Source organism: Streptomyces sp. NPDC006335 (assembly GCF_040612795.1).
Lineage (GTDB): Bacteria > Actinomycetota > Actinomycetes > Streptomycetales > Streptomycetaceae > Streptomyces.
Genome location: NZ_JBEXQX010000001.1, coordinates 1,145,868 through 1,202,935, shown reverse-complemented (window position 1 = coordinate 1,202,935; position 57,068 = coordinate 1,145,868). Strand labels below are relative to the sequence as shown.

Here is a 57,068-nt window from a genome sequence, read left to right as displayed (position 1 = left end):
GCTGGCCGAGAGGCACGGCTCCGACTGGCGCGGCTGGCCCTCCGGCCTGCGCGACCCGCGCTCCGCCGAAACAGCCCGCGCCCGCGGTGAGCTGATGGACCGCGTCGACTTCCACTGCCGCCTCGCCTGGCTCACCGAGAGCCAGCTCGGCGCCGCCCAGCGCACCGCGCGGGAGGCCGGGATGCCGCTCGGCGTCGTCCACGACCTCGCGGTGGGCGTGCATCCCGAGGGCGCGGACGCCTGGGCCCAGCAGGCGTACTTCGCGGCCGGGATGTCCGTGGGAGCGCCCCCGGACGCCTTCAACGCCCGCGGCCAGGACTGGGGGCTGCCGCCGTGGCGCCCGGACCGGCTCGCGGAGTCCGGCTACGCGCCGTACCGGCAGCTGCTGCGGGCCCTCTTCCGGTACGCCGGCGCGCTGCGCATCGACCACGTCATGGGCCTGTTCCGGCTGTGGTGGGTCCCGCAGGGGCACCCGCCCACGGAGGGCACCTACGTCCGCTACGACGCGGAGGCGATGCTCGCCGTGCTCGTCCTGGAGGCCTCGCGGGCCGGGGCGGTGGTGATCGGCGAGGACCTCGGCACGGTCGAGCCCGGTGTGCGCGAGGCGCTGCGCGAGCGGGGCGTGCTGGGGACGTCGGTGCTGTGGTTCGAGCGGGACTGGGAGGGCGACGGGCGCCCGCTGCCGCCCGAGCGGTGGCGCGCGGACTGTCTGGCGACCGCGACCACGCACGACCTGCCGCCCACGGCCTCCCGTCTCACCGGGGAGCACGTCGAACTCCGGGACAGCCTCGGCCTGCTGACCCGGCCGCTGGACGAGGAACGCGCGGAGGCCGCGGCCGACACGGGGGAGTGGCTGGAACTGCTGGCCCGGCTCGGACTGCTGCACGGCACGGGGGGCGGCGCCGACCCCTCCACGCAGGAGGCGCAGATCCAGGCCGTCCACCGGTACCTGCTGAACACTCCGGCCCGCATGGTGGGGGTCTGGCTGCCGGACGCGGTGGGCGACCGCCGGCCCCAGAACTTGCCGGGCACGTGGGACCAGTACCCGAACTGGCGGTTGCCGATCGCGGACGGGGAGGGGCGGGCGGTGACGCTGGAGGACCTGGCGGGGTCGGCCCGGCTGCACGCCTTGGTGGACGTGCTGCGGGCGCCGTGACGGGGGGTGTCCGCGCGGCCGGGCGCCTCATACGGCACCCCGGACGCGCGGCCCGAACCGCCGTTGGATACTTTGACTCCGTGGACAAGAAGAACGCCCTGCGCGCCGGCGCCCTGGTGGCCGGTACGACGCTGATGATGCTGCTCATGTCGTCCCCCGCCTCCGCGCTGAACCGCGACGACGGCGACGACCCCGGCACGGGCCTGAGCGTCATCGAGACGCTGGGTCTGTTCGTCGTGGCCCCGCTCGTGCTGTTCGGGGTCATCGCCGGCCTGGTGTTCGTCCTGGACAAGTCCAAGGAAGAGCACCGGGTGACCAGCCGCAACATCAGGACCAAGCCCGCCGAGGCCGAGGCCCGGGCCGGCTCGAAGGCCTGACCCCACCGACTTCCGGGCGCCGAGTGCGCCTTTTCCGGGGCGCCGACCCCGCCGTACGTACGCGCGTCTGCTCCAGCAGCCGTACGTGGGCGAGGCCGGCGCCCCGACGCGTTCTTCCGCAGGCGGGATCAGGGGTTCGGCGCGGTGAGGTACCGCTGCACCGTGGGCGCCAGCCACGCCACGATCTCCTCGCGCGCCAGCGCCACGGTCGGCGGGAGCCGCAGGACGTACCGGGTCAGCGCGAGCCCCAACAGCTGTGTGGCGGCCAGCGCGGCCCGCGCGGGGGCCTGCTCCGGGTCCGGACACACCCGCTGGGCCACCGGCATCACCTGCTCCCTGAAGATGCCCTGCATCCGCTCGGCCCCCGCCTGATTGGTCGCGCCGACCCGCAGCAGCGCGGTGAGCACCTCGTTCTCCTCCCACAGGTCCAGGAAGCGCGACACGAGCGCGCGGCCGACGTCGTGCCGGGGCAGTGAGCCGGGCTCCGGCAGCCTCAGGTCGACGGAGACGGCCGCCGCGAACAGGCCCTCCTTGTTGCCGTAGTAGCGCATCACCATGGACGGATCGATGTGTGCGTCCTTGGCGATGGCGCGGATGGTGGCCCGCTCGTAGCCGTCGGCGGCGAAGCGCTCGCGGGCCGCGGCGAGGATCGCGTCGCGGGTGTCGTCGGAGCGGCGGCGGGGGGTTTCGTTCATGCCGACGATCGTAGGTCAACGTGTGTTGGCCAACAAGTGTTGACGCTGTGGTGGGGTGCCGCTACCTTCGTCAACAGGCGTTGGCAAACAATCGTTGACTTTCGATCGTCGGCAGTAGGAGGCCACCATGAACGGCACCTCGAAGAACGGCACCCCCGTGATCGTCGTCGGTTCCGGCCCCACCGGCCTGCTCCTGGCCGGTGACCTGGCCACCGCCGGCGTCCCCGTCACCGTCGTCGAGCGGCGCCCGCACCGGATCAGCAACCTCTCCCGCGCCTTCGTCCTGCACGCCCGTACCCTCGAACAGCTCGACGCCCGCGGCCTCGCCGACGGACTGGAGGCGGTGGGGCAGCGCCTGGACAAACTGCGCCTGTTCGGCAACCTCACCATCGGCCTGGACGATCTCCCCTCCCGCTTCAACCACCTCCTGGTCCTGCCGCAGTACGAGGTCGAGAAGGCCCTGGAGCGGCGGGCGGTGGAGGCCGGCGTCGACTTCCGGTACGAAACCGCGGTGACGGGCCTGTCCCAGGACGAGAACGGCGTGACGGTGCGGGTCGAGGGACCGGACGAGGGCACGCGGTCCCTGCGCGCCGAGTACGTCGTGGGGGCCGACGGCATGCGCAGCGCCGTACGCGAGGCGATCGGGCTGCCCTTCCCCGGCCACTCGGTGATCCGCTCGGTGGTCCTCGCGGACGTCCGCCTCGCCGAGCAGCCCGAGACCCTGCTCACCGTCAACGCCGTGGGGGACGCCTTCGCCTTCATCGCCCCGTTCGGCGACGGTTACCACCGGGTCATCGCCTGGAACCGCGCCCGTGACGTCCCCGACAGCGAGCCCCTCGACCTCGACGAGATCAAGGAGGTCACCCGTCTCGCCCTGGGCCGTGACTTCGGGATGCACGACGCCCGCTGGATGTCCCGCTTCCACAGTGACGAACGCCAGGCCCCCGCCTACCGGGTGGGCCGGGTCTTCCTGGCCGGCGACGCCGCCCACGTCCACACCCCGGCCGGCGGCCAGGGCATGAACACCGGCCTCCAGGACGCGGCGAACCTGAGCTGGAAGCTGGCCCAGGTGACGGGCGGTCACGCGGGCCCCGAGCTCCTGGACACCTACCAGTCGGAACGCCACCCCGTCGGCAGGGCCGTCCTGCGCAGCAGCGGTGGCATCGTCCGCCTCGCGATGGCCAAGCGGCCCTGGGAACTGGCCCTGCGCACCGCCCTCACCACCGTCCTCGACCATGTCGGCCCGGCCCGCCGCAGGATGGTCGGCCGGCTCACCGGAGTGGGCTACAAGTACGCCGCGCCGCGCTCGGTCCACCCCCTGACCGGCACCCGGGTCCCCGACGTGGCCTTCGCGGACGGCGGCCGCCTCCACGAGTCCCTGCGCGGCGGCAGGTTCGTCCTGATCACCCCCGAGTCCCACGCCGCATCGGCCGCCCACAAGGACCGCCTCGCCGTGGAACGCTGGGCGAGCGGCCGGCGCACGACCGTGCTGGTACGCCCCGACGGGTACGTGGGGTGGGCGGTGGAGGGAGCGACGGCGGAGGACATCGAGGGGGCGCTCGCCACGTACGTCGGGTGAGCGGGTGCCGGTGCGCGGGGCGTGTGACGTGTTCGTCCGTCGCGGCCTCGCGCGGGGCCGGGGTCACTCCGGAGGGTTCTGTGTGCCCTCCAGCAACTTGCGCAACAGGTCGGCCAGTTGGACGGACTCTTCGTCGTCGAGGGCGGACAGGGCCTCCGTCTGGGCGGTCAGGCCCGCTCCGACCGCCTCGTCGATGACGTTCAACCCCTTCTCCGTCAGGGTCACCTGGAGGCCGCGGCGGTCGTGGGGGTCGGGGGAGCGGCGGAGCAGGCCGGCGCGTTCGAGCCGGTCGAGGCGGCCCGTCATGCCACCCGTGGTCAGCATCAGCGTCGAGGAGAGCCGGCGGGGGGAGAGGGTGTACGGCTCCCCGGCGCGGCGGAGTGTGGCGAGGACGTCGAACTCGCCGCGGGAGATGCCGAAGGGGGCGTACACCTTCTCCACGCGGTCGCCCATCGCGCGGGAGAGGCGGTAGACGCGCCCGAAGACCTCCATGGCCCTGGTGTCGAGGTCGGGCCGCACGGCCGCCCACTGCTCGATGATCGCGTCGACGGCGTCCTTGCGCTGTGCACTCATGTGCCGAGTATCCGTGGGCGCCGACTCGGCCGCAAGAAAGTGGCTTGCGGAAAAGTAGCTTAGGAGTAAGCTACTTTCATGCAAGTTAATCGTCAGGGGGAGCCATGAGGAAACCGGGCACCAACCGTTCCGCCACCGTCCTTCTCACCGCCCTCGCCCCCGTCTCCTGGGGCACCACCTACGCCGTCACCACAGAGTTCCTCCCGTCCGACCGGCCCCTGTTCACCGGCATGATGCGAGCCCTGCCCGCCGGGCTCGTGCTGCTCGCCCTCGCGCGGGTGCTGCCGCGCGGTGCCTGGTGGGGGAAGGCGGCGGTGCTCGGGGCCCTGAACATCGGGGCCTTCTTCCCGCTGCTGTTCCTGTCGGCGTACCGGCTGCCGGGCGGGATGGCCGCGGTGGTCGGGTCGGTGGGGCCGCTGATCGTCGTGGGGCTGTCGGCCGGCCTGCTGGGGCAGCGGCCCACCGCCCGGAGCGTGCTCACCGGACTCGTCGCCGCGTTCGGCGTCAGCCTGGTCGTGCTCAAGGCGGCCGGGGCCCTCGACCTCGTCGGGGTGCTGGCGGCACTCGCGGCCACCGCCTCGATGTCCTTCGGCACCGTGCTGACCAAGCGCTGGGGCCGCCCCGACGGCGTCGGCCCGCTCGCGCTCACCGCCTGGCAGCTCACCGCGGGCGGCCTGCTCATCGCACCGCTCGCGTTCCTCGTCGAGGGCGCCCCGCCCGCGCTCGACGGACGGGCGGTCGGCGGCTACCTCTACCTCGCGCTGGCGAACACGGCGGTCGCGTACTGGCTCTGGTTCCGCGGCATCGGCCGCCTCACCGCCACCCAGGTCACCTTCCTCGGCCCGCTGTCCCCGCTGACCGCCGCGGTCGTCGGCTGGGCGGCGCTCGGGCAGACGCTCACACCGGTGCAGCTCGCGGGCATGGCGCTGGCCTTCGGGGCGACGGTGGCGGGACAGCTGGGGGTACGGCCGCCCCGGCGCAGCCACGCCACCACCGTCGGCCGGACGTTCGGTCCTGCTGAAGGGAACCGGGCACCGGAGGCACTGCGGGGCGCGTCGAAGGCGTTGTAACGTCACCCCGTCCCCGCGTTACGAAACCCCCGGAGGCGCACGTGGCCACAGACGTCTGCGCGGTGTGCGGGAACCCGCTCCCCGCGCGAGCCGGGCGCACCGGACGCGGCTCCGTCTACTGCTCCGCCGCCTGCCGGCAGAAGGCCTACCGGGAACGGCACCAGCCCCAGGGGCTCACCGTGCAGGGGCTCATCGACGACATCGGGCGCCAGGCATCGCGGTTGGCGCCGCAGCCCGCGACCGCCCTCTACTCGACCGTCACCGAACTGTCCGAGTCCGTCGCACGGTTGAGGCGGGTGGCCCGCACCGCGCGCGACACCACCCAGGACTCCGAGGCCGTGGCACCCGAGGATTCCGTAACACCCGGCCCCGTAACGCAACGCGCCGAAACCGGCCCCGTCACGCAACTCGACGAAACCGACTTCGCCGCCCTCACCGAGCAGTACCGGCGTGAGATCCAGGTGCACTGCTACCGCATGACGGGGTCGTACGACGAGGCCGAGGACCTGGTGCAGGAGACCTTCCTGCGGGCCTGGCGGGCGCGGGACGGGTTCCAGGGGCGGGCGAGCGCGCGGACCTGGCTGTACCGGATCGCCACCAACACCAGCCTGGACCTGCTGCGGCGGACCGCGCGCCGCCCGCAACGGTACGAACCAGTGCCGGGGATGAACCATGGGGACGGGGAGCCGCCCGCCCGTATCACCTGGCTTCAGCCCTACCCCGACGACGAGACGCCCCTCACCGAGGAGCACGAGCAGCCCGAGTCCGCCGCGGTGTCCCGCGAGACCCTGGAGCTCGTCCTCCTCGCCGCGATCCAGCATCTGCCCCCGCGCCAACGGGCCGCGCTGGTCCTGCGCGACGCCCTCGGACTGACCGCCGCCGAGACCGCCGAGGCCCTGGAGACCAGCGTGGCCTCCGTCAACAGCGCGCTCCAGCGGGCCCGGCCCACCCTGCGCGAACACCTGCCGCGGGATCGCTCGGACTGGCGGGCCACCGTGCCCTCGGAGGACCAACAGGCCGTACTGGACCGGTACATGGCCGCCGTCGGGCGCCTCGACTTCGACGCGATGGCCGCGCTGCTCACCGAGGACGTCACCCTCACCATGCCGCCGAACCCGTTCTGGTTCGTGGGCCGGGACGCGATCATCGACTTCGTGCGGGTCAGCCTCGATCCCGGCTCCCCGATGTTCCTCGGGCACTGGCGCAGCCTGCCCACCCGGGCCAACGGCCAGCTCGCTGCGGCGCACTACGTCCGCAGGCCCGGGACCGGCGTCCACCGCGCCCAGGTCCTGGACGTCCTGCGCTTCGGCGACCGGGGCGACGGCGAGCGCATCGCGGAGATCACCTCCTTCGAGCCGCACCTCTTCCCCGCGTTCGGGCTGCCCCTGCGGCTGTGACGGCCGAAGAGCGATGAGCAGTCGCCCGAGCGATGAGTGTCGGCGGGGCCGTACGTCTGCATGGATGTCACGTACGAACCACTCCCAAGGAGTTCCCCATGCTGCTCACCGACAAGACCGCGATCGTCTACGGCGCCGGCGGCTCCATCGGCGGGGCCGTCGCCCGGGCCTTCGCCGAGCAGGGCGCGAGGGTCCACCTCGTCGGCCGGACCCGTGAGTCCCTGGAGGCGGTGGCAGCCGACATCAAGGGCGCCGAGGTCGCTGTCGTGGACGCGCTGGACGAGGCGGCCGTGGAGGCGCACGCCGAGCGGGTCGGGGACATCGACATCTCCATCAACCTGGTCACGCGCGGCGATGTGCAGGGCGCGCCGCTGACCGACATGGCGGTCGACGACTTCCTGAGGCCGGTCACCGACGGTCTGCGCGCCAACTTCCTCACCGCCCGGGCCGCGGGACGCCGAATGGCCGCACGCGGTTCCGGGGTGATCCTCGCCCTCAACAGCGGTTCCGCGCACGGCAGTCCGATGATGGGCGGCACCGGGCCCGCGGACGGGGCGATCGACACGCTCGTGCGCAACCTGGCGATCGAGCTGGGGCCGCGCGGGGTACGGGCGGTGGGGCTGTGGGTGGCCGGGGTGCCGGAGACGTTCACCGTGGAGAAGCTGTCCGCGGTCAACCCGGCCATCGACGAGAGTGCCGTCCAGGGCATCGTCGACCACCTCGCCGGGATGCGCATGACCCGCCGCAACCCCACCCTGGCCGAGGTCGCCGCCACCGCGGTGTTCCTCGCCTCCGACCACGCGGGCGGCATCACCGGCACCTTCGTCAACGCGACGGGCGGGATGGTGTCCGTCTGAGCCGGCGGCCCCGCCACCAGGGGCGCAGCCACAGGGCGTGCAGCCCGCCGAGCGTGACGACGACGGCGATCCCGTCCAACCGGTCCCGAGCCGACCGCGCGGCGACCGACTTGGTCAGCGCGCGGGCGAGCAGGGTGATGTCCGCGGGCAGGGTGACGGCGGCGAAGAACGCGAGACACAGCGTGGTGCCGAGGACCAGCACCACGCTGTACGCGCGCACGGCCCGCCGTTCGTGCGCGGGCAGCCCGAGGCTCGGGTCCTCGCCGGCCGTACGACCGCCCCGGCGCCGCAGCAGACGCCGGGCCCGGTACCGCGTGTACGCCAGCCCGTCCCCGTACAGGTCGCGGCAGCGGGTGACGTCCTGGAGGACGAAGTACAGGTCCGTGCGCATGAAGACCATGAGCTGGAACGGGAGGGGGAGCAGGGCGAGCAGCGCCACGGCGGCGAGGACGCGCCGGGGTGTGCCGGTCACCGCGCCCGCGGCGAGGGCGGCCAGGGACGCGGCCGTCAGGTTGGTCGCGATGCCGGCCAGGTAGGCGGTCAACCGGTGGCGGCGGGGGGCGAGTTCGATGCCGCTGAGATCGTGATTCGCCCGCTGGACAAGAAAGAGACCACTGGGGACAGTAATTCCCAGGGTGCTTGATCGGATCACCAGCGTTCGGAGGACCGGCGTGCGGACTTCGCTCTATCCGGCAGTCGACGAACTGGAGCGAAGGGCCCGCGCGCTGGTCCGTGCCGCCCCCGGCGTGCTGCGGTTGAGCCAGGTCGGCAGAAGCCGGGCCGGGCGCCCGCTGTGGCTGCTGTCCGCCGGACACGGAGACCGCCACATCGTCGCCGTCGCCGGCGCCCACGCCAACGAACCGGTGGGCGGCGCCTCGGCGTTGCGGCTCGCCGCCCTGTTCGCCCGCCGGCCCCGCCTGCTCGAACTCCTCGGCTGCACCTGGCACTTGTTGCTCTGCCTCGACCCGGACGGGGCACACCTCGCGCACGGCTGGCAGCCGGAGGAGCCGGAGCCCTCGCTGACGGAGTGTCACCGGCACTTCTACCGGCCCGCGTTCGCCCGCCAGCCGGAGTCCCTGCCCGTGCCTCCCGGCACGCCGATGCCCGAGTCGGCCGCGCTCGTCCGGCTCCTCGACGAGCTGCGGCCGGTCGCCCAGTTCACCCTGCACGGCATCGAGTTCGGCGGTGCCTTCGTGATGATGACGCGGGAGGTGCCCGGTGCCGCGGACGCCTTCCGGGACACGGCGGCGCACCTGCGCGTCCCCGTCGACCGGCACCCCGTCGACGGCCCCGACTGGCGGCTCGACCCGCCCGGCGTCCTGGTGCTGCCCGACGGCCACGGCGAGGGCGAGCGCGACCCCAGCGGTTACGTCGCCGAGAGCACCTGGTTCCACCCGCGCCGCCACGGCACCCTGACCACCCTGATCGAGACCCCCGCCTGGGCCGTGCCCGCGGTGAGCGACGCCCGGCCCGTCACCGACCCGGACCGTGCGGCCGCCCGGCTGGGGGAGGTGCTGCTGAGCCGGACAGAGGAACTGGCGGCGGTCCTCGGGACACGGCTCGACGACACGGCCGTACCGGAGGAGCTCGCGCCACTGCGGGACGCCGCGCGGGAACTCCTCGACGTGGCGCCGTCGATCGTGGAGAGCTGGGCCGCGGAGGAACCCGGCGCGTTCCGGGGCTACTTCGCGACCCGGGGGATCTCCGCCCGCCGTATCCCGCTCAGGGTGGCGGCGATGGCGAGCCGTGCCCTGGCCCGCGCCGACCCCCGGGCCACCGAGATCCTCGACGACCTGGTGCGCGAGTGGAGCCAGGAGCTGGAGAAGACGTACCACCTGCGGTGGGTGCCGGTGGCCGCGCAGACCGGGCTGCACGTGCGGACGATGCTGCACACGGCCCGGCTGGTGTGCGGCGGAGGCTGAACATGGCCCGCGATGAACACGGCCCGCGATGAACACGGCCCGCGGTGAATGTGACCCGCGCTGAAGACGGCTCGGCTGGGTGCGCGGCCTGGCTGGGTGCGCGGCTCCCTGAACGCGGCTGGGCTGGTGCGCGGCTGCCGCTGGGCGCCGACCGGCTGGTGTGCTCGGGAGGCGGATGACCGGGGCCACCCGCCTCCCGCGGTCCTACGGGGCCGCCTGCGCGTCGGCCGCCTGGGCGTCCGCCGCCTGGGCCTTCAGCGCGCGCTCCACGCCCGCGCGGGACTCGGAGACGAGCCGGCGCAGGGCCGCGTTCGGCTCGGCCTCGGCCAGCCAGGCGTCCGTCCTGTCCAGGGTCTCCTGGGAGACCTGGAGCGAGGGGTAGAGGCCGACCGCGATCTGCTGGGCGATCTCGTGCGAACGGGACTCCCAGATGTCCTTGACCACCTCGAAGTACTTGTCCGTGTACGGCGCGAGCAGCTCCCGCTGGTCGGTCTGCACGAACCCGCCGATGACGGCCTCCTGTACGGCGTTGGGCAGCTTGTCCGACTCCACGACCTGCGCCCAGGCCTCCGCCTTCGCCTCCTCGGTCGGCCGCGAGGCCCGGGCGGTCGCCGCGTGCCGCTCGCCCGCCGCGGTCTTGTCCCGCTCGTACTCGGTGGCGATCTCCGACTCGTCGTAGCGGCCCACCGAGGCCAGCCGCTGCACGAACGCCCAGCGCAGCTCGGTGTCCACGGCCAGGCCCTCGACGACCTGCGACCCGTCGAGCAGCCCCTCCAGGAGGTCCAGCTGCTCCGGCGTACGGGCCGTCGCCGCGAACGCCCGCGCCCACGCCAGCTGGTGGTCGCTGCCGGCCGCCGCGGACCGCAGATGGGCCAGCGTGGCGTCGGTCCAGCGGGTCAGCAGGGCCTCGCGGGCGGTGGGGGCGGCGTACAGCTCGATCGCCAGCTTCACCTGCCGGTGCAGCGACTGCACGACACCGATGTCGGACTCCTTGCCGATCCCGGAGAGGACCAGCGAGAGGTAGTCGCGGGTCGCGAGTTCGGCGTCCCGCGTCATGTCCCACGCCGACGCCCAGCACAGCGCGCGCGGCAGCGACGACTCGAAGTCGCCCAGGTGCTCGGTCACGAAGGCCAGCGACTGCTCGTCGAGGCGGACCTTGGCGTACGACAGGTCGTCGTCGTTGAGGAGCACGACCGCCGGGCGGCGCTTGCCGACGAGCTGCGGCACGGCCGTCAGCTCGCCGTCGACGTCCAGCTCGATCCGCTCGTCGCGGACCAGCTTGCCGCTGTCGTCGTCGAGTTCGTACAGGCCGACGGCGATGCGGTGCGGGCGCAGGGTCGGCTCGCCCTTCGCGCCGGCGGGGAGCGCCGGGGCCTCCTGGCGGATGGCGAAGGAGGTGATGACACCGTTGCCGTCGGTCTCGATCTCCGGGCGCAGGATGTTGATGCCGGCCGTCTGGAGCCACTTCTGCGACCAGGTGCCGAGGTCACGCCCTGAGGTCTCCTCCAGCGCGCCCAGCAGGTCGGACAGGCGGGTGTTGCCGTACGCGTGGCGCTTGAAGTACGCCTGCACCCCGCCGAAGAACTCGTCCTCGCCCACGTAGGCGACGAGCTGCTTGAGCACGGACGCGCCCTTGGCGTACGTGATGCCGTCGAAGTTGACCAGCACGTCGTCCAGGTCGCGGATCTCGGCCATGATCGGGTGCGTGGACGGCAGCTGGTCCTGGCGGTACGCCCACGTCTTCATGGAGTTGGCGAACGTGGTCCAGGAGTGCGGCCACCGGCTGTCCGGGGCGTACGCCTGGCAGGCGATGGAGGTGTAGGTGGCGAACGACTCGTTCAGCCACAGGTCGTTCCACCACTCCATGGTCACGAGGTCGCCGAACCACATGTGGGCCAGCTCGTGCAGGATGGTCTCGGCGCGCATCTCGTACGCGGCATCGGTCACCTTGGACCGGAAGACGTACTGGTCCCGGATGGTCACCGCGCCGGCGTTCTCCATCGCGCCCGCGTTGAACTCCGGCACGAACAGCTGGTCGTACTTCTTGAACGGGTACGCGTAGTCGAACTTCTCCTGGAACCAGTCGAAGCCCTGCCGGGTCACCTCGAAGATGGCGTCCGAGTCGAGGTGTTCGGCGAGCGAGGGCCGGCAGTAGATGCCCAGCGGGACGGACTGGCCGTCCTTCTCGTACACGCTGTGCACCGAGTGGTACGGGCCGACGATCAGGGCCGTGATGTACGACGAGATCCGCGGGGTCGGCTCGAAGACCCAGACGTCGTCCTTCGGCTCGGGCGTCGGGGAGTTGGAGATGACCGTCCAGCCGGTCGGCGCCTTCACGGTGAACTGGAAGGTGGCCTTCAGGTCGGGCTGCTCGAAGGAGGCGAAGACGCGGCGGGCGTCCGGCACCTCGAACTGCGTGTACAGGTAGGCCTGCTGGTCGACCGGGTCGACGAAGCGGTGCAGGCCCTCACCGGTGTTGGTGTAAGCGGCGTCGGCGACGACCCGCAGGATGTTGCGGCCCTCCAGCAGGCCGGGCAGGGCGATCCGGGAGTCCGCGAAGACCTCCGCCGGGTCGAGCTGGTCCCCGTTCAGCGTGACCTCGTGCACGGTCGGGGCCACCAGGTCGATGAAGGACTCGGCGCCGTTCTCAGCGACATCGAAGCGCACCGTGGTCACGGACCGGTAGGTACCGCCCTCCTGCGCGCCGGAGAGGTCGAGATCGATCTCGTAGGACTCGACACTGAGCAGCTTCGCGCGCTGCTGAGCCTCTTCGCGAGTCAGGTTTGTGCCAGGCACGCGGTCATCTCCTTGTTTCCTCGATATGAGTAGGTTCGGCGGTTCGGTCATCCTTCCACGAAAGGTCTCCGCCGGATCGGGGGATTACCCTGCGGTTCCGGGTATGTGGCGTCCGATTTCCGCCGGTCATCCGCGCTCGGCCGCGCCAGCCTGGTCCCATGACGACCTACCCCGCACGCCCTCTGGCACCTGTGGTTCTCGAGGAACTCCGCGTCCGCGACGACGCCGGCCGGCCCCTGTCCCCCTTCACCGACGAGGAGGGCGGCGCCCCGCTCCGCTGCTGCCTGCGCCGCAGCGAGCCGGGTGAGCGGATCGCCCTCGTCTCCTACGCGCCCCTGCGCCGCTGGGCGGCCGAGACGGGCGCCGAGCCCGGGGCGTACGACGAACAGGGCCCCGTCTTCGTCCACGCCGAGGCGTGCGCGGGGCCGGACGGGCGCGAGGAGTACCCCTTCGCCGACGCGCACCGGACGGTCCGCCGGTACTCCGCCGACGGACACATCCTGGGCGGTGAGCTGGTCGAGAAGCTCGGCGACGACGCCTTCCGGAACGCGTTCGACGACCCGTCCGTGGCACTGGTCCACGTCCGGGCCGTCGAGTACGGCTGCTTCCTCTACGAGGTGCGCCGGCCCCCGGCTTAGCCCTTGAGCTCGACCGCCACCGGCTCCGCGGGCCCGGCGGCTGCCTCTTCGCCGGCGCCCACCGGGCCGTGCGGCGGTACTCCGGCGAGGGGCCCATCCGGGCCGTTCGGCGCGGCTGTTCCGCGACGAGGTACGCCAGCCCCCGGCTTAGCCCTTGAGTTCGGGCGCCACCGGCTCGGCGGGCGCCTCTTCGCCGGCGCCCACCAGGCCGTGCGACGGTACTCCGGCGAGGGGCTCATCCGGGCCGTTCGGTACGGCTGTTCCGTGCCGAGGTGCGCTCGGCGGTCACCGGCGCGGCGGGTGCCCCCGCGTCGGCGTCCACCGGACCGTCGAGTTGCGCTGTTGCCTCTACGAGGGCAGGCCTCCTGAGGGTCAGCCCTTGAGCTCGGCCGCCACCAGCTCCGCGATCTGGACCGCGTTCAGCGCGGCGCCCTTGCGGAGGTTGTCGTTGGAGATGAACAGGGCGAGGCCGTTGTCGACCGTCTCGTCGCGGCGGATGCGGCCGACGAAGGAGGCGTCCTGGCCGGCGGCCTGGAGCGGGGTCGGAATGTCCGAGAGGGTCACACCGGGGGCGCCCGCCAGGAGCTCGGTCGCGCGCTCCGGGGAGATCGGGCGGGCGAAGCGGGCGTTGACCTGGAGGGAGTGGCCGGAGAAGACCGGGACGCGCACACAGGTGCCGGAGACCTTCAGCTCGGGGAGCTCCAGGATCTTGCGGGACTCGTTGCGGAGCTTCTGCTCCTCGTCGGTCTCGTTGAGGCCGTCGTCGACGAGGTTGCCCGCGAAGGGCAGGACGTTGAAGGCGATGGGCCGCTTGTAGACCTGCGGCTCGGGGAAGTCGACCGCCGAGCCGTCGTGGGTGAGCTTGTCCGCCTCGGCGGCGACCTTCTGCACCTGGCCGTGCAGCTCCGCCACGCCCGCGAGGCCCGAGCCGGAGACCGCCTGGTAGGTGGTGGCGATCAGCGTCAGGAGGCCCGCCTCCGTGTCCAGCACCTTCAGGACCGGCATCGCGGCCATCGTGGTGCAGTTCGGGTTGGCGATGATGCCCTTGGGGCGGTCCGCGATGGCGTGCGGGTTCACCTCGGAGACCACGAGGGGGACCTCGGGGTCCTTGCGCCAGGCCGAGGAGTTGTCGATCACGACCGCGCCCTGCGAGGCGACCTTCTCGGCCAGCGCCTTCGAGGTCGCGCCGCCCGCGGAGAACAGCACGATGTCCAGGCCGGTGTAGTCGGCCGTCGCCGCGTCCTCCACCGTCACGCCGTCCAGGACCGAGCCCGCCGAGCGCGCGGAGGCGAACAGGCGCAGCTGTGTGACCGGGAAGTTCCGCTCCTTGAGGATCCCGCGCATGACCGTGCCGACCTGCCCGGTGGCTCCGACGATTCCGACCCTCACGGTGACTCCTTCTGCGTGTCCTGGATGTGTCTGCGGCTTTTCCATCATGCGGCCGACCGGGGTCAGCCTGTCCAATTCTTTGCCCGCCATGCCCGAGGGCTGGGACGCCCCGCCGCGATCAACGGTTGCGGAACTTTGGCCACACCCCTTCTGAGCTGGAGAAAATCGCCCTACGGTCACCTCGTGCCGTAAGCCGTGCGGTGCCGCGCACCGGGTGTGACGTACGCCTCTGAACGTTTCCGCCCCCACCCGCGTCGTAGGAGAAACGCGGCGAGGGGAGGGGTGTCGGTGCTGCGCAGAATCGGCCGCCGGGTCCAGGGGGACGACCCTCTGGACGCGGCGCAGGAACGCCGGGTGCGGGCCGTGCTCGCCCTGGGCGGGGTGCCGCAGGCGGACCTGCCGGACGGGGTGCAGCAGGTCCGCCTGCGGTTGCTGGAGCGGGCGGCGAAGGGGCACGAAGCGCCGCGGGACGTGTCCGCGTGGGCCGCCGTCGTCGCCTCCAACCTCGCCATGGACTGGCACCGGGCCAAGAAGCGCCAGGAGCGGCTGGGGGAGCGGCTGGCCTCGCTCAGGCAGCACGAGCACCCCTCCGGGGAGGACACCAGTGTGCTCTCCCTCGCCGTCGCGCAGGGCCTGGACGAGCTGCCCGACCAGCAGCGCCAGGTCCTCGTGCTGCGGTTCTTCGCCGACCTGCCGGTGCGCTCGATCGCCCAGGAGCTGGGCGTCCCGGAGGGCACGGTCAAAAGCCGCCTGCACACGGCGGTCCGGGCCCTGCGCGCCCGCCTGCACGAGGACGAGGTGGTGTGACGTGAGCGCCGAGAACGAGACGTACGACAGCGACGCGCTCATGGCCGCGATCACCGGCGAGGAGCTGTCCGACGAAGCCCGCGCGGACACCGCCTTCCTGGCCGAGTACCGGGCCGCCGAGGCCGACATCGCGCTGCTGAGGGAGCAGCTCGGGATCCTCGGCGAGACCCTCGCCGCGGCGCCGGCCTCCCCGAAACCCGTTCCCGCGCGACTGCGGCCGCCCTCCCCGGCCCGCCGCCGCGCCCGCACTCTCGTCTTCGGCACCCTCGCCGTGGCGGCCGCCGCGAGTGTCGTCACCGGGCTCGGCTGGCTCCTCGGGCACAGCGGCGAGCTCAACTCGGACGCGGGCGCCAGCGCCGACTCGGCCTCGAAGGCGGAGACGGGGGTCCGCTTCGGCGGCCCGGCCTACCTGTCCTGCGCCACCACGGTCGCCGAGGGCGAGGTCACCGCCGTCAAGGAGCTGCCCGCCACGGGACAGGTCCAGGTCACCGTGCGGGTGAGCCGCTACTACACGCCGACGCACGGCGCGAAGGACCTCACCTACGTGGTCGACGCGTACGACCTGCCCGAACCCCTCACCCGGGGCACCCCGGTGCTGTTCGGCGTCAGCCAGGGCTCCCCGGTCCCCGACCACTGGGTCGTCGGCACCGGGGCGATCGCCCGGGAGCGGGCCTGGATCACCGCCTCACTGCCCGAGTCGCGCACACTGCCCTGCTGAACCAGGGCACGCGAAAGGGCGGGCGCCCTCACGGACGCCCGCCCCTTCGATCGCCGTACGGAGAAGTGTTACGGCGTGACCTTCTCGATCTTCACGTTGCCGACGCCCGCGACCGTGCCGCGCGCGTTGACGAGGCTGACCTGGCCGAAGAACTCACGGCCCTCCGGGGCGGCCGCCAGGGCGGTGACGCTGCCGGAGACGGTCGTCGAGGCGCCCGTGGCGAGCTTCACCGGGGCGTCGGAGACGGTGACGGTGCCCAGGGCGCTGGAGAAGAACACGTCCTGGTAGTCGTACGCCGTGGAACCGGCCGGAACCGAGTAGCCGGCGACCTCGATGGTGTAGGTACCGGCGGCGGGCGAGGCGACCGAGACGGCCTCCTCCGAGTCGCCGTCGGCGGACGAGCCGACCACGGTGCCCGCCGCGTCGTAGACCGTCAGGTCCAGGTCGGCGGAGACGTCGGAGACGTTGCCGATGGCGACGTCCAGCGACTTGGCGCCCGCGGGCACCTCGACCGTGGTGGTCTGGGTGGCGCCCTCGGCGATGGTCGGGCGGGCCGTCTTGGACGAGCCGAGCGGGCCGCCGGCCAGCTTGCCGTCGATCGCGGCGAGCGTGTTGGTCACCTTCCAGGAGGCGGTGGCCGGGGTGCCGACCTTGGCCTCGGGGACGGTCACGGTCTCCGGGTCGAAGACCGCGCCGTAGACGGCGACGTCCAGCTTGTACGGGTTGTCGAGCAGCGGCGAGGTGCGGCGCGACTCGACCTCGATCTCCCAGACACCGGCCTGCGGGTCGGCGTAGGAACGGGCGTCGGGCTTGCAGCCGTTGCCGTCGAGGTAGTTGTTGTAGCAGTACGGGGTGCCGGTGTTGTCGACCGGGACGCCGTAGGGGTGGATGGCGATGAAGCGGGTCTGGCTCTTGTCCTTGAGCCCGCCGATCGCGACCTCCAGCGACTTGGCGCCCGCGGGCACGGTCACGAAGTACGACTGGGTGCTGTTGCGCTGCACGGTGTTCGACGCGGACCAGGTGTACTTCACCGGCGCCGAGACCACGACCGTGGTCATGACCTGCTGGTCGATGCCCTCGGTCTTCGGGTCGTCGACGACCAGGATCGCGCTCTTGAGACCGGCGGACTTCGGCTGGGCCTGCACCTTGACGGTCACCGGCTGGTTCAGCGGGAGGCTGATGTCGTCCTTGCCGAGGATCCGGAAGGTGTTACCGGCGTTGTTGTGGAAGTGCAGCTCGTGCCGGAGCGCCTTGGCCGAGCCGGACGTACGGGTGATGGTGACGTCGTACGTCTTCTTCTGGCCGGCCTTCAGGCCGCCCTCGCGGTCGTAGAGACCGGTGCCGTAGCCGGGGGTCTTCAGGAGCTGGTCGATCGCGGTGTCGACCGGGGCCTTGACGGTGTAGTCGTGGGCGGTGGCGCCGTCCTTGATGGCGTCCCAGGCGTCCACGATGTCGATGAGGCCCGCGCCCTCCTCGTACGCCTGCACACCCTTGATGTGCTCGGCGGTCGAGGTCAGGGCGGTGCGCAGGGTGGCCGGCGTCAGCGCGATGTGCTTCTGCTTGGCGGCCGAGATGAGCAGCGCGGAGGCGCCCGCGGCCTGCGGGGAGGCCATCGAGGTGCCCTGGAGCATCGAGTAGCCGGCCGGCAGCGTGTAGCCCGACTCGGCGACCGGGGAGCCCGGCAGCCAGGTCTGCGTGGTGTTGATGGCGGCGCCCGGGGCGGACAGGGTCGGCGTGAAGCCGCCGTCCTCACGCGGACCGCGCGAGGAGAACGGCATCATCGCGTACGACTTGGTCACCTGCGAGCCGTAGTTGGCGGCCCAGGTCGCCTTGGAGATGGTCGCGCCGACCGAGATGACCTTGTCGGCCAGGCCAGGGTCGCCGATGGTGTTCGCGCCGGGGCCGGAGTTGCCCGCGGAGATCACCAGCTGGACGCCGTAGGTGTCGATGAGGCGCGTGTAGAGCTCGGCGCGCGCGTTGTTGCCGTCGTTGAGCGCGGGCAGGCCGCCGATCGACATGTTGACGATGTCGACACCGCGGTTGACGACGAGGTCGATCATGCCCTCGGTCAGCGCCACGTTGGTGCAGCCGCCGGTCCAGGTGCAGGCGCGGGAGGAGACGAGCTTGGCGCCCGGGGCCGCGCCGTTCATGCGGCCGCCGAACAGGCCCTTGGCGGCGGTGATGCCGGCGACGTGGGTGCCGTGCTCGGACTCGATGACGCCGATGTTGACGTAGTCGGCCTTGCTGCCCGCGGCGTCGTAGACGACGTCCTTGCGGATCTCGACGACGAACGGCTGACGCTCGGCGACGTCGGTCGCCGGGTTGTCGGTGCCGAAGTACCCGACCTGGTAGCCGTCCTTGTACGGCTTCATGGGGGTGTCGTCGGCGAAGTTCTGGTTGTTGTTCAGGTCGACCCGGACGGTCCCGGCGGCCTTGTCGTACAGCACGCCCCAGGTGTCGGTGGTGTCGCCGTCGCGGTTCGCGTCGCCCTTGGCGTCGCCGCCCGCGGTCGCGGCCTCACGGAACAGGTTGACCTGGTACGACCCGGCGGGCGCCGTCCAGGTGCGGCCGTCGAAGGTGAAGCTCGGGCCGGAGACCGCGGTGGTCATCCGCCGCCAGGTGGCGTCGCCGTCGGAGACCGGGTCGGTCGCCGTCACCCAGTCGACGATCTTCCGCTCACCGGTGGTGGTCTTCTGCAGGGCCGGGTGGCCGAGGTCCACACCCGAGTCCAGGATGCCGATGGTGACCCCGCGGCCGTCCGCCTTCGGGTGGTCCTCGACGAAGTCGACGGCGCCCGTCTCGAAGGAGGGGTTGTACGGGTTCTCGGCGGGGGTCTTCGCGCTCGGCGCCGGGTAGGTCTTCGCGGCCTTGTGCGCGGCGCCCTTGGCGGTGTCGGCGCTCGGCGTCGGGTCGTCCAGCGGGATGTCCTGCTTGACGTCGATGCCGTGCACGGAGGAGAGCTTCGCGGCGGCGGCGATGGCCGAGTCCGCCTTCGCGGTGGGGACGGTGGCCCGGACGTAACCGAGCTTGTCGTAGGTCAGGCCCACCAGGCCGCCCTTGACCGCGTCCAGCTCCTCGGCGACCTGCTCGGTCTTGCCGGGGGCGGTGGCGACCATCAGCGTGATGTTCTTGGCGCCGTCGGCCTTGGCCTCGGCGAGCGCGTCGGCGTCGTCCGAACCGAGCTTCTCGTCCGCGGACTTCAGGCCCGGGTCGGCGGCGGCGGGGGCGTCGTCCGCGGCGGCGGAGAAGGCCAGGGGTATGGGCCCCGCCGCGGAGAGCGCGGCGACCAGGCCGGCGGCCACCGCTATTCGCGCCACACGTCTCGCGCCCGTTATCGGAGCGTGCTGGGGGGTGAGGGTCATCGGCATCCCTTGTAGGTAAAGGAACGAGCGGGCGTGCGACCGGGACCGATCGGTCCTGGCCACGGTGATCCGGAATACGACCCCGGATGAGCGCTCAGCTTTACGCATGGGAAGGATGTTTAGGGAGAGTTGACCGAATCGATATGGGTGTATGGGGAAAACCCGCGATGCCCTTTGGGGACATCGGTGAAGAGGCGTGAGAAAGCGGGTGATTTCCCCCACGAGCCCTTTGGTCGGCCTTTTCAGACGTGACGCGCGCGTTCCGCTTCACCGTGCGGAGACGGGGGAGACCCGTCGGCGCTGCCGCTGCGCTGGTCCGTGCCCGAATACTCACCGGCCGATCCGGTCGCCGCGGGCTAACTTGCCGATATGCGCAAGACCTTGAGGGTGGCGGCCTACGCCATGTGTGTCCGCGACGGACAGATCCTGCTGGCCCGCTGGCTCAACGACGGCCGGCCGGAGTGGACCCTGCCGGGCGGCGGGATGGAACACGGCGAGGACCCCCACGACACCGTCCTGAGGGAGGTGGAGGAGGAGACGGGCTACCGCGTCGAGGTCACCGGACTGCTCGGGGTGCGCTCGGTGCGCTTCCCGACCCGGCACCGCTTCGGCCGCACCGTCGACCGGCACCACGTGGGTCTCCTGTACGAGGCCCGCGTCACCGGAGGCGACCTGCGCTTCGAGGTCGGCGGCTCCACCGACATGGCCGAATGGCACGACCTCGACGCCGTACCGGAGCTGAAACGGGTCCCGCTGGTCGACTTCGGCCTGCGGCTGTGGCGGGAGCGGCCGGCGGCCGGGCGGCCCGGGGGACAGGTGTCGTACCCCGGAAGATGAACACGGCGTGACCGCCCCCGGGCCGTTCGACGAGCGCTCCTGAACGCGCGGGAGGGCCCAAGATCCACGTACGGTGATCGGCGTTGCGCGTTGCCGTCTCGTTCACGCGCAGGTCATTCCCGGTGCCAAGCATCCAGAGCGAGCGGGTTGTTCGCGAACGCGATCACCCGCGACCACTGCCGACGCAGTTCGCACTCGGGGAGATCGCGCCATGTCGCGCACACGCTCTGTCGCCAGCAGCACGCTGGGGGTCCACCGCCGTACCGTCCTCGCCGCCGCGGGCGCGGCCGCCGCCTCCGCGGGCGTCGGCTACGCCCTGCGGCCCACCGACAGCCAGGCCGCGACGACCACCGGTGCCGCCGAGGCACCGGTGGCCCAGACCGTCCACCGGGCCGCCGCCCCGGCCGCGGCCCCCCTCGCCCCGTACACCCGCGGCACCACCGTCGCCTCCGTCGCCGCCCCGCGCACGGGCTCCGGCTACCGGCGCCTCGGCGACGGCCCCGGCTGGAGCCGCAAGGTGCGCTCCGAACTCGCCGCCCCGAAGGCCGGGCGGGCCGGCCGCCGTACCCCGCTGGCCGCGTTCGTGCAGCTCACCGACCTGCACCTGATGGACACCCAGCACCCGCTGCGCCTGGAGTACCTGCGCTCGACCGACGTGCACGCCTGGCGGCCCCAGGAGGCGCTGACCGTGCCGGGCGCGATCTCGCTCGTCGAGCGGATCAACGCGCTGCGGGGCGCCCCCGCCACCGGCGCCCCGCTCCAGTTCGCCATGACGACCGGCGACAACACGGACAACAACGCGCACACCGAGCTCGACTGGTTCCTGACCGTCATGAGCGGCGGCAGAATCACCCCCAACTCCGGGGACCCGCGCCACTACGAGGGCGTCCAGAACAGCGGCATCAAGCAGTACTGGCAGCCCGACTCCACCACCCGGGACGCCGACAAGCAGCGCGGCTTCCCGCACCTCCAGGGCTATCTGGCCGCCGCCGTCCGGGAGTTGAACAGCCCCGGCCTCACCATCCCCTGGTACTCCACGGTCGGCAACCACGACAGCCTGCCGCTGGGCTGCTACGGCCACGGCGACTCCTGGCTCGCCGAGCACGCCGTCGGCGGCAAGAAGCTGATGTCGCTGCCCGCGTCCGAGTCGAAGAAGCTCCAGGACATGATCCGCAAGGCCTCCGACCCCCAGGGCCACGCCTTCCGCGACCTGCTCAAGGCGCACGCCCGGAGCATGCGCTCGGTCACCCCCGACGAACGGCGCGCCCCCTACACCCCCCGCGACTACCTCAAGGCCCACCTCGACCCCGCGCACCGCGGCGTCGGCCCGGTCGGGCACGGCTACTCCACCGCCAACCTCGACGCGGGCACCCAGTACTACAGCTTCCGCATCGCCGACGACGTCATCGGCATCAGCCTCGACACCACCGACCCCGGCGGCCACTACCAGGGCTCCATCGGGACCGGCCAACTGCGGTGGCTGGACCGGACCCTGCGGGAGAACAAGGACTCCTTCGCCGTCGTCTTCAGCCACCACACCAGCGACTCGATGACCAACACCCGCCCCGACCCGGCCCACCCGGGGGAGCGCCGGCACAACGGCCAGGAGGTCGTCGCCCTCCTCGCGAAGCACAGCAACGTCCTGGCCTGGGTCAACGGCCACATCCACCGCAATGTGATCACCGCCCACTCCGCCCCCGGCGGCCGCTCCTTCTGGGAGATCTCCACCGCCTCCCACATCGACTTCCCGCACCTGGCCCGGGTCGTCGAGCTGGCCGACAACAAGGACGGCACGATCTCGATCTTCACCACCCTGATCGAGTCCGCGGCCCCCCACCGCACCGACTTCGGCGACCTCTCCCAGACCGGCCTCGCGGCCCTCTACCGCGAACTGGCCTACAACGCCCCGGGGTCGAGCGACAAGCTCGGCGGCGGCCCGGGGGACCGGAACACGGAGCTGGTCCTGAAGAAGGGCTGAAACCGGCTCAACCCCTTGATCCATCTCAACCTTCCCCGTCCGGCGCGAGTCTCTCCCGCCGATCACGCTCGCCGAGCGTGCCGGAGCAGGGGGAAGACATGACCGTACGTACGACTGTGGTGGTGGCGGCGACGGCCGTGGCGCTCACGGCCGGGTTCGCCGCCCCGGCGATGGCGGCCGGTGCCGACACCCACGAGGGCACCCGGCAGGCCGTCCGTGCCGCGGTGAAGGACGGGGTGCCGGGGGTGACGCTCTCCGCGCGGGACGGCCGGAGCACCTGGTCGACGACCGCCGGGGTCGGCAACCTCAGGACGCACGCGCCGCGTTCGGCGGACGACCGCTACCGGGTCGGGAGCATCACCAAGACCTTCGTCGCCACCGTGCTGCTCCAACTGGAGGCGGAGGGACGGCTGTCGCTCGACGACACCGTGGAGAAGTGGCTGCCCGGAGTCGTCCACGGCAACGGCCACGACGGCAGCCGGATCACCCTCCGGCAGCTCCTCAACCACACCAGCGGGATCTTCAACTACACCGCCGACGAGACGTTCGGGCGCACGTACTTCCTCAAGGACGGCTTCTTGCAGCACCGTTACGACACCCAGAGCCCCGAGCAGCTCGTCGCGATCGCCATGGCCCACAAGCCGGACTTCGCGCCCGGCACGGACTGGAACTACTCCAACACCAACTACGTCGTGGCCGGCATGGTGATCCAGAAGGCCGCCGGGCGGTCGTACGGCGAGGAGGTCCGGCACCGGATCATCGAGCCGCTGCACCTGAGGGCCACCTCGGTCCCCGGCACCCGCGTCACCGTCCCGAAGCCCAGCAGCCGGGCCTACTCGAAGCTGGCGCGGACGGCGACGGGACCGACGTACGACGTCACCGAGCTGAACCCCTCCCTCGCCTACTCGTCGGGCGAGATGATCTCCGACTCCGCCGACCTCGGACGCTTCTACTCCGCCCTGCTGAAGGGCAGGCTGCTCCCGCCGAAGCAGCTCAAGGAGATGAAGGACACGGTGGCGGTCGAGGAGATCCCGAACGCCGGGTACGGCCTCGGGCTCATCGACCGAAAGCTCAGCTGCGGGGTGCACGTGTGGGGCCACGACGGCGGCATCCACGGCTCCTCCTCCGTGGCCGTGACCACGGCCGACGGCAGGCACTCCCTCGCCTTCAACTTCAACGGCGACTGGTCGGGGGACACCGACGCGGTGATCGAGGCGGAGTTCTGCGGCGAGTGACGCGCTCCGGTCGCACGTAATGAGGAGGGGCCCCGGCTCCCCAGTGCCGTGGCCCCTCCTCTCCCCTCCTGATCCCGCCCCGGTCCGTCACTACCGGGGCAGCACCACGACATAGGCGGCGGGATCTCGGTCGCCGGAGGCCATGAGGGCCGTACGGACCACCGTCGCCTGCTGTTCCATCGCGTCCCGGAGCTTGCGCGGGGTGATGTGGACGACCGTGATGCCGAGCCGCTCCAGGTGCTCGCGCTTGCGGGCGTACTCCGACCACAAGGCGTCTTCATCCTGGCGGGGGGCGCGGGTGTCCAGCTCCACCGCGACCGCCTGCTCGGGCCAGTACGCGTCCAGGCCGCCCAGGTGCGGTCCGCCCGGGAGCCTCAGGTCGACGTTCCACACCGGGTCGGGGAGGCCGTACTCCTGGACCATGCGGTACAGGCGGTCCTCGGCGATGGCGCGGCCCTCGGCGAGCAGGGAGTCCACCGCGTCCACCACGTGCGGGCGACTGAGCAGCTTGGCGTTGTTCAACTCCCGCACGACGGCGGCCGGTTCGCAGTGGCCGCCGCGTACCGCCTCGGTCAGCAGCCGGCGTACCGCGCCCGCGTCCGTCAGTTCGGTGACCGCGTCGGCGAGGGCGCGCGGCACCGGGGCGACGGGGAGGCCGGTGACCTGTTCGGCGGCGGGGAGCGCCGAGGTGCGCACGATCCGCGCGCCGCCCGTGGAGCGCAGCCGGCGCATCCTCGGGACCAGGACGTCGATCCGGTCCAGGGAGAGCAGCGGAGGCGTCGAGCTGAAGCCGTGCAGCGTCAGCGCCGCGAGGCCGGTGATCATCGCCTCCGCGTACACCGGCCGGTGCGGCTCCTCGGCGCCCGGCTGCGTCGGGACCCCGGCGCTCTGCTCCCGTGCCGCGTACATCAGCACCGCGTGCAGCCGCTCCTCGCTGGTCGGCGGGCCCGGGTGGAGCAGGAAGACGCCCGGGAGGATCTGCTGCCAGGGGCCGCCCGGCCGGCACTGCTCGTTGGCCTCGGCGACCGAGACGCCGGTCGCACGCAGCCGGCCGGCCGTCACGACGCGGCGGTGCACCTCGGAGAGGTGGCGCAGGGGGCGGGGGGAGAGCGGGGGGACCGGGGTGTTGTGGTTCATGCAGCGGAGATTCCCGCACCTGGGCCGCCCGATAACCGCTGTTACACGCCCGTCGACAAATACGGACAAGGCAGTACTAAAGGACGGGTGTTCGGATGCCGAGTAGGCAGCGAAAACCCCTGGTCCATTCGGGTGGGACCAGGGGTTACGGCTGCTGCGGAACGAATTTCGTAACGGCTACCGGGCGCCCAAGCTCAGGCCAAAGGTCACTCGGTGTTGACGGCGGTGACGGCCTGCGCGTCGCACGCCTGCCCCCGCAGCGCCCGCGCCAGATCGTCCCGCCCCTCCAGCACCAGCCTGCGCAGCGCCGGCGCCGCGTCCTCGTGCGCCGCGAGCCACGCGTCGGCCGCCTCCAGCGTCGCCGCCGAGTCCTGGAGGGAGGGGAACAGCCCCGAGACGATGTTCATCGCGATCTGGATCGAGCGGTCCTTCCAGACCCGCTCGATCACCGCGAAGTACTTCTCCGCGTACGGCGCCAGCAGATCGCGCTGGGACGGCTGGTCGAACCCCGCGATGGTCGCCTCCGCCAGGGCGTTGGAGAGCGCGTCGGACTCCACGACCTGCGCCCACGCCTGCGCCTTGACCGCCTCGGACGGCCGGGCGGCCAGGCAGCGGACCTGGTGGCGCTTGCCGGACGCGGTGTCGTCGCGGGCGAGTTCGGCGGCCAGCGTCTTCTCGTCGGCGACCCCCCACACGGTCAGCGGCTGAAGGAACGCCCACCGCAGCTCCTGGTCGACCTCCAGCCCCTCGATCGTGGACGTGCCGTCCAGCAGGCCCTGCAACAGGTCGAGCCCGGCGGGGCCCCCGGCCGTCCGCGCGAAGAACCGCGCCCACGCCAACTGCTGCTCGCTGCCCGGCTCGGCGGCGAGCAGCTCCCGCTCGGCCCCCTCGGCGAGCAGCACCCCGGCCCGCTCACGGCCCTCGGGCGCCACGTAGTGCGTGAGCGCCGACTCGGCCCAGGCGTGCAGCATCTGGAGCACCCCGATGTCGGACTCGCGGCCCGCGAAACGCAGCACGATGTCGATGAACTCCCTGGCCGGCAGCAGCGCGTCCCGGGTCATGTTCCACAGCGCCGACCAGCACAGGGCGCGGGCGAGCGGGTCGGTGAGGTCACCGAGCCCCGACTTCAGGGTCTCCAGCGAGCCCGCGTCGAAGCGGGTCTTGCAGTACGTCAGGTCGTCGTCGTTGACCAGGACCAGCGCGGGAGCCTCGGCACCCGCCAGTTCCGCGACGACCGTCCGCGGACCGTCGACGTCGGCCTCGGCGCGCGCGTACCGCACCAGGTCGCCGTCCTCCAGGCGGTACAGGCCGATCGCGACCCGGTGCGGCCGCAGCTCCGGGTGCGACTCGGCCGCCTCCTGCACGACCGCCAGCTCGTCGACGCGCCCCTCGGCGCTCAGCAGGACCTGCGGGGTGAGGGAGTTGACCCCGGCGGTCTGGAGCCAGGACCGCGCCCACGCGCCCATGTCCCGCCCGCTGGTCTCCTCCAGCACGGACAGCAGGTCACCGAGCCGGGTGTTGCCGTACGCGTGCCGCTTGAAGTAGCGCCGGGCACCCTCAAGGAACGCGTCCTGGCCGACGTAGGCGACGAGCTGCTTGAGTACGGAGGCGCCCTTGGCGTACGTGATGCCGTCGAAGTTGAGCTTGGCGTCCTGGAGGTCGCGGATGTCGGCGGTGATGGGGTGGGTGGAGGGGAGCTGGTCGGCGCGGTAGGCCCAGGCCTTGCGGCGGTTGGCGAAGGTGATCCAGGCGTCGGTGAAGCGGGTCGCGCCGACGTTGGCGAAGGTGCCCATGAAGTCCGCGAAGGACTCCTTCAGCCACAGGTCGTCCCACCACACCATGGTGACCAGGTCGCCGAACCACATGTGCGCCATCTCGTGGAGGATCACGTTGGCCCGGCCCTCGTAGGAGGCCCGGGTGACCTTGCCCCGGAAGATGAACTCCTCGCGGAAGGTCACCAGGCCCGGGTTCTCCATCGCGCCCAGGTTGTACTCGGGCACGAACGCCTGGTCGTACTTCCCGAAGGGGTACGGGTAGTCGAAGTGGTCGTGGAAGAAGTCCAGGCCCTGCTTGGTGACCAGGAAGACGTCGTCGGAGTCGAAGTGGGGGGCGAGCCCCTTGCGGCACAGGGCGCCGAGGGGGATCTCCAGGCGGGTGCCGTCGTCGAGGACCCGCTCGTAGGAGTCCGTCACGTAGTGGTAGGGACCGGCCACCACACACGTGATGTACGTCGAGATCGGCTTGGTCTCCGCGAACCGCCAGACCCCGTCGTTCTCCGAGCCGGCCCCGTTGCTCCACACCGTCCAGCCCTGCGGCGCCCGCACCTCGAAGCGGAAGGGCGCCTTGAGGTCCGGTTGCTCGAAGTTGGCGAAGACCCGGCGGGAGTCGGCCGGCTCGTACTGGGTGTAGAGGTAGACCTCGCCGTCCTCGGGGTCGACGAAGCGGTGCATGCCCTCACCGGTGCGGGAGTAGGCGCACTGCGCGTCCACGACGAGTTCGTTGTCGGCGGCCAGGTCCTCCAGGGCGATCCGGGAGCCGTCGAAGACCTCGCCGGGGTCGAGGTCCCGGCCGTTCAGCGAGACAGCCGTGACGCTCGGCGCGATCAGGTCCGCGAAGCTCGTGGCCCCCGGCTCGTTGCACCGGAAGCGGATCGTGGTCACCGACCGGAAGGTGCGCGGACCGTCCCCGGGCTCGTCACCGACCGCCGAGCGCAGGTCGAGGGACACCTCGTACCCGTCGACGGACAGCAGGGCGGCCCGCTCCCGGGCCTCGTCACGGGACAGATTCTCACCGGGCACGGCGATGCTCCCTCGGATGGTGTTCAGCATGCGGACAGGCCCGATCCTGCCATGTGCCCCTGACATCGGTCAGCCGGGAATGGGGAGGGCGACGGCCGGTGTTGCGGGTTGAAACGAACACTTCTCTAGGAGACCCATGTCCGAGACCGCGAACGACTCCGGCAAGACTCCCGTCGACTTCTGGTTCGACCCGCTGTGCCCCTGGGCCTGGATGACCTCCCGCTGGGTCCTGGAGGTCGAGAAGGTCCGGGACATCGAGGTGCGCTGGCACGTCATGAGCCTGGCGGTGCTGAACGAGCCGAAGCTCGACGAGCTGCCCGAGGAGTACCGCGAGCTCCTTGAGACCAAGGCCTGGCAGCCGATCCGGGTGGTCACCGCGGCCTGGCAGAAGCACGGCTCCGACATCCTCGGCCCGCTGTACACCGCGCTCGGCACCCGTATCCACAACGAGGGCCAGGGCCCGACGCGCGAGGCCGTCGAGGGCGCCCTGGCGGACGTCGGCCTGCCCGCCGACCTGATCGAGTACTTCGACCAGAAGGACTTCGAGTTCGACGCCGAGCTGCGCGCCTCCCACAAGGAGGGCATCGACAAGGTCGGCCAGGACGTCGGCACCCCGGTCATCGCGGTCCCCGGCGCCGACGGCGAGCAGATCGCCTTCTTCGGCCCGGTCGTCACCCCGGCCCCCAAGGGCGAGGAGGCCGCCCGCCTCTGGGACGGCACCCTCGCGGTCGCCTCGGTCCCGGGCTTCTACGAGATCAAGCGCACGCGCACGAAGGGCCCGGACTTCAGCAACCTGTAGTCACTTCTCCGGCTCGTCACTCCTCCGGCTCGGGGAAGGAACCCCCGTCGTTCTGGTCCCCGAGCCGCTGATACCGCAGACACCCTTCACGAGCACACCGGTAGTACGAGCCCAGGCGGGTATGCCTGGGCTTGTTCTGTTGAACGAACTTCCGTTCGTCAGCGGTGAGCGCGCGAAACTCCTGAAGAGACCCACCACAATTCGAGCACCGCATGAACACTGAGCACTCCAGCCCACCCAGGGGCGCGGGGAACTGCGCGACCAGCCACGACGAAACCCGCGGCTAACGTCCGGCCGCCCCCCGAGCCACATCCAACCGCACCAAATGCTCCTGGAACCCCTTGGAGTAATACGCGGAACGCCCAGGGTCCGGCTCGACGATCGCCGTAGGTTCCGTCCAGACCCCGGCATCAAGAGAAACCCCGTACCGCTCGGCCGCAGCCAACACGGCCCCCCGGGCCCCCACCTCCCCCTCCACGACCCTGAGCGGCCGCCCGAGCACATCGGCCAGCAGCTGCATCCACGCCGGACTCCGCGTCCCCCCACCGCACACCGCGAGCGACCCCGTCAGACCGGCCGCCTCCAGACAGTGCCGGGCCGCGTACCCGATCCCCTCACAGGTCGCCCGGATCAGATCCGCCTTGGACGTCTCCAGCGACACCCCGCTCAACTCGGCCCGCAGATGGGGTTCGACAAAGGGCGCCCGCTCCCCGGAGGGGGCGAAGTACGGCAGCACGCGCACCCCGTGCGCCCCCGGCGGAGTGGACGCCAGCAACGCGTCGACCTCCGCGTGCGTGACGCCGGTCGTCGAAAGCACCCAGTCCAGCGCGGCCGTACCGACCATCGCCGGCATCGCACGCAGCCGGTGCCCGTGCCGGTCGGTGGAGATGTACAGCCCGGCCGGCTCACCGCTCAGATCGACCTCGGTCGTCGCGACCAGGGCGGCCAGACACGTACCGACGATGAGCAGCCCGTCCCCCGGCGCGCTGACCCCGGCCCCCAGCGCACAGGCCGGCAGATCGTACGGCCCGTTCGACAGCCGGGTCCCCGACGGCAGCCCTTCCCCCCGAGCCGCCCCCGTGGCGATCCGGTCCTCGACGGAGGGCAGCAGCCGACGCCGACGCGTGAGCCCCAACAGCTCCACGACCCGGTTGTCGTACGTCCGGGTCCGGGGGTCCAGGAAGGGCATGGACGCGTCCGACACGTCCGTCACAGCCCGCGCGGCTCCCGTCAGCCGCTGGAAGACCATGTCCTTGCAGTACACGGCGCTCGCGGCGGCGTCCAGGGACTTCGGGTCGTACCGGTCCAGCCAGGCCAGCAGCGGGCCCGGGGAGCCCGGGAACATCGCGCCGCCGGTCCGCCGGAACACCGTCTCGAAGGTGCCGTCCGCGAGCCACTGGTCGAGCAGTTCGTGCGCCCGCCCGTCCATCCAGGAGAGCGCCGAACGCACCGGCCGCCCCTCCTTGTCGACCAGCCACACCCCGTCGCCCTGCCCGGTCAGCCCGGCCAGCTCCACCGGCTCCGGCACCGCCCCGGTCAGCTTGCCGAGGACGTCGACGACGGCGTCGTAGACCTCGTCCATGTCCTGCTCGACGAAACCGCCGCGCAGGGAGAGCTCCACCGGACGGGCTTCGACGGCCAGTTGGCGTCCCTCGCCGTCGAAGGCGGCGGCCTTGACGACGGACGTGCCCACATCGATACCGACGTACATACAGATTCCCTCCTACGACGTCACGTCAGGCAGTGCGCCAACCGCTCTCCGCGCGCCCAGCGGCCCACCTCCTCCGCCGCGATCCGCGCCGCCTTCTCGGCCACCGCGCGGCTCGCCCCGCCGAGGTGCGGGGTCAGCACGACCCGGTCGGCCAGGGCGCGCAGCCGGGAGTCCGCGGGCAGCGGCTCGTGCTCGTAGGTGTCGAGTGCGGCCGCGGACAGTCGGCCGGCCTCCAGGGCGTCGCACAGGGCGCTCTCGTCGACGAGCGGGCCGCGGGCCACGTTCACCACGACCGCCCCCTCGGGCAGCAGGCCCAGCTCGCGGGCGCCGATCAGGCCGCGGGTCTCGGGGGTGAGACGGGCGTGCAGGGTGATGACCCGGGAGCGGGTGAGGAGCTGGTCCAGGGAGTTCACGCGCAGGCCGTGGATCTCGCCGCGCACATACGGGTCGTACACCATCACCTGGGCACCGAAGGCGCACAGCACGCGGGCGACCCGGCTGCCGACGGCGCCGTAACCGACGAGCCCGACGGGCAGGTCCTCCAGCTCCAGGCCGCTGTGCTCGTACGTGTAGTAGGCGGCGCCGCCCTCCCAACTGCCCTGTCCGGCCAGGAGGTCGTGGGCCTGCGGGATGCGGCGCACGGCGGACAGGAGCATGCCGACGGTGAACTCGGCGGTCGCGGCGGCGTTGCGGCCGGGCGCGAAGCACACCCGTACGTCACGGGCCTTGGCCGCGTCGAGGTTCACGTTGACCGGGCCGCCCCGGCACACCACGACCAGCCGCAGACTGTCGACGGCGTTCAGCACCCGCTCGGTGACCGGCCCCATCTGGGTGACGAGGACCTCCGCGCCCTTCAGCGCCTCGATCAGCTCGTCCTCGGCGTCGCTCGCCTCCGTCACCTCCGCCACGGGCCCGAAGGGTTCCAGCGGCCAGCCGAGCCGCACCTCCCTCGTCTCCACGGCGATGCCGCCCAGCTCGGCCTCGACGGCCCCGGCGATCAGCCCCGGCAGTACGAAGTGGTCGCCGGCCGCCACGACACGTACGGGCTCGGTCCTCTGGGTCATCGTCGACCTCCGGATCGTCGCTTCACTGAGACGATGTTGAGCCGCGGATCCCGGGTACGCATAGACCCCGTGCGGGTGGGAGGCCCTCGATGACACGGATGACGGACGAGAACGAGACGGCGTGGCTGGGGATCGACCTCGGCACCCAGAGCGTGCGCGTGCTGGCGGTCACGGCCGACGGAACCGTGCTGGGCCGGGGTTCCGCCCCGCTCGGCGGCCGGCGCGAGGGCGTGCGGCACGAGCAGGAACCGGGGCAGTGGTGGGAGGCGGTGCGCTCGGCGTCCCGTTCCGCGCTCATCACCCTGACGGGTGTACGGATCGGCGGCCTCGCGGTGTGCGGGACCTCGGGGACGGTCCTGCTGACGGACGCGGAGGGTCGGCCGACGAGCCCGGCGCTCATGTACGACGACGGACGCGCGGCGGACGAGGCGGCCGGGCTGCGGGAGGCGGGCCTCGCGGTCCAGGACACGTGGGCGCTGCCGAAGGCCCTCTGGCTGGTGCGGGAGCACGGCGCGAAGGGCCGGGTCACCCACCAGCCCGACGTCGTCACCGCACACCTGGTCGGCAGGCCGGTGCCCACCGACTCCAGCCACGCGCTCAAGACGGGCTACGACGTCGAGCGGGGCGCCTGGCCCGACATCGCCGCCCTGGACCTTCCCGAGGTCGTCCTGCCCGGCACCCGGCTCGGCGAGGTCTGCGCGGCCGCCGCGGAGGCGACCGGCATCCCCGCGGGCACGCCCGTCGTCGCCGGGATGACCGACGGCTGCGCGGCCCAGATCGCCGCGGGCGCCCTGCGGCACGGGTCCTGGAACTCGGTGCTCGGCACCACCCTCGTGCTGAAGGGGGCCACCCCGGACCCCGTGCGGGACCCGGCCGGCGTGGTCTACAACCACCGTGCGCCGGGCGGCACCTGGCTGCCCGGCGGAGCGTCGAGCGTGGGAGCGGGGGCGCTCCCGGCCGAATTGGACCCCGCCGCCATGGACGAGCGGGCGGCCGCGTACGAGCCGTCGGGCACGCTCGCCTACCCGCTGGTGTCGCGGGGGGAGCGGTTCCCCTTCCGCGCCCCCGACGCCACCGCGCTCCTCCTGGGAACCCCGGCCGACGACGCCGACCGCTGGGCCGCGCTCCTCCAGGGCGTCGGGTTCGCGGAACGCCTCTGCCTCGACTACCTGCACCACCTGGGCGCCCCGCTCGACGGCCCCCTCACCTTCACCGGCGGCGCGGCCCGCAGCCCCTACTGGAACCAGCTCCGGGCCGACATCCTCGGCCGCCCGGCCCGCGTCCCGGAACAGACCGAACCGGCCCTGGGCATGGCCGCGTTGGCGCTCCACGGCACGACCGGCACCCCCCTGGCGGAAGCCGCCGAACACATGGTCCGCATCCGCACGGTCGTGGAACCGCGCCCCGGCCGCACCGCGCTCTTCGCCGAGCCGTACGCCCGTCTCCTCGACGAACTCACCGACCGCGGCTGGCTCCCCACCCCGATCGCCACCCACGCCCGCAGCCGCCTGACCACGGCACAGTGACCGCACCTCTGTTCCGTGCGGGTCGCTGGCCGACGGTGCCTTGGCCCGCGAGCCTGCGCCGTGCCGTAAGTGTGCCCCGCGCGAGCATGCCCCGGGCGTTCGCCGTGTCGCACGGGCGGCGGGTACTTTTGCCCGCTGCGGGCGCCTGCCGCGGGTACCCGTTCCGGGTGGCCGTCCCGCGCGGCACCCCCGGCCGCCTCCACGTCACTACCCCGACCCCGACCGAGCGGACCGTTTCATGAGCACGAGCACGACCCTGCTGCTGGCCCGGCACGGGCAGACCATCTGGCACGCCGAGAACCGCTACGCGGGCGTGAGCGACATCGGGCTCACCGACGAGGGCCGCGCCCAGGCGGAGGCGCTCGGGCGGTGGGCCGCCGTGCACCGCCCCGACGCGATCTGGACGTCACCCCTGTCGCGGGCGATCGCCACCGCCGACCCGGCCTGCCGTGCTCTCGGCATCGCCCCGCACCGCGAACCCGGCCTCAGGGAGTGCGACTTCGGGGTGGTGGAGGGCCGCACCCTCGCGGAGTTCGCGGCGGAGGTGCCGGACGCGGCCGAGGCCTTCCGCGCGGACCCGGTGTCGTATCCCTTCCCCGGCGCGGAGGACCCGGCGGCCGCCGCGGCCCGGGGCACGGAGGCCCTGCGCCGCATCGCCGCCGCCCATTCCGGCGAGCGCGTCCTGGTCGTCGCCCACAACACCCTGCTGCGGCTGGTGCTGTGCGCGCTGCTGTCGATCCCGCTGGGGCAGTACCGCAGAGTGTTCCCGCGGTTGCGCAACGCGGCGATCACCGAACTCCGCCTCGACGAGGGCGGATCCGCCGCACTTCTCTCCCTCAATGTGCCGTGCGAGCCGGACCGGTCGTAGCACGATGGGCTCATGACGGAGATCGACACCTCGGTGCCGCATTCGGCCCGGATCTGGAACTACTGGCTCGGCGGCAAGGACAACTACCCCGTCGACGAGGCGGCCGGCGACGCCTACACGGCCGTCTTCCCCGGCATCGTCACGATCGCCCGCAGCAGCCGCGCCTTTCTCGGCCGCAGCATCAGGTACCTGGTCGAGGAGGCCGGCGTCCGCCAGTTCCTCGACGTCGGGACGGGTCTGCCCACGGTCGACAACACCCACGAGGTCGCCCAGCGCATCGCCCCCGAATCGAAGATCGTCTACGTGGACAACGACCCGCTGGTCCTCGCCCACGCCCGCGCCCTGCTCACCTCCACCCCGGAGGGCGAGACGGCGTACGAGGACCTGACGCTCTACGAGCCGGAGAAGATCCTGGAGGCGGCCTCCAGGACCCTGGACCTCACCCGCCCCACGGCTCTGATCCTCAGCGGCATCCTCGGCCATGTCGCCGACTACGACCTGGCCCGCGAGCTGGTCGCCCGTCTGGTGGCGGGCCTGCCCTCCGGCAGCTACCTCTGTGTCAACGACGGCTCGCGCGGCACCGACCCGGACTACGAACAGGCCCAGGACGCCTACAACGAGACCGGCGCGGTGCCCTACTTCCTGCGTCCCGTGGACAGGATCGAGGCGTTCTTCGAGGGCCTGGAGCTGGTGGAGCCGGGCGTGGTGTCGGTCCCGCTGTGGCGCCCGGACGGCGACGCGGCCCCGGCCCCGATCGGCCAGCACGGCGGCGTGGGCCGCAAGGCCTGAGCTGAGCCGGGAAGCCCCCGCGAGTCACGTCCTCGCGGGGGCTTCCGTCATTCCGCCCGCCGGCGTGAAGGGTGAGAAGACGATCACGAGGCGGGACGCTTCGGCGCGGTCGCTCAGGGCGCCAGGAGCAGGACGTCCGTGCGGGACCTGGCGGCCTCGTAGCGCCGGGCCACGTCCTGCCAGTCGACGACGGCCCACATCGCGTCGATGAAGTCGACCTTCTGGTTGCGGTACTGGAGGTAGAAGGCGTGCTCCCAGGCGTCGAAGACCAGGATCGGGGTGGAGCCCTGGCCGACGTTGCCCTGGTGGTCGTAGACCTGCTCGACGATCAGCCGTCCGCTGAGCGGTTCGTACGCGAGCACGCCCCAGCCGGAGCCCTGGGTCGTCGCCGCTGCCTTGCTGAGCTGCGCCTTGAACCCGGCGAACGACCCGAACGACTCGGCGATCGCGTCCGCGAGCTCGCCCACGCCGTCGGCCTCCAGCGGCTCGCCGCCCCCGTCGCCGGACATGTTCCGCCAGTAGATGGAGTGCAGGATGTGCCCCGACAGGTGGAAGGCCAGGTTCTTCTCCAGCCCGTTGACCGCCCCCCACGCTTCCTTGTCCCGTGCCTCCGCCAGCTGCTCCAGGGTGTCGTTCGCGCCCTTCACATAGGCCGCGTGGTGCTTGTCGTGATGCAGCTCGACGATCTCGGGACTGATCACGGGCGCGAGCGCCGCGTAGTCGTAGGGCAGCTCGGGCAGCGTGTAGACGGGCATGCGGAGGCCTCCGAACCTCTTATTGCAAAAGGTTTGCAACTACAAGCTAGCAACAAGAAGGCGCCTCTGTCGCGCGTACCCCACTCCCGCCAGCACCAGGGTCATGCCGCCCGTCCCGTACAACTGCACCCGGGTGTCCGGCTCCCTGGCCATCAGGACGAGGATCGCGGCCATGCCCGCCAGGGCGACCCAGGTCAGATACGGGAAGGCCCACATGCGCACGGTCGGCGTCCCGGAGGCCTCGCGCTCCAGCGCGCGCCGCAGCCGCAGTTGGGAGACGGCGACGAAGCCCCAGACGACCAGGATGACCGCGCCGATCATGTTGAGGAGCCAGGAGAAGACGTCGTCGGGGCGCCAGTAGCTGAGGACCACGCAGAGGAAGCCGAACGCGCTGGAGGCCAGGACCGCGACGCGCGGCACCCCGCCCGAGACGCGGCCCAGGAAGGCGGGCCCCATGCCCCGCTCGACCAGGGAGTAGGCGATGCGGGAGGAGCCGTAGACGTTGGCGTTCATCGCGGAGAGCAGGGCGACCAGCACGATCACGTTCATGAGCTGCCCCGCTCCCGGGATGCCCAGTTCGTCGAGGGCGGCGACGTACGGGCCCTTCTCCACGACCGCCTTCGCGTCCCAGGGGACCAGGGTGACGATGACCGCCATCGAGCCGACGTAGAACAGCGCGATACGCCACATCGCGGTGCGGACCGCGCCCGCCACGCCCCGCACCGGGTCCTCGGACTCGGCGGCCGCGATGGTGACCGTCTCCAGACCGCCGTACGCGAAGACGGAGGCGAGCAGGCCGACGACCAGGCCCTCGCCGCCGCCCGGGAAGAAGCCCCCGTGGCCGGTGAGGTTCGCGGTGCCGGGGGCGGCCGTGCCCGGCAGGAGCCCGGCGATCGCGAGCACCCCCAGGACCAGGAACAGGACGATCGCGCCGACCTTCAGGGCCGCGAACCAGAACTCGAACTCGCCGAAGTTCTTCACCGCGGCCAGGTTCGTGCCGCAGAAGACCAGCATGAACAGGGCCACCCAGGCCCACTCGGGGGTCCCCGGCAGCCAGCCGGACACGATCTTCGCGGCGCCGATGCCCTCCAGGCCCACGGCCGTGCACAGCAGGACCCAGAAGGACCACCCGGCGGTGAAGCCCGCCCAGGGGCCGATCGCCCGCTCGGCGTGCGCGGAGAAGGAACCGGAGGAGGGGTATGCGGCCGACATCTCGCCGAGCATCCGCATCACCAGCATCACGAGGAGGCCGGAGAGCGTGTAGGCGAGGACGATCGACGGTCCGGCGGCGGCGATCCCCGCGCCGGAGCCGACGAACAGTCCGGCGCCGATGACCCCGCCGAGGGCGATCATCGACAGGTGGCGCTGCTTGAGGCCGTGGGTCAAGGAGGCGTCGGACCCTTGTGGAGCCTTGACGGTGGTGCTGGGCATGGGCGTGGTTCGTCCAGTCCGTGAGACGGGCAAAAACGCCCACAGTCTGGGCGGTCTCCCCTGGTCAGAGAGGAGACCGCCCACGATGCGGACCCGTCCGGCACCTGCTGTGACTACGCGGCTACGGCCGTGTAGTGCGAGGCGTCGCCCTCGATCGAGTAGCTCTCCTTGCCCTCGACACCCACCGGGACGTCCCCGGCGACGGTCACCCGGTGCAGCCGGCGCGGCAGACCGTCGTAGTTGTCGACGGCGTAGTGCTGGGTGATGCGGTTGTCGAACAGCACCAACTGGTTCTCCGACCAGCGGTGGCGCAGCAGGTTCTCCGGGCGGGTCACATACGACTGGAGGATGTCGAGCAGCTTGCGGGACTCGCCCCGCGACAGGCCCACGATCCGCTGCGCGAACCCGCCGATGAACAGCCCGCGTTCACCGGTCAGCGGGTGCACCCGCACCACCGGGTGGACCGTGCGGTACTTGATCGAGGTGAACTGGGCCCGCCGCGCGACCTGGTCCTCGTCCAGGCTCTCCTCCGGTACGGCGTAGTCGTAGTCGTTGGTGTGCTCGGCCCACAGGTCGTCGGCGAGGCGCCTGAGGGGCTGCGGCAGATCCCGGTAGGCGGCCGCCGAGTCGGCGATCAGGGTCTCGCCGCCGTACGGCGGGATCGTCAGGCTGCGCAGGGTGCTGGCCTGGGGCGGGTTGAGGACGAAGGTGACGTCGGTGTGCCAGTTGTTGGCCGCGCGGCCGCCCTCGCTGTCGACGGGCAGGACGTTCGGGGCACCGTCGACGGCGGACACCGTCGGATGGGCGGTGGTGAGTTCGCCGAAGTGCCGGGCGAAGGCCTGCTGGCCCTCGTCGTCGAGGTTCACCTCGTTGAAGACCAGCGCCTTGTGGGCGTTCAGGGCGTCGCGCAGCGCGGTGGCCGTCTCCTCGTCCAGGGGCTTGGAGAGGTCGACACCGAAGACGTGGGCGCCGATGTTCGCGGTGACCTTGCGGATCTCGATACCGGACATGGGGGGTCCTTCCTAGGCGTAGACGGGCTGGACGTGCTGGTTGGCGGGGCGGGGGAGGCCGTAGCGCTCCCGCAGGGTCCGGCGCGGGCCGTACTCCGTGCGGAGCAGGCCGCGAGCGCGCAGGATCGGGACGACGTGGTCGACGAAGGCGTCGAGCCCCGAAGGGAGCACCGCGGGCATGATGTTGAAGCCGTCGGCGGCGCCCTGCGTGAACCACGTCCCGATGGCGTCGGCGACCTGCTCGGGCGTCCCGGCGAAGGTGAGATGGCCGCGCCCGCCGCCGAGCCGTCCGATCAGCTGCCGCACGGTGAGCCGGTCGCGCCTCGCCAGCTCCACGACCAGCGTGTAGCGGCTCTTCGCGCCCTCGATGGCGGACTCCGGCGGCAGGTCGGACGGGAGTCGGCGGTCCAACTCCAGAGTCCCGGAGGGCAGTTGCAGCAGGCGCTCCAGGTTGGCCACGCCGTGCCGGTGCACGATGTGGTCCTCCAGCTCCTGTTCCTTCGCGAGCGCCTCGGCCTCCGTGGCGCCGATGACGGGGACGATTCCGGGCAGCACCTTGATGTGCTCGGGGTCCCGCCCGGCCGCCGCGGTACGGGACTTGAGGTCGGTGTAGAAGGCCCGCGCGTCCTCGATGGTCTGCTGGGCGGTGAACACGGCCTCCGCGTACCGGGACGCGAACTCCTTGCCGTCCTCGCTCGAACCGGCCTGCACGAGCAGGGGGTAACCCTGCGGTGTGCGGGGCACGTTGAGGGCGCCCTCGACACGGAAGTACGTCCCCCGGTGCCGGGGCGGGTGGATCTTGGCGTCGTCGCCCCAGACGCCGGCCGCCTTGTCGCCGACGATCGCGTCGTCCTCCCAGCTGTCCCACAGCTTGAGGGCCACGTCGAGGAACTCGGAGGCTCTGGCGTAGCGCTCGGCGTGCGCGGGTTCCGCGTCCAGACCGAAGTTGCGGGCGGCCTCCGCGCCGGCGGTGGTGACGATGTTCCAGCCCGCCCGGCCGCCGCTGATGATGTCCAGCGAGGCGAACTTCCGGGCCAGGTTGTAGGGCGAGTTGTAGGAGGTGGACGCGGTCGCGATCAGCCCGATGTGCTCGGTGGCGGTGGCCAGCGCGGTCAGCAGCGTGAGCGGCTCCAGCGCACCGGCGGGCCGCTGCGCGAGGTTGCTCCACAGCTGCGGCCCGTCGGCGAGGAAGAGCGAGTCGAAGGTCCCGCGCTCGGCGATCCGGGCGAGGTGCACGTAGTGGTCGAGCGAGACATGCGCGAAGGGGTCGCTCTCGGGGAGCCGCCAGGAGGCTTCGTGGTGACCGGTGTTCATGAGGAAGGCGTTGAGGTGGAGCTGTCGTGCGGTCATGCGTGGTCCTCCGTGACGCCGAGTGCGGCAAGCAGTCGTTCGCGGTACTCGCCCAGCAGGGGATCCCGGTACGAGCGCGGGTGCGGGCGGTCGATGGTCAGGTCGAGGCCGATGCGGCCCTCTTCGAGTACGAGCACCCGGTCGGCGAGCACGATCGCCTCGTCCACGTCGTGGGTGACGAGCAGGACGGACGGCTGGTGGCGCTTCCACAGGTCCCGCAGCAGCGCGTGCATCTTGATGCGTGTCAACGCGTCGAGGGCGCCGAACGGCTCGTCGGCCAGCAGGAGTTCGGGCTCGCGAACCAGTGAGCGGGCGAGGGCGGCGCGCTGGGCCTCGCCGCCGGAGAGCTCGTTGGGCCAGGCGCGTTCGCGGCCCGCGAGACCGACCTCGGCGAGCGCCTCCCGCCCCCTCTCCTCGCCGTCGGTCCCCAGCAGGACGTTGTCCAGCACCCGCCGCCACGGCAGCAGCCGCGAGTCCTGGAAGACCACGGACACCCTTTCCGGCGCCGTGAGCCGCCCGCTGCCCACCACCTCGTGGTCAAGACCCGCCACCGCCCGCAGCAGCGTGCTCTTGCCGGAGCCGCTGTGCCCGAGCAGGGCGACGAACTGTCCCGCCGGGATGTCGAGGTCGATGCCGTCGAGGACGGTACGCCCGTCGAACGACCGGGTCAGGCCCCGCAGCCGTACGGCCGGCCGGGTCAGCTGCTCAGTGTGCGGCGCCATGACAGCACCCTCCGTTCGATGAGACGGACCGCGCTGTCGGAGACCAGGCCGAAGACGCCGTAGACGACGAGACCGACGAGGATCACATCGCTCTGGCCGTAGTTCTGGGCCTGGAACATCATGTAGCCGAGTCCGCTGGTCGCGTTGATCTGCTCCAGGACGACCAGGCCCAGCCAGGAGCCGGTGACGCCGAGCCGGAGTCCCACGAAGAATCCGGGCAGCGCGCCGGGGATGACGATCTGCCGTACGAAGGCGAGCCTCGACAGCCCCTGGACCTCACCGAGTTCGACGAAGCGGTGGTCGATGCCGGCCAGCGCGGCATGGGTGTTCAGATAGATCGGGATGTAGACGACGATCGCGATGATGGCGACCTTGAAGGACTCGCCGATGCCCAGCCAGAGGATGAACAGCGGGATCAGGCCGAGGGTGGGGATCGCCCGGTTGAGGTTCACCGTCCCGTCGACGAGCGCCTCGCCGACCCGGCTGAGCCCGGCGACCAGGGCCAGCAGGACACCGGCGGCCAGTCCGATCGCGAAGCCGGACGCGGCCCGCTGGAGCGAGGTCAGGATGTCGGTGGGCAGGGTCCCGGCGGTCCACAGACGGGCACCGGTGTCCACCACGGTCCAGGGCGCGGGGACCGCGGCCGGGTCCAGGCGTCCCGCGGCGGAGGCGGCGGCCCACAGGGCGAGGAGGAGCACCGGGCCGACGAGCCGGGCCGCGGGCAGTCGGCGGCCGGGGGAGAGCCGGCGGCGCCTGCGGACCTCCGTGCTCACCTCGGGGGCGGCGACGGCGACCGTCGTGGTCACGGCGCTCACCGCTGGTACTCCGCCGGCACGGACTTCGCGGCGATGCCCTCGAAGCGGTGGTCGAACAGCTCGCCCACGTCGAACTTCTTCACGAAGCCGCCCTCCGCCAGCAGATCCGCGGTCTCCTGCTCCCACTTGATCGCCTCGTCCCAACTCGGCGGGAACAGCGGCTTGTTGGCCAGCGCGGTCACCGCCTTCGCCTGGGCGGGGGTCAGATTCTGCGTCTTCACGTAGAACTCCTTGTTCCAGATGTCGGGGTGCTCGTACGTCCACACCTGGCCCTTGGCCCAGTACGGGATGTACGCGGCGACCGCGGCGGCCTTCGCGGGGTCGGCCAGCACGGACGTCGGCGCCCACAGCAGGCTGAGCAGGTCGACCACGTCGGTGGTGATGGCGTGCGCGCCCTTCGGCTCGTACTGCTGGAGGTAGGCGGGTGCCTGGCTGTTGGCGAGCGGTGCCACGTCCACCTGGCCGGACTGCAGGGCCGTGAAGAACTGGTTGCTGGTCAGCGGGACCAGCTTCACCTCGTCGTAGGCGAGCCCGGCCTTCTTCAACGCCCGCAGCAGCACCACGCCCTGGGCCTGCCCCTGCGAGAACGCGAGCTTCTTCCCCCGGAAGTCCTCGACCGTGCGGATGTCACTGCCGGGCTTGGTGGCGAAGAGGTAGTTCGGCTTGCGGGTGATGTTGATCGCGACGATTTTCGCGTCGTAGCCCTGGAAGTGCGCCTGGATCGGCGGGATTCCCGCGTTGTTGGCCACGTCCAGGGAGCCGGCACGGAAGGCGTTGATGACATCGGGGCCGGCGCTGATATTGGGCCAGCTCGTCACCTTGAACGGTGGCTCACCCAACTTTCCCAGTTTCAGCTGTAGTTGCTGTTGGCCGGAATACGAGGCGATCTTCAGGCTCGTGCCGGCCGGGACCTTGGCGGCGAGCGGGGCGGACAGGGCGTCCTCACTGTCGGCGGCGGCACTGCTGCCGGCGCAGCCGCTGAGGCCGGCGACACCGGCCGCGGCGCCGAGGACCGAGGTGAGGAACAGCCGCCGGTCGATGCCGGAGGTGCGGGTGCCGGACGTGCGGGAATAGGGCATGGGAATACTCCCTGAATCAGTGCAGGAGAAAGTCACGAAGAAATGCGTTCACGCAGGGGAAATGAGCGCGTCACACGGGGCAACGTGTCAGCAACAGAGGGCGCGACAGTGCAGGTTCGGGCTCATGAACAGGATGTTCTCCGCTTCGAGGAAGCCCTGTCAACATTCGGAGTTTCTGAATTAAATAGCCTCAGGTGACGCGGCCAAAGGATCCCGGTAGAGCACGTCGAGAGCCACCGAACCGCCCGCCACGGCGAGGACGGAATCCGGGAAACTCGACGGGACGACGGAACTCGCGCGGTCGCCGCCCACACCCTCGCGCAGAGCGGCCAGGCAGTCCTCCCGGTGCAGGACGCCGACCTCGGTCACCACGACCGCCTCCGGGTTCAGCACGTCGAGGAGCAGCCGCGCCGCCCGCCCCACGGCACCCGCCCGCTCCGTCAGCAGCCGAGCCGCCACCGGGTCGCCCGCGGCCGCCGCCGCGACCACGTGCATCGGGTTCACGCCCTCGACGATGCCCGCCAGCCGGGCCCGTCGGCACAACGTCCGCTCGCTCAGCTCGACCTGGAGGCACCCGGTCCGGCCGCAGTCGCAGGGCTCGGTGCCGCCCGGCACCGGGAGATGGGCGATCGCGCCCGCCTGGGAGCGCGGCCCGTGATGCACCTCGTCGTGGGTGGCGAACGCCGCGTCCACCACGTTGCCGACGAACAGATGCAGCACACTCCGGCTGCCGCGCGCCCGCCCGAACAGCCGCTCCGCGTTGACCAACGCCCGCGCGTGCCCGTCCACATGGACCGGCAGGCCGGTACGGGAGCCGAGCAGCTCCCGCACCGGCACCTCGTGCCAGCCCAGCAGGGGGTGCTCGACCACGGTCCCGGAGTCCCGGTCCACCCAGCCGCCGGCCGCGAAGCCGACGCCCAGGCAGCGCAGCCGCGGGGACCGGGCGAGGAGCGCGGCGAGCCCGTCGGCGGCCCGCGCCAGGACCGCGTCGGCGTCGGCGCCGTCGGCCCCCTCGTGCCGCAGCTCCCGCACGGCCACCACCCGGCCGCGCAGATCGAGCAGCGCAACGGTCGTATAGGGGACGGCCACATGGACCCCGCCCACGACGAACCGTGACGCGTCGAGGTCCACGGGCACATGGGGGCGGCCCACACCCTGGGAGCGCCGGGGTGTCTCCGACTCCCGGATCAGGCCGAGCTCGGTGAAGCGCGAGCAGTAGTCCGTCACGGACGCCGGGGACAGCCCGGTCAGCCGGGCGATGGTGCTGCGCGCCACCGGACCGTGCTCCAGCACGGACCGCAGGACGACGCTGGCGCTCGTCCGGCGCCGGGACGTGGAAGGGGAGGTGACGGGGGGTGCCAGGGAAGGGGGCATGGAGGACCGTCCTCGGGAACGGGGGCCGACACGACTCGGAGAACGAGGCGCGCCGGAGCCCGCCTCACACCGGACGGCGACAGACGGCCGTGCCCACGCGACGCAGGTCGACATGGCGACGCGAGGAGAAGTACCGGGACTGGGCGACCATGTCCGAAGGGTAGGGCAGGAACGGTGAATCCGACCAGACCACTAGGATTCATTTGGAGATTCCCCACAGCGGCGTGACCCCGCGCCCCTGTATCCGAGGCCACCTCACCTCAGTGACCGGCATCACGCCGTACCGGGTGTAACCGGCATCCTTTGTCCGGAGCCCACCAAGCCCTCGCTCCCCGCTTTGTCGGGCGCTGACGGTGATCGGCCGGAACGCGCTGGGATAGCGTCACGACGTCCCCCGCCGTTCACACCCTCGCGGAGTCCCCATGAGCACCGCCGTCGCCCCCGCCCGCACCGGTCAGGTCCTCGCCGACCTGATCCCCGCCTCCCGCGTCCGGGACGTGGCGCTCGTGGTCGGCGGCGCCGCGCTCACCGGGCTCGCCGCGCAGCTCTCCGTGCCCGTGCCGGGCTCCCCGGTGCCGGTGACCGGCCAGACCTTCGCCGCGCTGCTCGTCGGCACCACCCTCGGCGCCCGCCGCGGTGTCGCCGCCCTCGCCCTGTACGCGCTGGCGGGCCTCGCCGGGCTCCCGTGGTTCGCGCAGGGCACCTCCGGGTTCTCCGTCTCCTTCGGCTACATCCTCGGCATGATCCTGGCCTCCGCCGCCGTCGGCGCCCTGGCCCGCCGCGGCGCCGACCGGAACGTGTGGCGGACGGCCGGAGCCATGCTGGCCGGCGAGGCGATCATCTACGCGATCGGCGTCCCGTACCTCGCCTACGCCGCCGACATGTCGCTGTCCGCCGCCGTCGCGGCCGGCCTGACCCCCTTCCTCCTCGGCGACGCCCTCAAGGCGGCCCTGGCCATGGGCGTCCTGCCCACCGCCTGGAAGCTCGTCAAGCGCTGACACTCCTTGAGAAGAGGCTCGCCGGGTCGTACCGCGACTCCAGCCCGGCGAGCCTCTCGCGCGTTCCGGCGTCGTACAGCCCCTCGGTCCGGTCCCCGGCCCCGAAGGCGAAGTTGACGCTGCGTCCGAGGGTCACGGGCGCGAGCAGCCCGAACGCCGGGTCCAGCAGCTCGCGCGCCTGCCGGCGCTCCCCGCCCGTCAACAGCCGCACCAGGAAACGCCCTTCGCGGTACGGCACCGAGTTCGGGGCCGGTCGCGCCAGCGCCCCGCCCAGATGGTTGATCTGTACGACGACCATGGCACCCGCGTCCGGCCCGGTCCGTTCGAGAAGCTCCCCGGCCCGCTCCACGTCCAGCTCGCTCAGCACCGCGCTGTCCCCGTAGTAGCTGTGCGGGAAGTCGGGGTCGCTGTGGATGGTGCGGCTGTCGGCGTACGGCATCTCGCGCAGGGAGTCCGCGAGCACCGGCCCGATCTCCCGCAGCGGGGCGAGGAGTCGGTCCCCGTCGGCTCCGGTGTACGCGACCCGGACGGAGAGGACGTACCGCCCGCGCAGGTGCGGCGGCAGCGCGGGGACGTCCGGATACGGTACGGCCGCGAAGGACGAGGTCAGCGTGGACGGGACGGTCCTGGTCCACTCCCCGTACGCCCGCAGCGCGGCCGCCGGACCGACCTCGCGGCCGTCGAAGGCGAGCGAACCGCCGTAGAGCGTCCGCACGGGGACGAGCCCGATCTCCAGCTCGGTGACGACACCGAGGTGACGGCCGCCGCCGAGGAGACCCCAGTACAGGTCGGACTCCGCGGTGACATGCCGCGGCCGGCCGTCCCCGGTGACGACGTCGAGGGAGCGGACATGGTCGGCGGCGTAGCCGAACTCCCTTGCCAGGATGCCGAGTCCACCGCCCAGGGTGTACGACACGGCACCGACGCCGGGCGCCGAACCGTTGAGGGGCGCGAGCCCGTACGGCTCGGCCGCCTCCACCACCTGCCCCCAGCGGACACCCGCCTGGAGCCGGGCGGTACGGGCCTCGGGGTCGATGGTCACCCGGTCCATGTGCCGGGTGCTGATCAGCGCGCCGCCCTCCACCGCGCCGGGCAGTCCGTGCCCGGTGGCCAGCACGCTCACCGGCAGGTTCGCCTCGGCCGCGTGGCGCACTGCGGCGACCACGTCGTCGGGGGAGCGGACCGGGAACACGAGGTCGGGCCGGAGCGCGAACCCGGTCTGGAAACTGGAGACTTCGTCGTCGGTCGAGAGATTCATGCCGGACATGCTGGAGGCATAACCTGACAGTTCCCGTCAGGTTATGCCTCCGTCGCCGCCCCCTTCGCGGATCAGCCGGTGCGCCGCGGCCGACGCTGCGACCACCACAGCCCGGCCACACCCGCCGACATCAGTGCCGCGCCCGCGGTCCCGAGGGGCAGCAGGTCACGTGCCACGCCGGTCTTCGGCAGCTCGCGCGGGGTGTCTCCGCCCGGTGCCACCGGCTTGTTGTCGGTGCCCAGCAGCAGTGGGGTGGCCGGGGCGTTCGGCGACGGGTTCGTCGTACCGAACGGAACCGGGCCCTGCTGCCAGAACGTCTTCTTCCCGTCGCCGGTCTGTACCGGCAGACAGATCTTTCCGGTCTTCTTGAGATCGAATGTCGCATCGACGGCGTACGACTTCGACTTGCCGGCCGCGAGATTGTCGATGGGGCAGGCGAAACCGCTGTTCGAGCCCTCCGGCAGATCTTTTTCTTCGATCGGAGAGCAGCCTTGAACGTTTTTGACCGTCATGCCGTCGAATCCGACGACCAAAAGCCTGATCTTTCCGCTGTCCTTGCTCCCGTCGTTCTTCACGGTGGCCGTGAGATCGGTCTTCTGCGAGCTGTTGTCGACGGAGATCGTCCCAGGCAGTGTCGTCGTCAGCTCCACACCCGCCGGCGCCTTGTCAACGGCCTTACCCCCCTTGCTGCTTGCCGGTCCCTCGTCCGCGCTCGCGGTGAAGGAACAGATCATCACCGTCGAGAAAGCCGCCGTGACCAGCGATCCGGCGATGGTCGTCATACGACGAGAACTCATGTTCGCCCCCCTTGGCTGCGCCTGAATTCGCAGTACTTGAAGAGGTACCACAAGATTTCTCCGCACTATGCTGGTACGGCGCGAAGTGTGACCATCGTGTTCCATTCGGGACATCGTTGAGGGGGTGCAGCGGATTGCCGGGGAATGCGGGAGACACGGGAAATGCGAGGCGCGGCGGAGTTCCAGGGCTCCTGGTGACGGGACGCTATCGCCTGGTCGAAAGTATCGGCCAGGGGGGAATGGGACGGGTGTGGCGGGCCGCCGACGAAATGCTCGACCGGCCGGTCGCGGTCAAGGAGATGCGGATCGACGGCCTCGACGCGGAGGACACCCGCACCCGCCGCGAACGCACCCTGCGCGAGGCCAGGGCCACGGCCCGGATCGACCACCCCAACGTCGTGCGGGTCTACGACGTCGTGGACGAGGGCGAACGCCTGTGGATCGTCATGGAGTTGGTCAAGGGCCGCTCCCTGGAACGGATGACGGTGGAGGACGGCCCGCTGGGCCCGCGCGAGACGGCGCTGCTCGGCCTCGGGTTGGTGCGGGCCCTGCGGCAGGTCCACGCGCGAGGCGTCCTGCACCGGGACATCAAACCCGGGAACGTCCTGGTGGAGTCCGGAGACCGCACCGGCCGCCGCATCGTGCTGACGGACTTCGGCATCGCCGCGATGCAGGACGCCGAGGCGCTCACCATGGTCGGCATGCTCGTCGGCTCCCCCGACTACATGGCCCCCGAGCGGGTCTCCGGGCGCCCGCAGGGGCCGCCGTCGGACATCTGGTCCCTGGGAGCCACCCTGTGCGCGGCCCTCGGCGGCCGCTCCCCCTTCTCCCGCGACACCACCCTCGCCACGCTGCACGCCGTCCTGTACGAGGAGCCGGAACTCCCCGCGACGGCGGGCCTGCTGACCGACATCCTGACGGCCCTGCTGGAGAAGGACCCCTCGATACGCCCCGGCCTGGACGAGGTGGAGTCGGCCCTGCGGGGGGTCGCGTTCCCCGCGCCCACACCGACGTTGCGGATGGAGGCGGGGGAGGAGCGGTCGGCCGAGGCCGGGACCGGGGTCGTGGCCGCGGGGGAGCTGAGCGACCCTGCTTCGGTAACGCCGGGCGGCGACGGTCCGGTAACGGCGGACCCGCCGGGGGCCTCACATGACGAGGAGGGAGACTCCTCCGACTCCTCCGACTCCTCCGACACCTCCACCACCTCGGATCCGGAACCGGGGTCATCCGCACCGTGGACACGGCCGGAATCACCGACTCGGGTCATGCGGGCGGTACGGGACCCGAGGGTGCCGGAGCCGCGGACCGGGCCCGAGCCCGCCGTGGTGGAGCCCTCGGCCGCGGCACCGGACCTCTCGGGTGAGGACGTTGCCGAGAGCGGGGAGACGGCGTCGGAGGAGTCCGGGGCCGAGGCCGAGGAGCCGTCGGATGCCGTGCCGGTCCGGCGTGGGTCGGTGGGCGTCGGCGGTGCCGAGAGTCGGGGCACATCGACGTACGGGACGGCGTCCGCGGATGAGGACGCCGAGGCGGTCGTACGAGAGCCGGTGGGTGACGGGGACGGGGGTGGCCCGTCGGGTGCCGAGCCGCTTGGGCCTGTTGCCGGGGGTTCGGACTCGTCGTCGGCGGGGTCTCGGTCCGGGGCCGAGGCCGAGGAGCCGTCGGATGCCGTGCCGGTCCGGCGCGGGGCGTCGGCGGGGGCCGGGGGCACGGGGACGGACGGGGTCGGTGCCGAGGCGGTAGCCGTGCAGCCCGGACTCTCCTCCCCGGCCGGGACGTCCGCGCCTCCCCGCCTCCGGGGCGCCAGTGCTTCCACCGAGGCCGCTTCCGATGAGCGTTCGGAGGTTCGGTCGGAGACGCCGTCGGGGAGCTCGGTGGGGGCCGCGCTCCGGGCCGGAGCCACCACGGCCAGTACGCCCCTCGCCAGTGCCCCCACCCAGGACTCCCTCGCGGCCGGGGCCCCCACGGAGCACTTCCCGATGCCGGACGCGCCGACCCGGGACACCCCCACGAGCGCCGCCTCCGCCCCCACCCGTGTCGGTCCGGTGCCGACGCCCCACCACCCGGGCGTCTCCCTGGTCCGCGGCGAGCGGGCCGTACCGGGGCAGCACTCCGCAGACACCGTCAGCCAAGGGTCCGGCGCCGACACCGGCGCCCCCGCCGTCGCCCCCCGCACTCGCCCCGCCCAGGACCCCGACCCAGCCCCGGTCCTCGGCCCCCACCCCCACCGCATGCCGCCGGGCGAACTCCCCGGCCCCGTCCGCCCCGCCGCCCCCCACCGCGGCCGGCGCCGGACCACCCTGGTCGCCGCCGGAAGCGTGGTCGCCGCGAGTGCCGTCGTGGTCGCGATCATCCTCGCCACCACGTCCGGCTCACCCGGCGACGACAAGGCGGGCGGTTCCCCGACCGCCTCCGCCTCCGTCTCCTCCTCGGAACCCGGCGCCTCCACCCCCGGCACCCCGTCCTCCACCGTCGAGGGCACCTCCCGCCCCCGTTCGCTCCCGCCGGGCGCGCACGAGGAGGCCGGCGGATTCGCGTGGGCGACCCCCACGGGCTGGCGTCGGGACGTGAAGACGGGGGCCGAGGTCCACTACACCTCGCCGGACGGAAAGCAGGAGCTCGCCGCCAAGTCCTCGCTCGCCCGGGGCGACTTGATGGAGACCTGGAGGACCTCCGAGCAGAACGCCCACCAGGGCCAGGACTACCGCAAGATCCGCCTGGAGGAGACGACGTTCCGCGATCACCCCGCGGTCGTCTGGGAATACACCTTCACCCTCGGCGGCGTCCCCTGGCACGCCCAACTGCTCGGCTTCAACGTGGGCGACAAGTCGTACCAGATCAACACCTGGTACCAGCCGGACATCGAGACGCGGGCCCTCGAGACGTACGAGAAGGTGAAAGACAGCTTCACCGTCCTGTGAGCGCATAGAAGAAGGGCCCCGCGGCACACACGCCACGGGGCCCCGCTCACCCACCTGTTCAGCCGACGGAGACCTTGTCCGTCACCTCACCGGCCGGGGCCGCGCCCGCCCTGCCGCGGCCGACCTTCTCCTTCACCACGGCGATGACGAGGACCACCGCGGCGACGAGCAGCGACAGCAGCACGGTCTCCCGCCCGTCGTGCTCCGTGTCGGTCAGCATGTACCCGAGGACGAACACGATCAACGCGGCCGTCGCCCAGGTCAGATACGGGTACAGCCACATCTTCACGACCAGCTTCTCCGGCGCCTCGGCCTGGACGATCTTCCGCATCCGCAGCTGCGAGAAGCAGATGACCAGCCACACGAACAGGGCCACCGCACCGGAGGAGTTGACGAGGAAGAGGAAGATCTTGTCGGGGGAGAGGTAGTTGAAGAAGACGGCGACGAAGCCGAACACCACCGACGCGAGGATCGCGGCCATCGGCACACCCCGGCCGTTGACCCGCGCGAACGCCTTCGGCGCGTCACCGCGCTCGCCGAGCGAGAAGGCCATCCGGGAGGCCGTGTAGAGACCGGAGTTCAGGCAGGACAGCACCGAGGTCAGCACGATGAAGTTCATGATCTGACCGGCGTGCGCGATCCCGAGGGAGTCGAGCGCGGCGACGTAGGAGCCGTCGTCCTGGATGGACTTGGAGTCCCACGGCAGCAGGGCGACCACGACGAAGATCGAGCCCAGGTAGAAGACCGCGATGCGCCAGATGATGCTGTTGGTCGACTTGGTCACGGCCCGCTGCGGGTCCTCCGACTCACCGGCCGCGAGCGTCGCGATCTCGCTGCCCATGAAGGAGAAGACGACGAGCAGCACACCGGTGAGGATGGCACCGGGCCCGTGCGGCAGGAAACCGCCGTGGTCGGTGAGGTTGGAGAGCCCCGCCTGGTCCGCGTCGACACCCGGCAGGACGCCGAACACGGCGAGCAGGCCGATGACGATGAACGCCCCGATGGCCACGACCTTGATCCCGGCGAACCAGAACTCGAACTCGCCGTAGGACCCCACCGAGACGAGGTTGGTGGCGGTCAGCACCACCATCACGATCAGCGCCCACCCCCACTGCGGTACGGCGGGTATCCAGCCTTCGAGGATCTTGGCACCGGCGGTCGCCTCGACGGCGAGCACGACGACCCAGAAGAACCAGTACAGCCAGCCGATGGAGAAACCGGCCCAGCGCCCGAGGGCCCGGTCTGCGTGCGCCGAGAAGGAACCGGAGTCCGGGTTCGCGGCGGACATCTCACCGAGCATCCGCATCACGAGGACGACCAGGGTGCCGACAAGCGCGTAGGACAGCAGGATGCCGGGTCCGGCGGTGGCGATACCGGAGCTGGAGCCCACGAAAAGGCCCGCTCCGATGACACCGCCGATGGCGATCATCGAGAGGTGACGGTTCTTGAGTCCCGCCTGGAGACCAGTCATACGGGGAATTCCTTCGTGCCGGGTGTGGGGATTCCCGTACGAGCGGTGTACGGGTCGGTCCAGTGAATCGGAGGCAAAGAAATTCGTGAACCTTTGAATCCAGATCGTTACTTGAGGTTTCCTTGAGGTTCCAATGTCAGGTTCACGGTTTTCCTGCCGGACACCCGGGGCTGCTGCCCGGAAACAGCCGTGTCACACTCATCCCATGCGCGTGTATCTCGGCTCCGACCATGCGGGCTTCGAACTCAAGAACCACCTCGTCGAGTGGCTCAAGGCGGCCGGCCACGACCCGGTCGACTGCGGTCCCCACATCTACGACGCCCAGGACGACTACCCGCCCTTCTGCCTCCGCGCCGCCGAGCGTACCGCCGCCGACGCCGACTCCCTCGGCATCGTGATCGGCGGCTCCGGCAACGGCGAGCAGATCGCGGCGAACAAGGTCAAGGGCGTCCGGGCGTCCCTCGCCTGGAGCGAGGAGACCGCGTCGCTGGGCCGCCAGCACAACAACGCCAACGTCGTCGCGGTGGGCGCCCGCATGCACACCACGGAGGAGGCGACGAAGTTCGTCGAGACCTTCCTCGCCACGCCGTTCTCCGGCGACGAGCGCCACCAGCGCCGCATCGACATGCTGTCCGCCTACGAGACGACGGGCGACCTGCCGGCGATCCCGGCCCACCACCCTCAGCAGTAATCTCCGGCGGGGTCGCGGGTCGGGTGCGGGCGCGTGGGGGCTGGTCGCGCAGTTCCCCGCGCCCCTAGGGCATCCAGCCTCTCCGGCGTTCCGTCGATCCAGCCCCTCCGGCGTTTGAGGAGCGGGGGTCTGGGGGCGGAGCCCCCAGGGCGGGTCGAAGGGGCGGCAGCCCTTGGAGGATGGGACGGGTAGGGGCGGCGGGGGCGAGAAGAACCACCCGCGCCTCCATCCGCAGAACGAACGAGGAGCACCCGTGCCCGAGGGCCACACCATCCACCGCCTGGCCCAGGACTACGGCGCCGCCTTCCGCGGCACGAAACCCCGTGTCACCAGCCCCCAGGGCAAGTTCTCCGACGCCGCCGCCCTTCTCGACCGCTCGGAACTCACCCGCACCGAGGCCCACGGCAAGCACCTCTTCCTCGGCTTCCGCGACACCGACTGGGTCCACATCCACCTCGGCCTCTTCGGCAAGGTCACCTTCGGCCCGGCCCCCGCACCCCCGCCCACCGACACGGTCCGCCTCCGCCTCGCGAACACCACGGCCTACGTCGACCTCCGCGGCCCCACGACCTGCGCCCTGATCACCCCCGCCGAGAAGCGGTCGATACACGACCGTCTCGGCCCGGACCCCCTCCGCGCGGACGCCGACCCGCAGGCCGCATACCGGCGGATCTCCCGCAGCCGTACGACGATCGCCGCGCTGCTGATGGACCAGAAGATCATCGCGGGCGTGGGCAACGTCTACCGCGCGGAGGTCCTCTTCCGGCACCGTGTCGACCCGTACCGCGCGGGCCGGGACCTCACCCCCGCCGAGTGGGACGCAATCTGGACCGACCTCGTCGAGCTCATGCGCGAGGGTGTGCGGAACAACCGCATCGACACCGTCCGCCCGGAGCACACCCCGGAGGCGATGGGCCGCCCGCCCCGCGTCGACGACCACGGCGGCGAGGTCTACGTGTACCGCAGGGCCACGCTGCCCTGTCACATCTGTGGCGGCGAGATCCGCACCGCCGATCTCGCCGCCCGCAACCTCTTCTGGTGTCCGGCCTGCCAGAGCCGGTGAGACCAGGGCCCTAGAAGCCGTGCGGCAGCCAGGGCGCCACAGCAGATCCGAAGCCCACCGCCGCCTCGGCCAGCGCCCCCTGCCGTACCTCCCGCACCAGCCCGGCCCCCGCCAGCGAGGCGAGGCTCACGCCACCGAGATAGGCGGCACCCAACTCCTTGACGGACAGGGCAAGATCGGCCGAATCCGTCGTACGCTCGCACGAGGCGCCCTTGGTGTCTCCGCTGAGCCGCCAACGCCCGCTGTTCCAGGGGCAGAAGGCGTCCTCGACGTCCAACACCACGTCCACCGGCGTCTGATAGGTGCGCGCCTCCAGCGCGGCCCCGAGGTCCACCAGCCGTACGTGCAGCGAGTCCCGCACGAGCAGCGAGCAGCGCCGGACGTCGGAGACGAGGTACTGCCAGGCCTCGTCGACCGGCCGCCGCCGGACGTCGATGCGCGAGGTGAGGTCGAGGTCGAACAGGAACCGCCACAGCGCGCCGTGGGTGGCCGGATCCAGCGCCTCCAGGTCGGAGACCACGACCGTGCCGTTGGGCCCGGTCGGCTCCCAGTCCGCCTTGACCCGGTACCGCACGAACCCCACGACCTCGCCGTCCCGCTCCGCGACCACGCACTGCAACGGTGAGGCACCGCCCCGGTCGCCCTCCGGGTCCATCAGCCCCACCCGCTCCCAGCCCGGGGCCCTGGCGACCATCCCGGGCCGCCGGGGCACGAGCCGGGCGTACACCGCCTCGCACGCGTCGAGGACGTCGGCGGGCGCCGCGTACCGCAGCCGTACGTCGTCGGTGCCGGGCGGCAGGGACAGCCGTACCCGGGTCGTGTCGATGTCGGCGTTGAGGTGGTAGGTGCCGACGCCGTACCCGAAGCGGCCGTAGATCACCGGCTCGGAGGCCGTGAGCACGGCCAGCGGCTCGCCCCAGGAGCGCACGTCGTCGAGCTGGCGGCGCATCATCGAGGTCAGGATCCCGCGCCGCCGGTGGGTGCCGGCCACGCCGACCATGGTGACGCCGGCGGCGGGCACGGAGGCCCCGCCCGGCACGGTCACCCGGAAGCTGAACGCCCCGGCCGTGCCCACACACCGCCCGTCGTCCCAGACACCGATGGAGCGGTCGTGCTCGGTGAGCTCACTCCACAGCGCCCGCTCCTCGGCCGACTCCGGAACCCCGCCGAAGGCGCGGATCAGGCTGTCGTACCACTCGTCCCAGTCGTCCTGCCGAAGCACCCGCAAATCAGTCCCCATGAACCATGCCTACCAGGGCTCGGCGGGGCGGGCGAGGGATTTTCGGCGGGGCCCGTCGTGAGCCGGGGCGGGTACGGCCCTTGAGGGACTGTGAAGTTGAACCTCGCACGGGGGACAAGTCGTACCTCCTGTGCCAAGCAGGGGGTTCGACGGATAAGGTCCCGAACTAATGGCAGCAGGACGAGAGCGGCGCGCGGAAGCCGAGACGTTCACGGCCCGGTTGAGGATGCAGTGGCACCGGGTCCGCGTCGGCCTGCGCAGAAGTGCCGTGGACTACTTCCGCGGCGACGGCTCGGACTGGGTCGCGCTGGCGGGCCTGCTCCTGACCGTCCCGGTGATCGCGTCCGTCACCCTGATGAACTCGGTGTGGTGCTCACCGGCCGCGCTGGTCCTCCCGATCGTCGCCGGCGGTCTGCTGCTGCGCCCGGCGAGCCTGCTCGGCCTGTACGCGGCGGCGGCGACCGCCCTGATCGTGGAGTCGGTGCAGCTGGGGCCGTACACCGAGGGGCCGTCCCGGGTCACCCCGGGCGTCGTCCTGGTCGTGGCCGCCTGCGGGTTCTTCGGCCTGCTGATCGCCCAGTTCCGCAGCCGGGTCGGCGTGCCCTGGCGGCGCGGCGGCACCATGCTGTTCGACCTGCGCGAACGCATCCGGGTCCAGAGCAAGCTGCCGCACCTGCCGCACGGCTGGCACCGGGAGATGGCGCTGCGTCCCGCGGGCGGCCAGTCCTTCTCCGGTGACTTCGTTGTCGCGGCCCGTACGAACGGCGGCCGGACGCTGGAGGTCGTCCTCACGGACGTCTCCGGCAAGGGCATGGACGCGGGGTCCCGGGCCCTGCTGCTGTCCGGGGCGTTCGGCGGCCTGCTGGGCTCGCTGCCCCCGCACGCCTTCCTGCCCGCCGCGAACGGCTATCTGCTCCGCCAGGACTGGGACGAGGGCTTCGCGACCTCGATCCACCTGGTCCTGGACCTTGACTCCGGCGACTACGAGCTCTACTCGGCCGGCCATCCGCCGGGGCTCCAGCTCAGCTCCGGCAGCGGCCGCTGGGAGGAGAAGGCCGCGGAGGGCCCGCTGCTCGGTGTCTACGACGGCGCCCAGTTCGACCCCGTGAAGGGCTCGCTGCGGCCCGGCGACGTCCTGATGCTCTTCACCGACGGTCTGGTGGAGACGTCCGACCGCGACATAGTCGAGGGCATCGACCGGCTGACGGGGGAGGCCGACCGGTATGTGGCCGGCGGCTTCCACGGTGCCGCCTGGCACCTGATCGAGGCGGTCGCGAAGGACGTCAACGACGACCGGGCGCTGCTGCTGATCTGCCGCGAGGGTCCGACGGCCCAGGCCGGGCCGCACTAGCCGTCCGGCGCGGCCGGGCGGGGTTCACCCCCCGTCCCGATCCGCCGGCCGCCCTCATCGCCCCGGTCCCCCGCTCGTCTACGGCGCCTTCGCGGGCACGATCGTCGTGCCGGGCTCACCGGGGCCGGCCTCCCGGCCCGCGCGGCGCTGCGGCGCGACACACTGGGGGAATGACCGACGAGTTGACCCTGGCCGAGGTCGAGGCCCTCGCCCGCGCCGCGCACGAGGGCCAGACCGACAAGGCCGGCCGGCCCTACGCCGAACACCTGAGGGCCGTCGCCGAGGGCGTACGCGCGCGTGGCGGCGACGACGACCAGATCGCGGCGGCCTGGCTGCACGACTCCGTCGAGGACGACGCGCTCTCCGCGCGGTGGCTCGACGAGGCCGCGCTGAGCCGCCGTACGAAGGACATCGTGCTCGCCGTCACCAAGCGGGCCGGAGAGCCGCCCGAGGCGTACGCCGGGCGCATCCTGGCGACCCCGGGCGCGCTGCTGGTGAAGCAGGCCGATCTGGCGCACAACGCGGACCCGGCGCGCCTGGCGGTCCTCGACGAGGCGACCCGGACACGACTGACCGAGAAGTACGCGAGGATGCGCGCGCTTCTCGGTCTGGGCCGCGATTCCCACTGAACCCGGGCCGTGGGTCCGCCTGAACCCGGACCGTGGGTCCGCCTAGACGCCGGCCTTCTCGCGAGGAGCCGTCTTCTCCTCGCGCGCTCGGGCCGCGTCCGAAGCGTCCTTCTTGAACGCCCAGTTCATGTCGGGCTCCATCACGCACCGGAAGACGCGGCGCACCGGCGCGGTGCACATCACGGTGACGGCGACCGCGGCCAGGGCACTCACGAAGAGCTCACCGGCCGGACGGTGCAGCCAGGCGTGGTCGAACCAGCCCGCGAAACCCGCGCCCTTGATCAGGAAGCCGTGCAGCAGATAGCCGTACAGCGTGCCCGCGCCCAGCGTGGTGAACCACATGCTGCGGCCCGGCACCCAGGCGAAGAAACAGGCCGTCAGCAGCAGCGAACTGGCGAACATGGCCAGCACCATGACGGGTCCGGTCCACCAGGGCGCGCCCATCTCCTGGACGGCGTCGCGGTGGTAGAACCACTCGGTGTCCATGCGTGGCACCGCCCACCAGCCGACCGCGAGGGCGGCCGCGAACACCGGCACCGCCGCGATCCGCATCGAACGCCGGCGCACCATCCGGAAGTGCTCGGGCTTCATGACCAGGCCAAGGACGAAGTACGGCAGGAACTGCAGCACCCGCTGGAGGTCCAGGTCGTCACCGATGTCCGGGGTCACGGACGCCAGCATGGCGATACCGAGCGCGAGCGGCAGCGGCCACCGCACCAGCTTCCAGATCGGCGTGGTCAGCCGCCAGATGAACAGCGCCACCAGGAACCAGGTCAAGAACCACGGGTCCAGGAGGCTGATCTCCATGCCCGGGTCGTGGTCGGCGTAGCGCTTGAAGAGGGAGTACGCCGTCTCGAACACGATGTACGGCACCGCGACGCCGGTCACGAGCCGCTTCAGCCGGTCCGCGCGCATGTCGAAACTGCGCGAGAAGAAGCCGGAGATGACGATGAACGCCGGCATGTGGAACGAGTACACCACCGTGTACACGCCCTCCAGGATCCGACTGTCACCCTTGAGCGGCTCCCAGGAGTGTGCGACCGCCACCAGGACGATCGCCAGGTACTTGGCGTTGTCGAAGAAGGAGTCACGCTTCTTCTGGGGCGGAGGGTCCTGCGGCGAGCGCGGACGGGGGACTGCGTCGGCGGCGGCTGGAAACATCTGAGGCACCCTAGCCCCGGCTGTGTGTTTCCGTGAAACCAGCCGTCTCGTTGCTGGTTGTTCACTTCTGACCTGTCTTCAACAGGCTTGTGTTGTCAGGATTAATCCCCCTGAAGTGCCGCATAACCACGACTGCCGCACATCTGTGCCGATGCTTCGGATTCCTTGCGGACGGAATGTGCGGGCGCGGTGACCGCGGACCGAAAGGAACCGGCCAGGGGGTGCCGGGCGTGTATCGGCATGGCCAAACGTTGGCTCACCGGCCGCATATGCGGGCCGCGTTGGTGGCACGATGGTTCTGGCGGGGGTCGCGGGGTCGCGTCCCCGGGCCGGGAGAGCGGGACCGACCGAGGGTGTGATCAGTTGTGGCCATTTCGCTGTCAGTGGTGCTGCTGTTGGGGATCATCCTCGTGGTGTTGATGCGAGGAGGCTCCATCAAGGCCGGCCCCGCCATAGTCGCGGTGCTCTTCGGCTTCTTCCTCGCCTCGACCGGCATGGCCGACGACATCCAACGCTTCCTGGACTCGATAGCGGAGACCATCAACTCGATCCAGTTCTAGCCCCGCACACAGGACAGACCCACCGAAAGCCCCCCGGCCCGCTCCTCTGAGGAACCGGGCCGGAGGCCTGTCGCTCGGGGGTTCGCCCCTACGCGGAAACGCCCCCCGGCAACGATCAGGGCCAGGTGGAGGATTGATCCTCCGACCTGGCCCTGAGTCGTATGGAGCGGGCGACGGGAATCGAACCCGCGTAGCTAGTTTGGAAGACTAGGGCTCTACCATTGAGCTACGCCCGCACAGCACGCGCCGCTGTCGGCTGACCGACGGCACGGCAGCATCGTACCGGGTCGTCACCCCTCGTCGCACACCCCTTCCGC

Annotated in this window: 47 protein-coding genes and 1 tRNA gene (1 of these 48 only partly in view); 24 read left to right on the top strand and 24 right to left on the bottom strand. The window is 71.7% G+C overall.

Going from position 1 to position 57,068, the window contains the following annotated elements:
- Together malQ and ABZ098_RS05365 are read left to right on the top strand one after the other, a co-directional pair.
- On the top strand, positions 1-1,156 hold the 3' portion of the coding sequence (gene malQ / locus ABZ098_RS05370; RefSeq protein WP_356587402.1) for a 4-alpha-glucanotransferase. Its footprint begins 899 nt before the window's first position; only the last 1,156 of its 2,055 coding nucleotides appear in the window; its start codon lies off the left edge, out of view; its stop codon occupies positions 1,154-1,156.
- An 80-nt stretch (positions 1,157-1,236) separates the two neighbouring features.
- Positions 1,237-1,533, top strand: coding sequence for a hypothetical protein (locus ABZ098_RS05365; RefSeq protein WP_356587400.1), 297 nt, complete (start codon positions 1,237-1,239; stop codon positions 1,531-1,533).
- Positions 1,534-1,661: 128 nt separating this feature from the next.
- Here ABZ098_RS05365 and ABZ098_RS05360 read toward each other — a convergent pair whose 3' ends face one another.
- A complete protein-coding gene (locus tag ABZ098_RS05360; RefSeq protein ID WP_356587398.1) occupies positions 1,662-2,228 on the bottom strand; it encodes a TetR family transcriptional regulator in 567 nt (188 codons plus the stop codon).
- A gap of 127 nt (positions 2,229-2,355) precedes the next feature.
- Between ABZ098_RS05360 and ABZ098_RS05355 the strand changes: the two genes are divergently transcribed.
- Positions 2,356-3,807 carry an FAD-dependent monooxygenase gene (locus ABZ098_RS05355; RefSeq protein ID WP_356587396.1) on the top strand — a complete coding sequence of 484 codons (1,452 nt, stop codon included), beginning with the start codon at positions 2,356-2,358 and terminating at the stop codon, positions 3,805-3,807.
- 63 nt (positions 3,808-3,870) lie between these two features.
- Here the strand turns inward: ABZ098_RS05355 and ABZ098_RS05350 are convergent, their stop codons facing one another.
- Positions 3,871-4,380, bottom strand: a complete 510-nt coding sequence (locus ABZ098_RS05350) for a MarR family transcriptional regulator (RefSeq protein WP_356587394.1) — start codon at positions 4,378-4,380, stop codon at positions 3,871-3,873.
- 104 nt (positions 4,381-4,484) lie between these two features.
- Here ABZ098_RS05350 and ABZ098_RS05345 point away from each other — a divergent pair, with 104 nt between their 5' ends.
- The 3 genes from ABZ098_RS05345 (at position 4,485) to ABZ098_RS05335 (ending at position 7,704) form a co-directional block, all read left to right on the top strand.
- Entirely contained in the window at positions 4,485-5,450 is a 966-nt protein-coding gene (locus ABZ098_RS05345) for an EamA family transporter (protein WP_356587392.1), read from the top strand.
- Between the two features lie 41 nt (positions 5,451-5,491).
- The gene (locus ABZ098_RS05340; RefSeq protein ID WP_356587390.1) at positions 5,492-6,847 is read left to right on the top strand and encodes a sigma-70 family RNA polymerase sigma factor; all 1,356 of its coding nucleotides are present in this window, start codon (positions 5,492-5,494) and stop codon (positions 6,845-6,847) included.
- 98 nt (positions 6,848-6,945) lie between these two features.
- Positions 6,946-7,704 carry an SDR family oxidoreductase gene (locus tag ABZ098_RS05335; protein WP_356587388.1) on the top strand — a complete coding sequence of 253 codons (759 nt, stop codon included), beginning with the start codon at positions 6,946-6,948 and terminating at the stop codon, positions 7,702-7,704.
- Here the strand turns inward: ABZ098_RS05335 and ABZ098_RS05330 are convergent.
- Positions 7,673-8,248, bottom strand: a complete 576-nt coding sequence (locus tag ABZ098_RS05330; RefSeq protein WP_356587386.1) for a hypothetical protein — start codon at positions 8,246-8,248, stop codon at positions 7,673-7,675. The genes ABZ098_RS05335 and ABZ098_RS05330 overlap by 32 nt on opposite strands.
- Before the next feature lie 127 nt (positions 8,249-8,375).
- Between ABZ098_RS05330 and ABZ098_RS05325 the strand changes: the two genes are divergently transcribed.
- Positions 8,376-9,626: a M14 family zinc carboxypeptidase gene (locus ABZ098_RS05325; RefSeq protein ID WP_356587384.1), complete on the top strand. Its 1,251-nt coding sequence runs from the start codon at positions 8,376-8,378 to the stop codon at positions 9,624-9,626.
- Positions 9,627-9,830: 204 nt separating this feature from the next.
- Here ABZ098_RS05325 and pepN (ABZ098_RS05320) read toward each other — a convergent pair whose 3' ends face one another.
- Complete coding sequence (gene pepN, locus ABZ098_RS05320) at positions 9,831-12,422, bottom strand: aminopeptidase N (RefSeq protein ID WP_356587382.1); 2,592 nt, start codon at positions 12,420-12,422, stop codon at positions 9,831-9,833.
- 158 nt (positions 12,423-12,580) lie between these two features.
- Here pepN (ABZ098_RS05320) and ABZ098_RS05315 point away from each other — a divergent pair, with 158 nt between their 5' ends.
- Entirely contained in the window at positions 12,581-13,060 is a 480-nt protein-coding gene (locus tag ABZ098_RS05315) for a DUF1203 domain-containing protein (RefSeq protein ID WP_356587380.1), read from the top strand.
- 372 nt (positions 13,061-13,432) lie between these two features.
- Here the strand turns inward: ABZ098_RS05315 and ABZ098_RS05310 are convergent, their stop codons facing one another.
- Positions 13,433-14,449, bottom strand: a complete 1,017-nt coding sequence (locus tag ABZ098_RS05310) for an aspartate-semialdehyde dehydrogenase (protein WP_356587378.1) — start codon at positions 14,447-14,449, stop codon at positions 13,433-13,435.
- Between the two features lie 282 nt (positions 14,450-14,731).
- Here ABZ098_RS05310 and ABZ098_RS05305 point away from each other — a divergent pair, with 282 nt between their 5' ends.
- Complete coding sequence (locus ABZ098_RS05305) at positions 14,732-15,256, top strand: sigma-70 family RNA polymerase sigma factor (RefSeq protein WP_356587376.1); 525 nt, start codon at positions 14,732-14,734, stop codon at positions 15,254-15,256.
- Position 15,257: 1 nt separating this feature from the next.
- Positions 15,258-15,974, top strand: a complete 717-nt coding sequence (locus ABZ098_RS05300) for a hypothetical protein (protein WP_356587374.1) — start codon at positions 15,258-15,260, stop codon at positions 15,972-15,974.
- A gap of 68 nt (positions 15,975-16,042) precedes the next feature.
- Here the strand turns inward: ABZ098_RS05300 and ABZ098_RS05295 are convergent, their stop codons facing one another.
- On the bottom strand, positions 16,043-19,336 hold the full coding sequence (locus ABZ098_RS05295; protein ID WP_356587372.1) for a S8 family serine peptidase: 3,294 nt from the start codon (positions 19,334-19,336) through the stop codon (positions 16,043-16,045).
- A 369-nt stretch (positions 19,337-19,705) separates the two neighbouring features.
- Between ABZ098_RS05295 and ABZ098_RS05290 the strand changes: the two genes are divergently transcribed.
- The 3 genes from ABZ098_RS05290 to ABZ098_RS05280 all read left to right on the top strand — a co-directional run bounded on the left by ABZ098_RS05290 (position 19,706) and on the right by ABZ098_RS05280 (position 23,386).
- Complete coding sequence (locus ABZ098_RS05290; RefSeq protein WP_356587370.1) at positions 19,706-20,173, top strand: NUDIX hydrolase; 468 nt, start codon at positions 19,706-19,708, stop codon at positions 20,171-20,173.
- A gap of 211 nt (positions 20,174-20,384) precedes the next feature.
- Complete coding sequence (locus tag ABZ098_RS05285; RefSeq protein ID WP_356587368.1) at positions 20,385-22,151, top strand: TIGR03767 family metallophosphoesterase; 1,767 nt, start codon at positions 20,385-20,387, stop codon at positions 22,149-22,151.
- Between the two features lie 98 nt (positions 22,152-22,249).
- A complete protein-coding gene (locus ABZ098_RS05280; protein ID WP_356587367.1) occupies positions 22,250-23,386 on the top strand; it encodes a serine hydrolase domain-containing protein in 1,137 nt (378 codons plus the stop codon).
- 90 nt (positions 23,387-23,476) lie between these two features.
- Here the strand turns inward: ABZ098_RS05280 and ABZ098_RS05275 are convergent, their stop codons facing one another.
- Both ABZ098_RS05275 and pepN (ABZ098_RS05270) read right to left on the bottom strand, forming a co-directional pair.
- On the bottom strand, positions 23,477-24,523 hold the full coding sequence (locus ABZ098_RS05275) for a hypothetical protein (RefSeq protein ID WP_356587365.1): 1,047 nt from the start codon (positions 24,521-24,523) through the stop codon (positions 23,477-23,479).
- Between the two features lie 206 nt (positions 24,524-24,729).
- Positions 24,730-27,321 (bottom strand): aminopeptidase N, encoded by a 2,592-nt coding sequence (gene pepN, locus ABZ098_RS05270; protein WP_356587645.1) that lies wholly within the window; start codon positions 27,319-27,321, stop codon positions 24,730-24,732.
- Positions 27,322-27,457: 136 nt separating this feature from the next.
- Between pepN (ABZ098_RS05270) and ABZ098_RS05265 the strand changes: the two genes are divergently transcribed.
- The gene (locus ABZ098_RS05265; RefSeq protein ID WP_356587363.1) at positions 27,458-28,120 is read left to right on the top strand and encodes a DsbA family protein; all 663 of its coding nucleotides are present in this window, start codon (positions 27,458-27,460) and stop codon (positions 28,118-28,120) included.
- Between the two features lie 283 nt (positions 28,121-28,403).
- On the opposite strand, the gene ABZ098_RS05260 is transcribed toward ABZ098_RS05265, so the two are convergent.
- Both ABZ098_RS05260 and ABZ098_RS05255 read right to left on the bottom strand, forming a co-directional pair.
- Positions 28,404-29,831 carry an FGGY-family carbohydrate kinase gene (locus ABZ098_RS05260; protein WP_356587361.1) on the bottom strand — a complete coding sequence of 476 codons (1,428 nt, stop codon included), beginning with the start codon at positions 29,829-29,831 and terminating at the stop codon, positions 28,404-28,406.
- 20 nt (positions 29,832-29,851) lie between these two features.
- Positions 29,852-30,895 carry a 2-hydroxyacid dehydrogenase gene (locus ABZ098_RS05255; RefSeq protein ID WP_356587359.1) on the bottom strand — a complete coding sequence of 348 codons (1,044 nt, stop codon included), beginning with the start codon at positions 30,893-30,895 and terminating at the stop codon, positions 29,852-29,854.
- 98 nt (positions 30,896-30,993) lie between these two features.
- Here ABZ098_RS05255 and ABZ098_RS05250 point away from each other — a divergent pair, with 98 nt between their 5' ends.
- From ABZ098_RS05250 to ABZ098_RS05240, 3 genes are all read left to right on the top strand, one after another.
- The gene (locus ABZ098_RS05250) at positions 30,994-32,421 is read left to right on the top strand and encodes an FGGY-family carbohydrate kinase (RefSeq protein WP_356587643.1); all 1,428 of its coding nucleotides are present in this window, start codon (positions 30,994-30,996) and stop codon (positions 32,419-32,421) included.
- Between the two features lie 238 nt (positions 32,422-32,659).
- A complete protein-coding gene (locus ABZ098_RS05245; protein ID WP_356587357.1) occupies positions 32,660-33,289 on the top strand; it encodes a histidine phosphatase family protein in 630 nt (209 codons plus the stop codon).
- A gap of 12 nt (positions 33,290-33,301) precedes the next feature.
- The gene (locus ABZ098_RS05240) at positions 33,302-34,078 is read left to right on the top strand and encodes an SAM-dependent methyltransferase (protein ID WP_356587355.1); all 777 of its coding nucleotides are present in this window, start codon (positions 33,302-33,304) and stop codon (positions 34,076-34,078) included.
- A gap of 113 nt (positions 34,079-34,191) precedes the next feature.
- Here the strand turns inward: ABZ098_RS05240 and ABZ098_RS05235 are convergent, their stop codons facing one another.
- The 8 genes from ABZ098_RS05235 to ABZ098_RS05200 form a co-directional block, all read right to left on the bottom strand.
- The gene (locus ABZ098_RS05235) at positions 34,192-34,833 is read right to left on the bottom strand and encodes a superoxide dismutase (RefSeq protein ID WP_356587353.1); all 642 of its coding nucleotides are present in this window, start codon (positions 34,831-34,833) and stop codon (positions 34,192-34,194) included.
- 39 nt (positions 34,834-34,872) lie between these two features.
- Entirely contained in the window at positions 34,873-36,264 is a 1,392-nt protein-coding gene (locus ABZ098_RS05230) for an amino acid permease (RefSeq protein ID WP_356587351.1), read from the bottom strand.
- A gap of 113 nt (positions 36,265-36,377) precedes the next feature.
- Positions 36,378-37,274, bottom strand: a complete 897-nt coding sequence (locus ABZ098_RS05225) for a TauD/TfdA family dioxygenase (protein ID WP_356587349.1) — start codon at positions 37,272-37,274, stop codon at positions 36,378-36,380.
- 12 nt (positions 37,275-37,286) lie between these two features.
- Positions 37,287-38,624 carry an LLM class flavin-dependent oxidoreductase gene (locus tag ABZ098_RS05220; RefSeq protein ID WP_356587347.1) on the bottom strand — a complete coding sequence of 446 codons (1,338 nt, stop codon included), beginning with the start codon at positions 38,622-38,624 and terminating at the stop codon, positions 37,287-37,289.
- Entirely contained in the window at positions 38,621-39,346 is a 726-nt protein-coding gene (locus ABZ098_RS05215) for an ABC transporter ATP-binding protein (protein WP_356587345.1), read from the bottom strand. Before ABZ098_RS05215 ends, ABZ098_RS05220 begins: the two co-directional genes overlap by 4 nt.
- Positions 39,322-40,161, bottom strand: a complete 840-nt coding sequence (locus tag ABZ098_RS05210; RefSeq protein ID WP_356587343.1) for an ABC transporter permease — start codon at positions 40,159-40,161, stop codon at positions 39,322-39,324. The genes ABZ098_RS05215 and ABZ098_RS05210 overlap by 25 nt, the downstream gene beginning before the upstream one ends.
- Positions 40,158-41,240 (bottom strand): ABC transporter substrate-binding protein, encoded by a 1,083-nt coding sequence (locus ABZ098_RS05205; protein ID WP_356587341.1) that lies wholly within the window; start codon positions 41,238-41,240, stop codon positions 40,158-40,160. The genes ABZ098_RS05210 and ABZ098_RS05205 overlap by 4 nt, the downstream gene beginning before the upstream one ends.
- A 180-nt stretch (positions 41,241-41,420) precedes the next feature.
- Entirely contained in the window at positions 41,421-42,614 is a 1,194-nt protein-coding gene (locus ABZ098_RS05200) for an ROK family protein (protein ID WP_356587339.1), read from the bottom strand.
- Positions 42,615-43,036: 422 nt separating this feature from the next.
- On the opposite strand from ABZ098_RS05200, the gene ABZ098_RS05195 reads away from it, so the two are divergent.
- A complete protein-coding gene (locus tag ABZ098_RS05195) occupies positions 43,037-43,612 on the top strand; it encodes a biotin transporter BioY (protein WP_356587337.1) in 576 nt (191 codons plus the stop codon).
- Here the strand turns inward: ABZ098_RS05195 and ABZ098_RS05190 are convergent.
- Positions 43,602-44,870 (bottom strand): FAD-dependent oxidoreductase, encoded by a 1,269-nt coding sequence (locus ABZ098_RS05190; RefSeq protein WP_356587335.1) that lies wholly within the window; start codon positions 44,868-44,870, stop codon positions 43,602-43,604. The two genes, ABZ098_RS05195 and ABZ098_RS05190, sit on opposite strands and share 11 nt — an antisense overlap.
- A gap of 71 nt (positions 44,871-44,941) precedes the next feature.
- Positions 44,942-45,667, bottom strand: a complete 726-nt coding sequence (locus tag ABZ098_RS05185) for a hypothetical protein (protein ID WP_356587641.1) — start codon at positions 45,665-45,667, stop codon at positions 44,942-44,944.
- 191 nt (positions 45,668-45,858) lie between these two features.
- Here ABZ098_RS05185 and ABZ098_RS05180 point away from each other — a divergent pair, with 191 nt between their 5' ends.
- Positions 45,859-48,585, top strand: a complete 2,727-nt coding sequence (locus ABZ098_RS05180; RefSeq protein ID WP_356587639.1) for a protein kinase — start codon at positions 45,859-45,861, stop codon at positions 48,583-48,585.
- A 58-nt stretch (positions 48,586-48,643) separates the two neighbouring features.
- On the opposite strand, the gene ABZ098_RS05175 is transcribed toward ABZ098_RS05180, so the two are convergent.
- Positions 48,644-50,056: an amino acid permease gene (locus tag ABZ098_RS05175; protein ID WP_356587333.1), complete on the bottom strand. Its 1,413-nt coding sequence runs from the start codon at positions 50,054-50,056 to the stop codon at positions 48,644-48,646.
- Positions 50,057-50,261: 205 nt separating this feature from the next.
- Between ABZ098_RS05175 and ABZ098_RS05170 the strand changes: the two genes are divergently transcribed.
- On the top strand, positions 50,262-50,747 hold the full coding sequence (locus ABZ098_RS05170) for a ribose-5-phosphate isomerase (protein ID WP_356587331.1): 486 nt from the start codon (positions 50,262-50,264) through the stop codon (positions 50,745-50,747).
- A 253-nt stretch (positions 50,748-51,000) separates the two neighbouring features.
- Positions 51,001-51,810 carry a DNA-formamidopyrimidine glycosylase family protein gene (locus tag ABZ098_RS05165; RefSeq protein WP_356587329.1) on the top strand — a complete coding sequence of 270 codons (810 nt, stop codon included), beginning with the start codon at positions 51,001-51,003 and terminating at the stop codon, positions 51,808-51,810.
- Between the two features lie 10 nt (positions 51,811-51,820).
- On the opposite strand, the gene ABZ098_RS05160 is transcribed toward ABZ098_RS05165, so the two are convergent.
- Complete coding sequence (locus tag ABZ098_RS05160; protein WP_356587327.1) at positions 51,821-53,050, bottom strand: GNAT family N-acetyltransferase; 1,230 nt, start codon at positions 53,048-53,050, stop codon at positions 51,821-51,823.
- A gap of 169 nt (positions 53,051-53,219) precedes the next feature.
- Between ABZ098_RS05160 and ABZ098_RS05155 the strand changes: the two genes are divergently transcribed.
- Positions 53,220-54,401, top strand: coding sequence for a PP2C family protein-serine/threonine phosphatase (locus ABZ098_RS05155; protein ID WP_356587325.1), 1,182 nt, complete (start codon positions 53,220-53,222; stop codon positions 54,399-54,401).
- 170 nt (positions 54,402-54,571) lie between these two features.
- The gene (locus ABZ098_RS05150) at positions 54,572-55,030 is read left to right on the top strand and encodes an HD domain-containing protein (RefSeq protein WP_356587323.1); all 459 of its coding nucleotides are present in this window, start codon (positions 54,572-54,574) and stop codon (positions 55,028-55,030) included.
- 42 nt (positions 55,031-55,072) lie between these two features.
- On the opposite strand, the gene ABZ098_RS05145 is transcribed toward ABZ098_RS05150, so the two are convergent.
- A complete protein-coding gene (locus ABZ098_RS05145; protein WP_356587321.1) occupies positions 55,073-56,191 on the bottom strand; it encodes an acyltransferase family protein in 1,119 nt (372 codons plus the stop codon).
- 365 nt (positions 56,192-56,556) lie between these two features.
- Between ABZ098_RS05145 and ABZ098_RS05140 the strand changes: the two genes are divergently transcribed.
- Complete coding sequence (locus ABZ098_RS05140) at positions 56,557-56,751, top strand: hypothetical protein (RefSeq protein WP_007382026.1); 195 nt, start codon at positions 56,557-56,559, stop codon at positions 56,749-56,751.
- Between the two features lie 162 nt (positions 56,752-56,913).
- On the opposite strand, the gene ABZ098_RS05135 is transcribed toward ABZ098_RS05140, so the two are convergent.
- Positions 56,914-56,987, bottom strand: a tRNA-Gly gene (locus tag ABZ098_RS05135).
- Positions 56,988-57,068: the final 81 nt, after the last annotated feature.

Excerpts from the sequence above, each read along its gene's own strand:
- ABZ098_RS05360 (WP_356587398.1), bottom strand. The coding sequence starts at position 2,228 with ATGAACGAAACCCCCCGCCGCCGCTCCGACGACACCCGCGACGCGATC.
- ABZ098_RS05355 (WP_356587396.1), top strand. The coding sequence starts at position 2,356 with ATGAACGGCACCTCGAAGAACGGCACCCCCGTGATCGTCGTCGGTTCC.
- ABZ098_RS05350 (WP_356587394.1), bottom strand. The coding sequence starts at position 4,380 with ATGAGTGCACAGCGCAAGGACGCCGTCGACGCGATCATCGAGCAGTGG.
- ABZ098_RS05345 (WP_356587392.1), top strand. The coding sequence starts at position 4,485 with ATGAGGAAACCGGGCACCAACCGTTCCGCCACCGTCCTTCTCACCGCC.
- ABZ098_RS05335 (WP_356587388.1), top strand. The coding sequence starts at position 6,946 with ATGCTGCTCACCGACAAGACCGCGATCGTCTACGGCGCCGGCGGCTCC.
- ABZ098_RS05315 (WP_356587380.1), top strand. The coding sequence starts at position 12,581 with ATGACGACCTACCCCGCACGCCCTCTGGCACCTGTGGTTCTCGAGGAA.
- ABZ098_RS05295 (WP_356587372.1), bottom strand. The coding sequence starts at position 19,336 with ATGACCCTCACCCCCCAGCACGCTCCGATAACGGGCGCGAGACGTGTG.
- ABZ098_RS05290 (WP_356587370.1), top strand. The coding sequence starts at position 19,706 with ATGCGCAAGACCTTGAGGGTGGCGGCCTACGCCATGTGTGTCCGCGAC.
- ABZ098_RS05285 (WP_356587368.1), top strand. The coding sequence starts at position 20,385 with ATGTCGCGCACACGCTCTGTCGCCAGCAGCACGCTGGGGGTCCACCGC.
- ABZ098_RS05280 (WP_356587367.1), top strand. The coding sequence starts at position 22,250 with ATGACCGTACGTACGACTGTGGTGGTGGCGGCGACGGCCGTGGCGCTC.
- ABZ098_RS05275 (WP_356587365.1), bottom strand. The coding sequence starts at position 24,523 with ATGAACCACAACACCCCGGTCCCCCCGCTCTCCCCCCGCCCCCTGCGC.
- ABZ098_RS05265 (WP_356587363.1), top strand. The coding sequence starts at position 27,458 with ATGTCCGAGACCGCGAACGACTCCGGCAAGACTCCCGTCGACTTCTGG.
- ABZ098_RS05260 (WP_356587361.1), bottom strand. The coding sequence starts at position 29,831 with ATGTACGTCGGTATCGATGTGGGCACGTCCGTCGTCAAGGCCGCCGCC.
- ABZ098_RS05255 (WP_356587359.1), bottom strand. The coding sequence starts at position 30,895 with ATGACCCAGAGGACCGAGCCCGTACGTGTCGTGGCGGCCGGCGACCAC.
- ABZ098_RS05250 (WP_356587643.1), top strand. The coding sequence starts at position 30,994 with ATGACGGACGAGAACGAGACGGCGTGGCTGGGGATCGACCTCGGCACC.
- ABZ098_RS05245 (WP_356587357.1), top strand. The coding sequence starts at position 32,660 with ATGAGCACGAGCACGACCCTGCTGCTGGCCCGGCACGGGCAGACCATC.
- ABZ098_RS05240 (WP_356587355.1), top strand. The coding sequence starts at position 33,302 with ATGACGGAGATCGACACCTCGGTGCCGCATTCGGCCCGGATCTGGAAC.
- ABZ098_RS05235 (WP_356587353.1), bottom strand. The coding sequence starts at position 34,833 with ATGCCCGTCTACACGCTGCCCGAGCTGCCCTACGACTACGCGGCGCTC.
- ABZ098_RS05230 (WP_356587351.1), bottom strand. The coding sequence starts at position 36,264 with ATGCCCAGCACCACCGTCAAGGCTCCACAAGGGTCCGACGCCTCCTTG.
- ABZ098_RS05225 (WP_356587349.1), bottom strand. The coding sequence starts at position 37,274 with ATGTCCGGTATCGAGATCCGCAAGGTCACCGCGAACATCGGCGCCCAC.
- ABZ098_RS05220 (WP_356587347.1), bottom strand. The coding sequence starts at position 38,624 with ATGACCGCACGACAGCTCCACCTCAACGCCTTCCTCATGAACACCGGT.
- ABZ098_RS05215 (WP_356587345.1), bottom strand. The coding sequence starts at position 39,346 with ATGGCGCCGCACACTGAGCAGCTGACCCGGCCGGCCGTACGGCTGCGG.
- ABZ098_RS05205 (WP_356587341.1), bottom strand. The coding sequence starts at position 41,240 with ATGCCCTATTCCCGCACGTCCGGCACCCGCACCTCCGGCATCGACCGG.
- ABZ098_RS05200 (WP_356587339.1), bottom strand. The coding sequence starts at position 42,614 with ATGCCCCCTTCCCTGGCACCCCCCGTCACCTCCCCTTCCACGTCCCGG.
- ABZ098_RS05195 (WP_356587337.1), top strand. The coding sequence starts at position 43,037 with ATGAGCACCGCCGTCGCCCCCGCCCGCACCGGTCAGGTCCTCGCCGAC.
- ABZ098_RS05190 (WP_356587335.1), bottom strand. The coding sequence starts at position 44,870 with ATGAATCTCTCGACCGACGACGAAGTCTCCAGTTTCCAGACCGGGTTC.
- ABZ098_RS05185 (WP_356587641.1), bottom strand. The coding sequence starts at position 45,667 with ATGAGTTCTCGTCGTATGACGACCATCGCCGGATCGCTGGTCACGGCG.
- ABZ098_RS05175 (WP_356587333.1), bottom strand. The coding sequence starts at position 50,056 with ATGACTGGTCTCCAGGCGGGACTCAAGAACCGTCACCTCTCGATGATC.
- ABZ098_RS05170 (WP_356587331.1), top strand. The coding sequence starts at position 50,262 with ATGCGCGTGTATCTCGGCTCCGACCATGCGGGCTTCGAACTCAAGAAC.
- ABZ098_RS05160 (WP_356587327.1), bottom strand. The coding sequence starts at position 53,050 with ATGGGGACTGATTTGCGGGTGCTTCGGCAGGACGACTGGGACGAGTGG.
- ABZ098_RS05155 (WP_356587325.1), top strand. The coding sequence starts at position 53,220 with ATGGCAGCAGGACGAGAGCGGCGCGCGGAAGCCGAGACGTTCACGGCC.
- ABZ098_RS05150 (WP_356587323.1), top strand. The coding sequence starts at position 54,572 with ATGACCGACGAGTTGACCCTGGCCGAGGTCGAGGCCCTCGCCCGCGCC.
- ABZ098_RS05145 (WP_356587321.1), bottom strand. The coding sequence starts at position 56,191 with ATGTTTCCAGCCGCCGCCGACGCAGTCCCCCGTCCGCGCTCGCCGCAG.